We start from the raw sequence: 57269 nt of genomic DNA on the forward strand, positions 1-57269 counted from the left end.
ACGAAAGCGCCCTGGACGACCGACAGTCGCTTGCGCAGTTCGGCCGTGATGGCGCTCGCCGACAATCCCTTTTTCATCCGCTCCTCCGGCTCGTCGAACACCGGAAAAAGCGCGGCGGCATTGCCCGCCTGCGTGAACGTCGCGCCGGAGAAGCCGGCGAAGGCCCCGACACGGACGACACCTGGCGTATCCAGCGCAATCCGCTCGATTTCGCGGACTACCGCGGTAGTTCGCGCCAGCGACGCAGCGCCTGGCAATTGCGCCGAGATGATGAGGTAGCCGCGATCCTGTTCCGGAATGAAGCCCTGCTGGGTGCTCACGAGCAGCCAACCGGCGCTGCCGATCAGCGCGAGATAGATCACGAGCATCGCCACCGTATGTCGGATCACGAAATTGGCCGATGTCGCGTAACCGTGCGCGAGGCGATCGAAGGCGCGGTTGAACAGCGCGGTGAACCTGTCCCAGCCGCGCGCGATGATATTCCAGCGCGCCGGCGGACGTTGTTCCTCGTGCGGAGTAAGGATCAGCGAGGCCAATGCCGGCGACAGCGTCAGCGAGCAGAAGCACGAGATCGCGGTCGCGACCGCTATGGTGACGGCGAATTGCCGGAAAAACTCTCCGGAAATGCCACCCAGGAAGGCCGTCGGCACGAACACCGCGCAGAGCACCAGCGCGATCGAGACCAGCGCGCCGCCGACCTCCTCCATAGTCTTGAGCGCCGCCTCGCGCCGGCTCGTACCGAGCTGGAGATGTCGCTCGACATTCTCGACAACCACGATCGCGTCGTCGACCACGATGCCGACCGCGAGAACCAGGCCAAACAGCGTCAGATTGTTAATTGAGAATCCGAGCGCGGCCATCACCGCGAAGGTGCCGACCAGCGACACCGGGATCGCGATAATCGGGATGATCGCAGGGCGCCAGCCCTGCAAGAACACCAGCACCACAATCACGACGAGCGCCATCGCCTCGTAGACGCTCTTGATCAGCTCATGGATCGACCGAGCGATGAATTCGGTGGGATTGTAGCCGATATTGTAGTCCAATCCGTTCGGAAAGTTGGTCTTGAGCCGTTCCATCGTGTCGGAGATATGCTTCGCGGTGGCGAGCGCGTTCGATCCGGGCCGTTGCGTCACGACCATTGCGACGGCCGATTTGCGCAGAATGAAGCTGCTGGTGTTGTAGGATAGCGCACCGAGCTCGACGCGAGCGACGTCGCGCAGCCGCACGATACGACCATCGGAGCCGGCCTTCACCACGATGTCCTCGAACTCCCTTATATCTTTGAGGCGGCCGGTGAAGACGAGGTTCGGCTGGAATGCGCGATCGGCAATGGGCGGCTCCGCGATCTGTCCGCCCGCGATCTGCAGGTTCTGGGCGCGGATCGCTGCAAGCACTTCGCTTGATGTCAGACCAACATTTGCGATCCGGTCGGGATCGAGCCACAACCGCATCGAGTAGTCGCGCGCGCCAAACATCTCGATGTTGCCGACGCCATCGATTCGCAAAAGCTCATCGCGCACCTGCAGCAACGTATAGTTGGAGATGTAGAGCTGATCGAACGTGTCGTCGGGCGACAGCATAAACACCGCCATCAGGATGTCGGGCGAGTCTTTGCGGGTCACGACGCCGTTGCGCTGCACCTCCTCGGGCAGACGCGGTTGCGCAATCGCAACGCGGTTCTGCACCAGCACCTGGGCCTTGTCGAGATCGGTACCAAGCTTGAAGGTCACGGTGATGGTGAGCTGGCCGTTCGACGTCGCTTGGCTGTAGAGATACAGCATGTCCTCGACGCCGTTGATCTCCTGCTCGATCGGGGCGGCGACCGTGTCGGATACGGTCTGCGCCGAGGCGCCCGGATATCTCGTGGTGACTGTAACGGTCGGCGGCACCACCTGCGGGTATTCCGATATCGGTAGCGTCGTATAAGCGATCGCACCGACAATCACGAGCACGATCGACAGCACCATCGCGAGGATGGGCTGGTTGATGGAAAGCCTTCCGAGATTCATGGTGTGGCACCTGTTGCCTTATCGCCTGTCGGCGTTGCCATCGTCGGTGTCACTTTGGCACCGACGCGAGCACGCTGCAGACCATCGACGATGACATGATCCTCGGCCTTGAGACCTTCGCGAATAACCCGCAGCCCTTCATCGAGTGGCCCGAGCACAACCGACCTTGCCTCCACGCTGTTGTCTTCCTTGACCACGAACACGATCTTGCGCGATTGATCGGTTGCGATGGCGGTGTCCGGGATCAACAGCGCCTCATATGGCGCGGAGCCAATGATCCGGACCCGGCCGAATTGGCCTGGCAGGATCGAGAGATCCTTGTTTGGGATGATCGCTCGGCTGCGCAGCGTCGCGGTCGAGTCGTCCAGTCGATTGTCGAGGAAGTCCATCTTTCCATCATGCGAGGGCTTCGTCTCGCCGGACAGAGTTACCTGCACCGGGTTAGACGTGTCGCGAGAACTCGGCCGCTTGCCCTCGAACCACAGCTTGCTGTTGCGCTGATAGGTCGCCTCGTCGACGTCGAAATACATATAGATCGGATCGAGCGATACAATCGAAGTCAGTAGTGTCGCGCCGCCCTCGCTGCCCTGCACGAGGTTGCCCGGAGTCACGAGACGACGGCTGACGCGGCCGGCGATCGGTGCGGTCACGTGGGAGAACTCGATATTGAGCTGCGCAACCCTCAGCGCGCCTTTGGCCCGCGTCTCCGCGGCGCGTGCCGCCTGCAGCGCCTGACGGCGTTGATCGACCGATTGTTCGGAGACCGCGCTCGACTGCACGAGGCTCAGAGCGCGATCGAGGTCTCGCTTGGCAAGCTCGCCCTTGGCGCGCGCGTCAGCGAGCTGCCCCTCAGCTTCTAGTGCGACCGCTTCGAACGGGCGAGGATCTATGACGTAAAGCAGATCGCCGGCCTTGACGATCGCACCGTCCTTGAATGCGACACGGTCGATGAAGCCGCCGACACGAGCGCGGACCTGAACTTCCTCGATCGCCTCAAAGCGACCTGTGAACTCGTCCCAATCCGTGACGGTCCGCTTAACCGGTTGCGAAACCGTGACCGGCGGCGGAGGTGGGGTGACCTGCGATTGCCCCTTGTCATCGCAGCCAACGAGCGCGAGCGCCAACAGCATACCGATCGGTGCTCCGCCGCACCGCGCAAAGTAGCGAAGCGAACCGCGATCGCGCCAAATCGCCGGAGCGCGATACTCCGTTGTGTCTGCCACATCCACTTCAATCTCTCCAGGGACCTAGAATGTTATGTATGAATTGGCCAGGACCTCAGCGGGCGTGACGATGCCGCCAGCGTCGTCGTCGTTTTGTGCCCGCGGGCTTTTTGTTAGCTTCAGATCCTCGACCATCATCGCCGTGGCGTGGCGCGCAAGCGCCTGGGTCGGGGCGTTGGTGTTGCCGCTGGTGATGGTCGGCATGATCGAGGCATCGATCACCCTGAGGTTGTCGACGCCGCGAACCCTCAGCCTTGCGTCAACGACCGCTCGCTCATCCTTGCCCATCCGGCACGTGCCGACCGGGTGCCACATCGTGGACACAGTACGCTTCACATATTCGCTGATCTCGGCGTCGGAACAGATGCCAGGCCCAGGCTCCTTCTCTTCCTCGATCACCGCCGCCAACGACTCCTGCGCCATCACGTTACGGATCGCATGTACCGAGTCCACGGCGGCCGTCAGGTCTTCATCCTCGCCCATGAAGTTGGGGTTGATCAGCGGCATCGACGTCGGGTCGTTGTCGGCTAACCGCACCCAGCCGCGGCTCTTGGGTCGAAGCACGACGAGCTCGAAAGTGATGCCCGAGCGATCTCCCGTAGCTTTGAGGTCCTGGTTCGAGATGATGGGCGCGTGATAGCATTGGATCGTGGGATCTGCGGTGAAGTCGGACGGGTTCCAGTGCGAAACCGTCTCGATGCCGGTACCCGCGGCCGGGCCATCCTTGGTGACGAGATAGCGCAGGCCCGCCTTCACAGTACCGAGACCGTGCGCGGCGGCCTGATAGCCGAGATCTCCCTTCACATAGGCGCGCACCGGCACCATCGGGTGGTCATGGAGATTCTCGCCGACTTCAGGAGAGTCCACGATCACCGCGATGCCGTGGTCGCGCAGCTGCTGGGCCGGTCCGACACCCGAATGCATAAGAATCTTCGGACTATGGACGGCGCCGGCCGACAGCACGACCTCTCCGGCCGAGATCGTCTCGAGGCCATTGTCGCTCAGCTCGACGCCGACCGCCCGCTTGTTTTCGATAAGAACGCGAGTAACGGTCTTGCCTGTGAGAAGGGTCACGCGGCCCGAAGCAAGGTGCGGGCGTAGATAAGCATCGGCCGCACTGCATCGGCGAGCATTTCCAACCGTCGACTGCACGGGTGAGACGCCGATCTGGCTCTTGCCGTTATAGTCTGGATTGAACGGGAGCCCGTATTCTTGGAAGGCCTTAAGGCAGTACTGATTCAGTTTGTTGATGCCCTTGGGCAAAGAAACCGCCAGACCACCATTGATGCCATGATAGTCGTCGTGGAACGTGTCGTTGTCTTCCTGCGCCATGAAGACCGGAAGCAGGTCTTCATACGACCAGTTGCCGGTGTCGCCGACCGCGTCTTGCCACGCGGCAAAGTCGCGCGGCTGACCGCGGACGTAGGCCATCGCGTTGACCGAAGAGCCGCCGCCGAGCACCTTGCCGGAGCGAAAGGCCTTCTTAGCGCCGTGCTGGGGAACTGTCTCGTATGTCCACACATGCCGGTCATGGGCCAACATTAGCGCAAAGCCTGCTGGAATGTGGATGAAGGGATCACGATCCGTGTCGCCTGCCTCGACCAGGGCGATCGAGGCATCGGTATGTTCGGCGAGATAACTCGCGACGACGCAGCCGGCCGCGCCAGCGCCAACTATGACAATGTCGTAGGCTTCCTCGGACATCACTGTTTGTCTCTTTCGCGTTGTTTGCATCGCCAAATGAACGACCATAGCCGCGGCGCCTTCGCGGTGCCTGGATGCCGAGATCAATTGGACTAAGTTCGGAAAATGACTTTGCGTGGCTGGCGAGGGAAATGACCTCTGGCCATGGAGTCGATAGCCGATCGTTATTGGCTGACGCCACGCGGCGCGAGAAAGAGCTTCCTGGAGCAAGAACGCGCCCGACTTGCGAATGGATTGAGGACTGGCGCCTCTTCATTCTCTATCGCTATGAAAACGATACGCATCGGCGATTGGAAATGTAGGTCGGGCGCCGCGATCAATGGCTCTTGCAGCGTGCGTCATTGCCTCGCCGCAGTTCAACTAACGCGAACAGGAGACCCCTGATGCCCGAGAAATTTCCCCTCCCTACCAAACCCGAAGATGTTATCCCGTCGCTCGTAAAGCGTTTTAACTCCGGCGACGTCATGAACCAGATGGCGATGTACGCGCCGGAGGCCGTGTTCGTCGCGAACGATGGACGAGTTATCACCGATCACGCGGAGATCACTGCCATAATCGGGCGCGATATCAAGCTCGGCCTGTCGCTGGAGACCAATGTGCGCCATGTGTTTGTTGCCGGCGATACCGCTCAGATCGTTCTGGATTGGTCTATTCATGGCAAGGGTCCGGACGGTAAGGACGTGCACGTGCATGGCACGGCGTGCGACATCGTGCGTCGCGGCGCGGATGGATTCTGGCGTTACCTCATCGACAATAATCAAGGGACGGCGGTGCGGCGGGCCGTCTGACATATCTGCGCCACGGCGAGTGTCGGCGACGGAGCCATTCTTTCAGCCTCGCGCCGACGACGCCCGCGATAGGGCGCCGGCCTATCTGTCCGGCCAGTCCAACGCCTGAGCGAATTGGAATCGTCGGGACATGGACGGCTGTGACTGACAACACGACCTCGCCGCTATGATTGTCTCGACGCCAATGTTGCTCAGCTCGACGCCGACAGCCCGCTTGTTCTCGATAGGAACGCGACCGTGGTGAGGTTCGGGCTCAGATCAATACCAACGGTGCTGGATCATCGTTCGATCGCGACCATCTTTTGGCGCGCGTAAGAATAGGGTCTCGATGACGCCTGGTTCAATGAGCCGTCACTTCAACGTAGCAAGATAGGCGGCGAGGTCCGTACGGTCCGTCGGATTCTTCAGACCGGCGTACGGCATCCTGTTTCCGGGAACCGCTTTCTGTGGCGATTCCAGAAACGCATCGAGGGTCTTCGCATCCCAGACAATCCCGGAGTTCTTCATCGCGTTACTGTAGCGGAAACCGGCGACCGCGCCTGCCTTCCTGCCGATGACCCCTGCAAGTCCCGGTCCGACGCGATTTGCGTTGTCTAGCGCATGACATGTTGCGCACGCTTTGAAGATGGTCTTCCCGTGCTCGGCGTCCTGCGCGTAACCGGAAGTCGCAGTTGCTCCCGCAAGCACGAACACCGCGATAAACGCGGCGATTGTCCTCTCGCTTTTCATGGGGATGTCCTTCGTTTGGATCGGGATCAGAGGTGGCGCGGGCGTGCGACGTAATCGTTGAGGTCGTCACCAAGCCGAAGCGCGAGGGCCCCCAGCGGGCCTGTGGGGTTGTAGCCCGCATTGAACGGATAGACGGACGCACCGACGACAAACAGGTTCTCCGCATCCCAGTGTTGCAGGCGAGGGGAGACGACGCTGGTGCCAGGATCACTTCCCATGATCGTGCCGCCGGTAACATGGGTGCTCTGATAGATGCGGCTGTCGTACGGACCCTTGCGGGGCGGTGTCGGCGGCGCGATGTCGGCACCCGTCGCTTTGGCGATCTCGTCGATCGTTTTCGACAGATAGATGGACATCCTGCGCTCGTTCTCACGAATATCGAACGTCATGCGCAGAAGCGGTTGCCCATAAGCATCGACATAGGTGGGGTCGAGATCGACATAGTTCTCACGATGCGGATACCAGCTGCCATGGGCGGATATGGTGAAATTGTGGGCGTACCAATCAGCGTTGGCCTTCTTCCAGGCCGAGCCCCATTTCGGGGTTCCAGGCGGGACGCCTCGGCTCGTAATCGGTCGTCCGTTTGTAACGTTGGCGTAGATGTAGCCGCCTCCGAGGAAGCCGAGACCGCTGTGGTCGAAATTGTCACCGTTGAATTCGTCGATCACGGTTTGTGAGGCACCGGACGCGAGGAACGGGTTGATCCAGCGGTCCTTGAAGAAGACACGCGTTCCGGACATTGTCTGGTGGCAGAAGTTCTTGCCGACGACCCCTTGACCGGTCTTCGGGTTGTAGGGCGCTCCGATCCCTGCCATCAGCAGAAACTTGGTGTTCGACATCGTAAAAGAAGAAAGCACTACGACGTCCGCCGGCTGCTCGTACTCCTCGCCCGTTACCCGATCGATGTAGCGAACGCCGGTCACGCGCTTGGACTTGCGATCATAAAGAATATCGAGAACGTGAGTTTGGAGGCGCAATTCGAAGCTCTTGCGCTTTCTCAGCATCGGATAGAGCAGAACTTCAGGGCTGGCCTTGGCATTGGCTTCGCAAATGAAGCGCTCGCAATGACCACAGAATTGGCACTGACCAAGCTGCATGCCATCGGGATTGGTGTAGGCCTCCGGCGAATTTGCTGCGGGCAAGGGGAAAGGTTTGTAACCTAACTTCTTGGCTGCCTCGCTGAAGATCACACCCGCTTCAGTGATAGGTAGAGGTTTTTGCGGAAAGTCGTTCTGTCGTGGTGCCTCGAACGGATTTCCGCCCTCTTGCAGCTTGCCACGCAGATTTCCCGCCTTGCCGGCGATGCCGAACAGTTTTTCGAACTGATCGTGATAGGGTTCCATCTCGGCATAGGTGACGCCCCAATCCTGGATCGCCATTTCAGCTGGAATAGCCTTCTTTCCATACCGGTTCTCAAGATGGGTGCGCAAAACGGGGTCAGATTCGCTCCAGCGCCAGGTCTGTCCGTTCCAGTGATTGGCAGCACCGCCCATTCCCTCGCCGGGCTTGAAAGATTGGAGACGCCGTATCGGCAGAGCCGTTTCGTCGCCATTATGGCGAAGCGTGTAGGCCTGGACGGACCAATCTTGAAAGAGCTCACCATGGACGTCCCAACGCAGTTCGTCGCGTTGCGATGGCAGACTTGTTGCGGCGGTATGTGTATGGTCGATTCCACGTTCAAGGACGACGACATCGACGCCCTTGGCAGTCAGTTGGCGAGCAGCCAGCGCCGCCGTGAATCCGCCGCCAACGAAAACGACCGCGCGGTGTTTCAAGCGTGTAGCCATGATTTTCGTCCCTCAAGCGAAGTCGGCGATTGATTTCGGATCGGCCGCGCCTGGAAAGGGCTTGCCACGGAAATCGATCATGTCCTGTGAGTGAACCGCCGGCAGGCCCGGATAGCCGATAGCCTTCCAGAACACCTTGCCGGCATTGCCGCCGTAGATGGGATCGGCAAAGCAAGCTTGCTCAAACAATGGATAGACAAGTTCGTTGAACCACGAGGAGAGCGGCACGCGCTCGTCCGTCACCTTGCTTCCGGCTATTTCATAGAGAAAGCGGTCAGCGTCGCTCGCAGCCAATTCACTAAACGACTTGCCATTGCGCGTCCGGCAGGCCGCATCCGCAGCAGCAAGTCCAGCCTTGAAAAACTGCTCGGGCGTGAGCGGCGATTGATAACCGAGCTCCGGCTTACCCTCTCGCCAGGGGCCGCGCATATAAAGGCGCGCGCCCTTACCGAAACCGCTTGCCAGCTGTCGATCGATGTAGGTCGCGAGCCCGCAATCGACGCCGCCTGGCGTCAGCGCATCCGCAGGACACATCACGTTGACCATTGCCTCGACGAAGCCGGCTTCATCCGGCCCGAATGACAGGTAGCCGGGCGTCGGCCATGGCGGTTTGCAAGTCGCAGGACTCGCGGAAGCATCCACGGCCTGGGAGGGCGCAGGTTGGGATGCTTCCGCGAGAGCCGTGGTGGTCGCGGCGGTTCCTACCACGACACCCGGAGCGACAGAAGCTGCACCGGTGGCGGCGACAACGCCGAGAAAGCGCCGACGGCTGGCAACGTGGGTCTTGTCGTTTGGCTCATCGGTCATCGGAGTTGCAGTCCACTGTTTTTGGTCGCCGCATAATCGTGTGATTTCGCGGCTACTCCTTTGCGGCCCACGCGCGGCACGGCGGCTCAGCGCGTTAGAATGTTAAGGCGTCCACGTTTGCGCGGTGCCTTGGTCACAACCAGAATCGGACGCGGTGGGCGAAATTAGAAATTCCCTTTGGGTATGCTTTCGATAGGTGTGAGGCATCGTCGCCTAAACGCGTTGGGCGCGCCGTTGCCCACCGCGATTGCAAATCTGCTCATTTCCGGATTGTCTCGGATACAGCCCCGGAAAGCGGAGGCGCGCTGTCGTTTGGACGAACGGCGACGGATTATGGATTCGCGGTACGGTCCGTGGACTTATTTTTCCGGCCGCGGCGGCGTCCGGCCCGCGGTGTTCTCGTTCGGGCCATTCAAGGAAGCGACCGTCGATGCACGATCTTTCTGCGACACTGTCGCATTGCGACCATGACCTCTTTCGCGCCGACGTCGTCGAGGGATTGAGCCGCCTTCAAAAAACGATCCCTTGCCGCTGGTTATATGACGAACGAGGATCCGACCTGTTCGAAGAGATCACGCGCCTCGAAGACTACTACCCAACGCGCACGGAGACAGAGATCCTGCGGGCACGCCAATGCGTAATGCGGGAATTCGCGGGGCCGGGACCAATCCTGATCGAGTACGGCGCGGGCGCCGGCGTGAAAACTGAGGTGGTGCTGGAGGCGCTCATGGCGCCGCGGGGCTATGTGCCTATCGACGTCGCACGGGAGTACCTGCTTCAAACGGCGCATCGGATGGAAAGTCGCTTTCCTTCTTTGTGGGTGCGCCCCATCGAACGCGACTTCCTAAGCGTGTTCGAGATGCCCACGGGAATGCCTTCGGGTCGGCGCGTCGGATTCTTTCCTGGGTCGACGATCGGAAACCTCGACGCCGCCGAAGCCGAGGCGTTCCTCTCTCAGATGGTACGCCACGTTGAACCTGACGGTGCCGCGATCGTCGGCGTTGACCTCGCGAAGCCGGTCGAGACGCTGCTGCGAGCCTACGACGACAGTGAAGGCGTCACGGCACAGTTCAACCTCAACCTGCTCGCCCGCATCAACAAAGAACTCGGGGGCGATTTCTGCCTCGACCGCTTCCGGCACCTCGCGAAGTGGAACGGCGCCGAAAGAGCGGTCGAGATGCACCTGCTAAGCCTCACAGACCAATGGGCTTCGATCGGTCAACGCCGATTCCACTTCCGGGAGGCCGAAACAATCCACACGGAGAGCTCAAGGAAATACGATCGCGAGGGGTTTGCCGCGCTCGCGAAACGCGCAGGCTGGCGGGTGTCGCAGGCGTGGGAGGATGATAAGGGGTTGTTTTGTGTGTTCGCACTCTTGCCGCACGCCGCCAAACTCAACGCCGGCGTGACATCTCGCACGGTCATCGCAAAAAACACCAATCTGGAGAGGATCGATGCAGCGCACGGACCACGTTAACTGGATGCTCTCCGCCGCGCTCGGGACGCTCGCGCGCGCCGAGAGAATGCACCAGCAGTTTCTGAAACTGCTACCTCGCGAGGGATTGCGCGAGCCGTGTTGGGAGCCACCTGTCGATGTGCTCGAGACGGAGGCGGAGATCCTGATCCTCGTTGCGCTCCCGGGTGTCGCGCCGGATGATGTCGAGGCAGTGATCGAAGGTGACACCCTCGTCATTCGGGGCCGCCGCGAGCCTCCCGTGGAATTGCGAGATGCGCGGATCCACCGTTTGGAGCTCCCGCAGGGTTGTTTCGAACGTCGCCTCGCCCTGTCGCCTGGACGATACGCGATAACCCGATTCTCCAGCCATGGGTGCATCGGCCTTCGTCTCAACAAGTCGGCCTGAAGGGGAGAGTATGCCAGACGTCGAAACAACTTCTGCCGACCAAAGCGGTGTGCGGCCGATCTCGATCCCACAAGACGCTGTCCCAATTGTTCCGGTACGCAACACGGTCCTTTTTCCGGGGATGCTCGCCCCGATCACGCTAAGCGCGCCGTCGTCCGTCGCGGCCGCACAGCAGGCGGTCCGCGAGCAGCGCCAGATAGGAATCCTTCTGCAGCAAGACGCTGAGTTGGGTGAAGCGGGACCAGACGACCTGTACCGCATCGGCACACTGGCCAACGTCATCCGTTATCTGACCGGACCCGACAACACACATCACGTCGTCTGCCAGGGCGTGCAGCGGATGCGAGTGCTCGATTTCATTCCTGGCACGCCATTTCTTACCGCTCGCGCTCTTGAAATCCCTGAACCCGCCAGTAGCTCGCCAGATATCGAGGCGCGGTTGCTGAACCTGCGCCGGCTTTCAGTCGACGCCGCGCGACTGCTCCCGCAGGTGCCACAGGAGTTGATCGTCGCGCTTGAGAGCAGCCAAACACCGAGCGCGCTCGCAGACCTTGCCGCGTCGTTCATGGACATCAAGCCGAAGGAGAAGCAGGAGATCCTGGAAACGGTCGACCTCGTCGCGCGCATGGACAAGGTCGCACGACGTCTCTCCGAGCGCATAGAGGTCCTGCGCCTCAGCAACGAGATCGGCCTGCAGACTAAGGCGACGTTCGACGAGAGGCAACGCAAGGCCGTCCTTCGCGAGCAGATGGCGACGATACAGCGGGCGTTGGGCGAGGGCGACGGCAAGGCCCAAGAGATCGCGGAGTTGGAGGACGCCATCGCCAAAGCGAACATGCCGGAAGAGGCGGAGAGCCAGGCGCTGAAGGAACTTCGGCGCTACGAACGCATGCCCGAAGGCGCCGCCGAGGCCGGAATGGTCCGAAACTACCTCGACTGGCTGAGCGAGATGCCATGGGGCCTGCCGTTAGAGGCGCAGATCGATATTGCGGAGGCAAGGCGCATCCTGGACGAGGATCACTACGGACTCGAGAAGATCAAGAGCCGGATCGTCGAGTACCTCGCAGTCAGAAAGCTCGCACCAGACGGCAAGGCGCCTATCCTCTGCTTTGCTGGGCCGCCCGGCGTCGGCAAAACGTCGCTGGGCCAATCGATTGCGCGCGCGATGAAGCGCCCGTTCGTGCGTGTCAGCCTCGGCGGCGTCCACGACGAGGCGGAGATTCGCGGCCATCGACGAACCTACATCGGTGCGCTCCCGGGCAACATCGTTCAAGCAGTCAAGAAGGCAGGCGCCCGTAACTGTGTCATGATGCTCGATGAGATAGACAAGCTCGGCCGGGGGATTCGAGCCGATCCCTCCGCCGCGATGCTCGAAGTACTTGACCCGGAGCAGAACGCGTCTTTCCGCGACAACTATCTCGGCGTTCCGTTTGACCTGTCGCGTGTCGTATTCCTCGCGACCGCGAACCTCCTCGACACGGTGCCGGGCCCGCTGCTCGACCGCATGGAGGTCATCAGCCTGCCGGGTTACACCGAGGAGGAGAAGCTTCAGATCGCGCGACGCTACCTCGTGCGCCGACAGCTCCAGGCAAACGGCCTGACGTCCGAACAAGCTGACGTAGATGACGAGGCCCTGCGCTTCATCATCAGCGGATACACCCGCGAGGCGGGTGTCCGCAGCCTGGAACGAGACATCGGCAAGACCCTGCGCAACGTGGCGGTCCGGATCGCGGAGGGAAGCGCGACCGCCGTTAGGCTGAATGCGAACGACATCGCAGCAATACTCGGTCAGCCGCGGTTCGAGAGCGAAGTCGCGATGCGGACGAGTATCCCCGGGGTTGCAACGGGTTTGGCGTGGACGCCGGTCGGCGGCGACATCTTGTTCATCGAAGCCACGCGAACACCCGGCAAGGGTGGTCTCATCCTCACCGGACAGCTGGGCGACGTGATGCGCGAGAGCGCCCAGGCCGCGCTGACCCTCCTCAAGACACGTTCGTCGGAGCTCGGTGTTGACGCCGGCGTGCTCGACGGTAGCGACATCCACATCCACGTGCCCGCAGGCGCGACGCCAAAGGACGGACCCAGTGCCGGCGTCGCAATGTTCACAGCCCTTGCGTCCCTCGTTACAGGTCGCAATGTCCGCAGCGATACGGCGATGACCGGGGAGATTTCACTACGGGGTCTTGTGTTGCCCGTAGGTGGGATCAAGGAGAAGGTCGTCGCCGCCGCTGCAGCGGGCTTGTCGCGCGTCCTGCTGCCGGCGCGCAACCGCCGCGACTACGACGACATCCCCGCCGGCGCCCGGGACAAGCTTGAGATCGTGTGGCTTGAACGCGTCGATGATGCGGTTGCCGCCGGATTGGAGGAGCGCGCAAGCCCGCCCGCGCCAGCGGTAGGTGTGCGGACCGACCAGTCCGCGGTGGCCGGCCGGCAAGCGCGATGACACGCGACTGGACGTTTCCGCATCCGCGTAGTTCGGTCGGTTAGGAACGACTCGCGGCGGTCGATCTCGGTTTGAGATCTCTCGCCGACGCGAATGGGCATAAATTCATAAAGCTTCGCGCGTCGCTGAAATGCTCGACGGGCAAATTCATGTTGCGGCTGAATATATCAAATTCAGCGGCGACCACTACTCGGCAGCCCGAAATTGCGTGATGGTTCAGCGGCTTCAGTTGAAGGCAACGAAGACAGAACCGATCGAACCCCAGATCAGGTTGGAGCGCGAAAGGCCCTTCAGCCAGTCGCGCAGGCCGCTTACATGAGTTGGCCTCATCCCGCTGTCCCGAAGCCGAGCTGATGTGGGTCTGAGCACCATAAAGGCTTCTTGGACGTGGCAGGCGAGCTGTATTGGCGTATTTCGCGAAAAGACCTGGACGAGTTGATGACGACTTTGGACGTCAGCTCCGTCAGGCTGTCGGAGTGCGCACTTGCGGCGGATGCCCACCTGGCGGTCGCCCGCACGGCGACGTCCACCATTCACTATTGCTTTCGAGGGACCGGGTTCATCCTCCTTGAGGATGAAGCGCCGATACGTCTGACACCACACACACTGGTGATCGTTCCACCCGGGCGGGCGATGACAATAACGGCGGCAGCCCACCCAGCCACACTACGGACCGTCGGCAAACGGAACGGCAGGGACTTCACGCTGGGGTCGTTACAGCGGCACTCCGTTGGGCACGGAGCGCCAACGCTGGTGCTTGCCTGCGGGTCCTTCCGGGCCAACTACGGTCCGGCGCTCGACTTGTTCGCCTCCCTTGCGACGGCCGTCGTCGAGAGGTTCGACGTGCACGACCAGCTCGACCAGGTCATGTCCTATGCGATGGCAGAGCTCACTGCCCAGCACGTCGGAGGAGGAGCGATGTCGGCGGCGCTCCTGAAACTCGTCCTGCTCGCGTTGCTCCGGCGCTGTTTGGTGTCGACGAACCCTTGGGTCGAGCGCTTCGCGATATTGAGCGATCCGCCGATCGCGCGGGCGTTCGCCGCCATGACCTCACGCCTGTCGGTCCCACATACGGTACAGAGCCTGGCGCAGGCCGTCGGTCTCAGCCGGTCGGCTTTCATGGCGCGGTTTTCCGCTGCATTCGGAGAGTCGCCGATGTCATTGCTCCGCCGCGTGCGGATGCGTCACGCGGCGGACCTGCTTGCCGCCAACGCGTTGTCTATCGACCAAGTCGCCTTGAACGCTGGCTACCAGAGCCGGAGTAGCTTCACCCGCACGTTCCGCAGGTACTACGGCAGCGATCCGTCAGAATACCGTGCCAAGGCGCAGCGTGCCTTCTCCGAAAGGGTAACTCCCGCTGAAGACATGATTGAGGAATCCGATGCGGGCGGACATCGGCCGGCAGCGGCAACAGCGTAAGTGCCGGCGCGGGATCGGCCTGAAGCTCGCCAGACGCACGGAAAGCCGGACCGTCCGGATTTGACGGAGTCGGTACCGCGAAAGGTCTGTCAACTGGCACCAACTCGATGTCTGTTCAGACCGGTTTTCCCGACTGCTCCTCCTCGAATGTCACGGCCACGGCAGCATTCGCAGAAAGACGCACCTTCTGCCCTTCGACATCGGCGACTAATCCAAGGTCGATGAAATGCGCGTGACCCTTGTGTCGGCCCTCTCCGCTGTCGCGCTCCGCGAGCTTGATGCGACCGTTGGCGACACCGTCCACGGTGCCGACGTGGACGCCGTCCGCGCCGATGACTTCCATATTCCGCGCGATCTTGTCGTTTGTCATTTGGTCTCTCCTTGTGATTTCAATGATTGCGCCCGAGCTACGCGTCCTCCGCCAGGCGGAGTCCTGCGAATTGCCAACACATATGGGCGGGGAAGAAATTGCGGTAAGTCGCGCGGAGGTGTCCCGGCGGAGTTACGCAAGAGCCGCCGCGCAACACGAACTGTCCGGACATGAACTTGCCATTGTACTCGCCGACTGAGCCTTCAACTGCGTGGAATCTCGGGTAAGGTGAGGCCGTGTCCTTCGGATGGTATTGCTTTGGCGCCGTATCGATGCCGAGATAGAATCCGAGCGCGCCGCCCAGCATCATGATCAGCGCAAATCCCTGCGAAGTCGGCGCCGACACGCTCGAACCGACACGGATGGCGACGAACAAACCGCTTGCGGCTCCCGCCAAAGCAAGGCCGAAGCGCTCCAGGACATGTGCAAATTTTCTGACGCGGCTGCGCATTGCTCGCCTCATCAATGAGTTGCGCCGCTGCTCAGGCTGGGACTTGGATTTTGCGCGAACGGATGGAGGAGGATGGCCGTGAGCAGGAGCTTGTGGTGCTGTTGCTCGTGGCGGCATCCGAACTCGACTAGCCCGGCGACGTTGTGAGTCGGTAGAGAGTTGAGCGGCTTCGCGACGGCAAGATCGCTGAGCGTGAGTGCCGACTGGAAAGAATGTACAGGAGCCATTGCAATTCCTCAGCATAAATTCGGAATGGGCTGTCGCAACGGGGATGGCGCCGCGTACGCAAACGCTATGCAACACTCCGGGTTTGGAATCTAAAAACCGTGTCGGCCCCCGTCCAGCCCTCTCCAGCTTGTCGCGGCATGACCGATTTCACGTCGGCAGCCTGGACACCTGGCAAACAAACTGCGATGCGCACGCGGCAAGGCTGTGCGCGCCGCAGTCATGGATAGCTTGGTAGGCGCCGTCAAGCGGCATTCCTCCGAGGCAACTTCCAACCCGGGCGAATGAAGTGGCAGGTGTAGCCGCTCGCATAGCGTTCCAGGTAATCCTGGTGTTCCGCCTCGGCCTGCCAGAAATCGCCGGCGGGAGAAAGCTCGGTTACTACCTTGCCCGGCCACAGCCCTGACGCCTCGACGTCGGCGATCGTGTCTTGCGCGACGCGCAGCTGATCCTCGCTGGTGTAGAAGATCGCAGACCTGTAGCTCGTGCCGCGGTCGTTGCCCTGCCGGTTGAGCGTGGTCGGGTCGTGGATCTGGAAGAAGAACTCCAGCAGGTCGCGGAAGCTCGTCTTGCTTGGATCGAACATGATCTCGATCGCTTCGGCGTGCGTGCCGTGGTTGCGGTAGGTGGCGTTCTCCACGTCACCGCCGGAGTATCCCACTCGCGTCGACACGACACCGGGCAAACGCCGCACCAGCTGCTGCATTCCCCAGAAGCAACCGCCGGCCAGAATCGCGCGTTCTGTAGTCGCTGCCATGGTTACGCCTCCTGCTTGTCGAAAAGTTTCGCGTATTCGCCGTAACCCGCGCTTTCCAATTGATCGCGGTGGATGAAACGGAGGGAGGCCGAGTTCATACAGTATCGCAACCCGCCCTTGTCGCGCGGCCCGTCGGGGAAGAGGTGACCCAGGTGGCTATCGCCGTGCTTCGAACGAACCTCGGTCCGAGTCATGCCGTGCGAGTTGTCGACCTTCTCGACGACGTTCGCGGCCTCGAAAGGCCGGGTGAAACTTGGCCAGCCAGTGCCGCTATCGAACTTGTCGAAGGATGCGAAGAGCGGCTCGCCGGAAACCACGTCGACGTAGAGGCCAGGCTCCTTGTTGTCCCAGTATTCGTTGGAAAACGGGCGCTCGGTCCCATCGGTCTGCGTGACGCGGTACTGCTCGGGAGTCAGCGCCGAGACCGCCTCCGGGTTTTTCCTATAGGTCGCCATTTGCGGAGCTCCTTTTTGATCTGGCGTGAAGATAGGTATCGGGTGGGCGAGTGTCCAATCACCGCCAGCTATCGAAACGATGCCTGAGGATCGTGGCTGGAAGTGTTTCAAATCTGCCGGAACCAATTCGCTCCCCCGTCGAAGGGTCTGAAATTGTTGGAACAGAACTTTGAATCGGCGCTCGCCGCGATACCGGACGGCTACGGCGAGGGCGTTTACAACGGTCTGCGATATGGCGTGATGGTGCGGAACTCTCGTGATGGAAAGCGGACTAACCTGGTCGCGCGAGCGCTCGGCGGTGGCGATGTGGTCAGCTTCAACCTTTACCGGCTGAGGTCGGGAGTACCCTCTTTGCGGCCCTGCGAAATGCCGGCCGAGAAAGTCGTCGCGTTTGTTCTCGGGTATATTCCCGACCTCCCAAAGTCTTGAGCAAGCTTGCGCAGTCACCTGCGGCGACGTCTGTGTGCCACCAGCAAAGTGAGCTCCGGACTCAGTGCGCCTGACCTCCGGGAGCTTCAGCCTTCAACGCGGCGGCCGAGGCGAGTGCCGCGGCATTGATCGAAGGCCGGACCTGAGTATGGACATGGGCAGTCGCGAATGCGTCGAGCGGGGCGGACTGCTGACGATGTTTCGCTCGGAGCCTTCTGGAAGCCCGGCAGGCCGATCCTCTTCGCGCCGACGCACCCATCGCCTCACAGTCCGCGACTGCGATGGTCTCGGCACTGATGGCGGGCCGTTCCGGTTAGGACGTCGACGCGGCCCGGCGCAAAGAGGACAAGATTTGCGCCGGCTCCTCCCGCACCGTGAAGTCGGGTTCGACGAACGCGCTGCGGATCCGACCGTCCGTGTCAATCACGTAGGTCGCGGGAATGGGCAGCATCCAGACCGGCGAACCGTGCCGCGCACCGAAGTCGAAACCGAGTCCGGAATAGTGCGCTTTGGTCTCGTCGGGCACCCGGAACAGGACGCCATATGACATCGCAACGGCGTAGTCGACGTCGGAGAGCACCTTCAGCTCCAATCCCAGGCTTTGCTTGAGCTGCCGCGGAAAATGCCTCGTCTCGGGTGTCACGACCGCGAGAGTTGCGCCGAGGTTCTCGAACTCATCCTTCGCGGCTTGGAGGGCGCACAGCTCTGCGGTGCAGAATGGGCACCAGCCGCCTCGGAAGAAACTCAGGACGAGCGGGCCGTTTCGACGCAGCTGCTCAGAGGAGTGGAGGCGGCCATCGGCGTCCGGCAGGAGGAAGTCCGGGGCGGTATCTCCGACGTTCAACGCGTATGATGCCACGCCTGTATCGCGCAGCCAGCCTACGAGATGGTTGTATGACTCCCAGTCCGCGGGGCTAAATGTCGCCAACAGCTCAGAGCGAATCTGGGCGAATGTCTTGTCGATCTGGTTTGGCCTCGGCGAGGCGTCAGACTGCGGATCGATTGGTTGGAAATGGTTGGCGGGTGGCGTGCGTGTCGCGGTCATGCTGACGCGCTCGCCACTTCCGAAAACGTTTCTTGCGGCGTGCCTCGATGGCGAACTTCGATCGACCAGTCGCGAAGCCGGGCGACCTTGACGAAAGCGTCTAGCGCAGGCGAGTAGCGGCGCCCCTGCACAGCCAGCAACCGGACTTCCCGAGAAACCTGATCACCTTCGAGCGGAATGGTTTTGAGCATCGGAAGGCGCGGCATGTGCTCGGGCGCGAGTATCACGCCGAAGCCAGCCGCCGCCATGTGCTGCAGGTGCAAGTCATGACCACTGCAGTGGCCGAAGCGGGGCGGTTGCTCAGGAAAATACGACCGCTTTATCTTTGGGGCGACGTCGCATCCGGATCGATCCAGCAAGACAGTCTCTTGGAGGTCGTCGATGCCGATCGAGGGACGGTTGGCCAGCTTGTGTGTCGGCGCGAGAACCGCGACGTAGCGTTCCTCAAACAGCGACCAATCGTCGATTCGGGGGGGTATGTCCCGCACGTCCCCGACCACTGCGGCGTTGATCTCCCCCTCAAGCAAGAGGTCGACGAGTTTTTCCGCTGCGCCCTCGCGCAGTTCGACTTGAAGTCCAGGTACGAACCTCGCAATCTCTGCGATCGGATCGAGGACGAGCGATGCCGAGATCGTTGGGGCGAGGCCGATCTTGAGCGGCGCGACCTCCTTGCGTTGGAACTCCTTCGCTCTGCGACGCACCGCCTCTGCCGACGCCAGCGTGCGTTCCAGCATCGGAAGGACTTCCTTTCCGAGATCGGTGAGCTGCGTCAATTGGCGCTCGCGGTAGAGCAACTGCCCGCCGAGCTCCTGCTCAAGCTTCTGCACCCCCTTGGTTAGGGCCGGCTGCGTAACATTGCACTGCTCGGCCGCGCGAGTGAAGTTGAGCGTGGACGCGACCGCGAGGAAGTAGCGGACTTGATGAAGCTCCATCGGTTGTTCTCCGTCAAGTTGCTGCCGACGATACTGAAGAGGCTTTGCACTCGACGACGTGACGAGGCACGCCATAATCGTTGGGCATGGATGCCACTTGCGGCTGCGCCTTGGAATGGTCCGGTCTATTGGTTTGGACGCGCGGACACGCTTTCTGGAGCCTCTGAGAGCCCGGGCTAATGAAGTCTCACAGGAAATCTGCAAGTTTTAGCCGTTCAGGCTCGATGACCGAGCCTCTCGAGGTTATCATGCCGCAAAACACAACCCTCAATATCAACGGCAAGGATCAGGCCGTCTCGGTCGAGCCGGACAGCATGTTGATATATGCGCTGCGTAACAATCTCGGGCTTCACGGTCCCAGATTCGGCTGTGGCCTCGGGGAATGCGGTGCATGTACCGTCGTGATTGACGGCGAGGCTATTCGTTCATGCATCACTCCTGTTTCCACCATCGGCACCAGCAAGATCACGACTTTGGAGGGACTTGGCACCGTCGACAACCCGCACCCGCTGCAAAAGGCCTTCATCCAAGAGCAAGCCGCCCAATGCGGATATTGCATTAATGGGATGATCATGGCGGCGAAGGCGCTGCTGGACCATACGCCGCATCCGAGCCGGGATGACATCAAGGAGGCGCTGGACGGCAATCTATGCCGCTGCGGCACCCATATGCGGATCGTGCGCGCGATCGAACGTGCCGCCTCGCAGGCGGAGTGATACGATGAAGCAGAACGAGTCTGGCATCGGCGGTGCGCAGTTAAACCGGCGCGGATTCCTGCAGGCTTCGGGTGGGCTTGTCGTCGCTTTCAGCTTGTTTAACGCGACGGAGATCGCGGTCGCAGAGCCCGCGGCGGGGAGATCGGTTGCATCGCCGCCGGCGGGCAAACTCTATGCCTGGCTTGCCGTTCATCCTGACAACACCGCAACGCTGTTCACCGGAAAGGTCGAAACAGGCAACGGTGTGCTGACCGCACTGGCCCAGATCGCGGCCGAGGAACTGGACCTTCCTATTGACCGGCTGGACGTCGTGATGGGCACCACTTCGCAGACGGTGGATCAGGGTCCGAGCTATGGCAGCATGACTGTTCGGTACGCCGGCCCGCAGATTCGTCAGGCGGCCGCTGCAGGGCGGCAGGTGCTGATCGACTTGGCGGCCAAGCATTTCGGCGTATCGTCCAATCAGCTCGTCGCCAGAGAAGGCACGATTACGATACTTGGCTCCTCTGACCGTTCCATCACCTATGGCAAGCTGGTGGATGGCAAGCGGCTGGACGTGGACATTGGGGCCAGTGGCGAGCGCTTCGCCATGAAAGTAGCTCCCGAAGCGCGCACCAAGGATCCATCCACCTACACGGTGGTCGGTAAATCCGTAAAGCGCAAGGACATTCCCGGCAAGGTGACCGGCGAGTTTACCTACGTCCAGGATGTCAAAGTGGACGGCATGCTGCATGGCCGCGTGGTGCGGCCGTACGGCGTGGAGTCCAGGCTGCTGAGCGTGGACGAAAACGGGTTGAAGGACATTCCCGGCTTCGTGCAAGTGGTGCGGCGTGAAAATTTCCTGGGTGTAGTCGCCGAAACCGAGTGGGGCGCGATCCAGGCGGCGGAGAAGCTCGGTTCTACTTTGAACCCATCTGGCCCGGATGACGGCCAAGCGAAATGGTCGAATTGGAATGGCCTGTCGCCTATGGACCAGATTTGGGACACGTTGCGTCAGACCGCGGGGATCAACCGTTCCGTCGCGAGCACCGGATCAGTGGACATAGCTCTGGCTTCTCAGTCCGGAGGCCAGGTTCTGAAAGCGACCTACAAGACCCCGTTTCAGATGCACGGTTCGATCGGCCCATCCTGCGCCATCGCCGACGTAAAGAGTGATCGTGCTACTTTGTGGTCGGGCACGCAGATGCCTCATGAAACGCGGGGTGACATTGCCAAGATACTGGGCATCCCACTCGACGATGTTGAGCTGCGCTGGTTCGAGGCATCGGGCGGTTATGGTCGTAACGGCCTCGACCACTCCGTCGCTGACGCCGCGATCATGTCGCAGGAGGTAGGACGGCCGGTACGCGTCCAATGGATGCGCTGGGATGAGCATGGGTGGGAGCCGAAAGGCCCGCCTATCGTTCAGGACCTACTCGGCATTGTCGACAAGGATGGCAACGCCATCGCCTGGCGTCACCACATGTGGGTCCCAACGATTACTGATACGCACCTGATCGCGCCCGCGCTGATCGGCAAACCAGATGTCACTGGAATCACGGGCACGGGCGCAACTCCGGTCATTAGGTACGTCTATACTTTTGACAACACCGATGTTGCAGTCCACGACGAAGGACGGGTGGGTCTGCTGACCGCCTGGCTGCGTTCTCCGGCGCAGTTCGAGACCACTTTCGCCATGGAATCGTTCATCGACGAAATGGCGGTGGCGGCCGGGCAGGACCCGTTGGCCTTCCGTCTGGCACATATCGACGACCCGCGAGCCATTGCCGTTCTGAAGGCGGCTGCGGAAAAGTATGGCTGGGTCAGTCGACCCGCTGGCGGGAAGAAGCTGCAAGGCGCGGGCAAACCCGTACAGGGCCGCGGTATCGCCTGGGTGAATCGCGACGATGTGCGCGTGGCGACGATCGCCGACGTTACAGTCGATCCGGCCAGCGGGCAGATTAAGGTGGGTCGCGTCGTGGTGGCGCACGATTGCGGGCTGGTGGTCAACCCTGATGGGCTGCGCAACCAGGTTGAAGGCAACGTCATCCAGTCCCTCAGTCGTACGCTGCATGAGGAAGTGACGTTCGACCGCGCCCATGTCACCAGCCGTGACTGGGAGGGCTACCCGATTCTGCGCTTCTCCGACATTCCGGACAGCATCGATGTTGTTCTAGTGAACAACACGCCGCAATACCCATCTTATGGCGCCGGGGAGCCGGCGACCAACCCGACGGCCGCTGTTATTAGCAACGCAGTGTTCGATGCGGTCGGCGTGCGTCTGCGACAGACGCCGTTCCGTCCCGAGCGGGTGAAGGCAGCGATGGGGTGAACATGTTGTTACGCTTATTCCGGCTTTCAAAAGCACTGATTGCACGGTCTACCCTACGGGCACCGTAAAGTTGTCGACAAATTGATGCGCGATAGCGGCTCACGCCGTAGCGCCTTTCCTCATGAAATCCCTCGTTTCGGCTCCCTGCCAATGCTGGCATCGGCAGGGAGCGCGATACACTAGATAAAGCATGCGCGCTGCTGCATTTGTCATGAGGCGCTCCGACCTACGCCGTCGCACAAAGCGGTCTTCAGGTCGACTTTGGGTGCAACTGAGCGAGAGAGAACTTCGATGTGCGATCGATCGCTACGGAGAGGTAGGGCTTAACGCCTCCCCGAAATGCGAGATGAACTCGGCGCCAACACCCACGGACCGGACACTTAGTGCGCGGCGAGGTGGGCGAGAACTGGGAACAGTTCGGATGGATCGCCGCGCTGCGTGTAATCGGGGCTGATGTCGGCGTATTCAATTGTCCCGTCGCGCGCCACGACGTATCGAGCGGGCATGGTCAAGGTCCAGCTCGGATCGCCATTGAAGACCGAGAGATCCAATCCGCTGTCCAGCTCGACAGCGCGCAGGTCGTCTGGCACTTTCCAGCGCAGGCCAAATGCGTGCGCAACCTTGCCTCCCGGGTCGACAAGGCTTCCAAACGAAAGTCCGTTAAGTTTTTGCGTTTCCAGACTATTCTCAGGCGTCTGCTGAGAAATGACGACCAGCGAGGCGCCGAGCCTGCGTATGTCGTGAGAGGCCGACTCGATCGCCCGAAGGTCGACGGTGCAATAGGGGCACCATCTACCACGGTAGAATGCGAGCACGACCGGGCCGCGAAGCACCGCATCGCGAGACGAGAACACCCTGCCATTGCCATCGCGTAGCCGAAAGGTGGGAGCTTCTTCCCCGGCCTGCACCGCCCGCTCGGCCAATCCGGATGTGACGAGAGCGTCGACCGCCCGGCGCCGAACCAGCGTTGCCACCGGCGGGGTGTTTGCCAGATCCTCGGCTCTCACAGCGTCCAGTTCGTCTTGGAGTAACATTTTTCGGCCCGTCGCGGGCTGTCCACGATCTCTAAGATAATCGCTCTTACAACGGCGCTCGGGAAGTCCTCCTGCGCAAGTTTGAGTTATTTTTGTCATGCATGAGTGAGCGTCCGCGAGTGAGCTTATGCCGTCTTTCCCGCGCCCGTCTTTGGCATGGAGAGTTTGCGTAGATCGGCCGCTAGCGACTTGCGCAGTCGAGACGCAGCGAACTCCATGAAACGCCGCAGCTTGAGGGGCAGGAGCGCCTGTCCCGCATGCACCAGGTGCACCGGGATCGGGTCTGGCTCGTAGTCCTGCAGGATGAGCCTAAGCTTGCCCTCGGCCACTGCGCGCGCGACCTGGTAGGAGAACACGTTCGTCACGCCGACGCCCGCGATCGCCGCGTCGATCGCGGACTCCGCCGTGTTGATCTTCAGTCGGCAGTAAGGACGAACGCTCTTGGTCGACTTGCCGCGCGGGTTGAAGATCCATGTCATCCCGGACGCCAGGGCGGTGTACGTCACGCACATGTGTTCGGCCAGGTCCTCGGGCGTTTTGGGGACGCCGTGAGAAGCGAAATAGTCAGGGCTGCCGCACACCACGCGCCTGATCTCGCCTACCTTCGTCGCGATGAACGTGCTGTCGGACAGCGTACCGATGCGGACGGCCAGGTCGACGTGCTCGTCGATAATGTTGATCGTGTGGTCGGTGAGCGTCAGCTGAACACTGATCTGCGCGAACCGCGCGAGGAATTCGTTTACGACCGGTACGACGTGGAGGCGACCGAAAACGATCGGCGCCGCCATCGAGAGTGTACCGCGCGGAACCGTGTACTCCCCGGAAGCCTGAGATTCAGCCTCCTCGACCTGTTCCAGGATGCGTTTGCAGGCGGTGACGTAGGCGAGCCCCGCTTCGGTCAGAGACAGCTTCCGCGTCGATCGGACCAGAAGCTGGGTGTTGAGGTGCGCCTCCAGCTCGGCGACCTTCCGACTGACGGTCGGTAGGGGAACGCCGAGCTGCCGCCCCGCCGCGGAGAAACTCCCGGCCTCGGCCGACGCCACCAAAATCGACATTGCTTCAAGTCGGTCCATCATCTCTCACTTTTCGAGAGGTTATTTCTCATGATTAGCGGATTATGCTGCTGAGCGGTAGGGGTTAGGAAAAAAGGTAACAATTGCGTTGGTCGGCGTTCAACGGAGAGAAAATGCCCCGTATCGCTATCCCCGGGGCGCGATGAGGCGGAGAAACTTCTCCTGGTCTCATCAGGCGATGAAGAAGATGCTCAAGAAGGGCAAAACGATGAAAGCTGACATCGTCCCGGCTGACGGTGCAAAAACCAAGGCCGTCCAGATCGTCAGAGCTACCGAGGTGGACATCCCCTTCATCATGGCGATGGAGCGGCTACCTGCGAACGAAGGGCTGGTAGGGTGTTGGGAGCGGGAGCAGCACAAGCAGGCGATCACCGATCAAGGCAACGCCTATTTCGTCGGCGCGAGTGAGGGAACGCCCGTCGGATTCGTCATCGTTCAGCACTGGGCGTCGGCTCACCGCGCAACGCTGATCGGGCGGATCATCGTTGCCGATACAGGAAAAAAGATCGGCCGTGAACTTCTGTCAAAAGTGATCGACACGGTTTTCACCGAAACCGAGGCGTTACAGATTTGGCTCAACGTCCACCCGAGCAACGAGCGTGCGCAAAGATGCTACACCGCGATCGGATTTCGCTTCGAAGACCGGGCGAAATTCCCAGTGGCCGGCGAGAGTAAGATGATGCTGATGATCCTGCAGCGGACGGCCTGGCGGCACTGACCGTTCGAGGACAGTCTCGAAGCTTAATGTTCGCCTGTCCTAGGTCGTTTCCGGAGAGCACCGTGAAGGCCGATGAGGGCTCGTAAATGCACTGATGCCGATGCAGGTGTAGAAAGTCCAGCTTGTCCTCGCAAGTGGACGTCAGAGGCGCTCATTTGGCAATGTCTATCGCCAGAAACTGCCGTTGCAAGAGCGTGGTGCGGCTCGCGTTAGACCCGGAGCCGGCGCCACTCGTGACCCAACCGGGTGACGATAATGTTCCTGGTCCAATCGCACCAACTCGAATCAAGGCAGGGCGATGTCGTAACGAACGTAGTTGGTGGGGCGTGCGATGCGATCGTACAGCGCGCGACCCGCCACGTTATCAGCCTCCGTATGCCAGTAGACTCGGCGCCAGCCTTTATCGCGGCCGCGAGCGACGAGGGCATCGATGAGAGCGTGTCCTATACCCGCGCGGCGCGCGGGAGGCTCGACCCACAGGTCTTCAAGGTAACAGACCATGCTCGCGCTGAACGTGTGCGGATGGAGCACGTAATGCGCCAGTCCAACCGGCATGCCTTCGAAATCGGCGGCGCTGCATACAAGCGCACCCACCGCATGATTTGGGTCCATGATCCGGCGCCACAGTTCACGATCATCGGCCTCTGGGATCGATACACCCTGGTACGCGCAATTGGCGGACCACATTCGCTGCCACGCTGACCAGTCGGCAACTGTCGGATTGCGGACCTCAATAGTCGGCATCTCAAACCCCAATGGACCTCGCCTCGGGATCAGGTAGAATCTCGTTAGCCTCAATCGAGTAGATCAAACGATCCCTGCTGTTCACAGTCATCCTTCGTTCGAAGCTCTCTCCAAGGCGTTCGGCGACACGAATGGACGCGACATTCTCCGGATGAATCATGCTGATCACGCGCTTGATGCGCAGATGGCCGAAGGCATATTCGAGCGCGGCCCGTCCACCCTCCGTCGCATAGCCTTTGCCCCAATGCTCACGAGTCAGCATCCAGCCGACCTCCGTGGCTGGCCAACCTTCGGGTCGCTGGAGGCCGATGCGCCCGACGAAGGCGCCTGTTGCTTTGTCCTCTGCCAGCCATTCACCGAAGCCCAGCAGATGCCAATGGCCGACAAATGCAGCCATTTCAAACCAAGCGTTGATCCGGGCTATGGGAAGCCCATTACCCAAATATCGTATGACCTCGGGGTCGGCACTCATTCGTGCAAACGCCTCGAAGTCGGAAGTGGTGAACGGGCGGAGTCTGAGCCGAGGGGTTTCGATCGTCACGAATGGATGCTCTGACAAAACTGAACCTCGGCGCGAGTTGATTCCCGTTTAATGCATGGCCGCACAGCGTAGGCCGGAGCGGCCGCCTTCAGCAACCCCTTACGTCTCGCAAGGGTCAAAGGCGACTTTCCCGCGTCTTCAGGCATGTCCGCCTTACGAGAGCGGACATTTAGATCATGGTCAACAAGCTGGCGAAGCCTGACGTAAGGCGCGTACTCATAAATTTCGGGAAGTCGACTTCGCGCCAAGAGCGACCGAGATAATCTTGCGGTGACGCACTGGCCATAGCTATGTTGTCGATCTCGACAGTCCGAAAGTGCACACCTAAATTCCCAATTCTGTCTTCGATTCTTCTCTTGATTGCGGGCGACTTTCCCCCAGGCGCGGCTCCGTCCCGGCCAATAGCCGCTGAATGTTGGCACGATGGCGCACAATCACGTAAATGCCACCTGCGATCACCAATAACCGATAGGGCGACGGTTGCTCCAAGCCGCAGATGAGGGCGATCGCGGTCAACGCTGCTAGCGCCGAGCCAAGGGAAACAATTCGAAAAATTGCCAGTGCAACGCCAAACACCGTCAAAGCGCCTAAACCGACTGGCCAAGACAACGCCAGCAACACGCCCAGCCCTGCCGCAACGGATTTGCCGCCTGTAAACTTCAACCAAATCGAACGGCTATGCCCCAACAACACGGCAAGTCCGGCCAAGCAAACAGCCCACGGCATCCAGGTTTGCAGATCAAGCGCTGTGGGTGGTGTGACGGACGGCAATGTATAGAGCCAAGGATAAAACCAGCGGGCAAAGACGATCGCCGCCGTACCTTTCAGCACATCTACCTGGAGCACCACCAACGCAGGCCATTTCCCCAAGGTTCGCAATACGTTCGTCGCCCCAACGGATCTGGAGCCATGCTCGCGGATATCAATGCCCTTGAGCAGTGTTCCCGCCAGATACCCCGTGGGCGTAGAGCCGAAGAGATAAGCGATCGCCAATCCAACCACACTCGCTATCCAGAAAGTCATGGGGATACCCTCGACGCTCCAATTTCATGCATTCTAGGCCGATTCAATGAGGGTAGGCTGATCGATGTCCGCTTTGGGTCGAAAGCGTCGCGGCCGGGACTGGAAGCGTTGCGTTGTGTTGGCTCATGCGGTTCATTTTTGATTGACCATTGGCACACCTGAGAAGGTATTGCGGAGCGTCACATGGCGAACTGGGCGACTGAAAGACTTAACGAACTTGTGCGCGGTACTGACGTTGTCTTGCCGCCCGTGACGAAAACCTTGAGGTTAGGAACGATCGACTCCTGGGCGCCGGGATTGATCAAGAAGACATGGCTGCCTCATCCAGAACTGCTTAACGTCGATGGCTCTATGTTCGGAGGCTACATCGCCGCCTTGGCGGACCAAGCCCTTACACTTGCGGCGATGACGCGCGTACCGGATGATCTCGTATTTCGTACGCTCAATCTCTCCGTCAACTTCCTGCGCGTTGGCAAGGCAGAGCCGCTGGCCATTGAGGCCCGGGTGACCGCTCAAACGCGGCAAGTCATATCTACACGCGCAGAGTTCCGGCGGCCTGATAACGAGTTGATCGCGGAGGCATCCGCGCAACAGTTTTTGCTCGCGATGCGATGACTTCAGAATGAGCGGATGTGCCAAGGATACGCTAAGCCCCCGCCGATCAGCGCAAGCAAGGCGCTGAACTGAAACCACAGTAAGCCGTGCCTTCTAGAATCTACGGATGACTGCTAAGTTTACGGCATCGCACAGGGGAACGGGCGATTCCCACCCGATAACGAGCCGATGGTCGAATCCCAAGAACTCGAAGCATATAGAATGTTCGGCAGGAGCGAGTGGTCGGCACTACGATCCAACACGCCGCTCACGCTCACGGATGGCGACCTAAAAACACTCCGCGGCTTGAATGAATCGATCACGCTTGACGAGGATCGGGAGTTATGACTTGCGCCGTATTGTTAGGTTCTTGGCAGCTATCAAAGCCGGGCAGTAAGATGTCTCAGCACCGGTGTATTCGCACCACACTTAGCCGAGTCATTCGGCGACGATATAAACGGTCATGGTACGCGCGCTCGCGGCCTGGTCTTCACCAGCGGGCTCGTGAGTTTCGCGCGCTTTGTTCATTGCAGAGTTCGGTTCGAACTCCATGAACTGATTTCGGCGATGATCCCGTCGAAGAGGTCCAGGTACTGTTCTGGAGTTCGTAAACTTCGAGCTCTCGCACCGAACTAGTCGGCATCGATGTAGGGAATCGGAAGCTCGTTCAAGTCGTCGTCATAATTCGCCGGTCGCCCGACGGTGATGTTGTCGTTCGTGCGGATGTCGGCGCTAAGGCCCAGCGACCGCCCGACGGGACACATATCCGCGGCCTGCATGAGTTGGGCGCGCTCCTCCTCACGCAGCGGTCCTTGCAGCTTGATGGAGCGCTCGAACGAGTCGCGGCCGCCATCCACGCCGTGGTGAAACGACACGGCGACCTCGACATGAGAAAGCGGCAATTTCCGTCTTCGCGCCTCGAAGCGGATCGTCATCGCCGTGCATGCCGCAAGCGAAGCGCTTAGCAGCTCGTAAGGGTTCGCTCCCGTCGCCATTCCGCCCCTGCCGTCGGGGCCGCCAATCGAGAACTCGGATGCGCCAGCACGGCCGTTGAGTGTGGCGGCACCGTTAAGGTCACCGGCCACCACAGCCTGCGGGCGGCGAGTACCGTCATCGATCGAATTCGTCATTATGCCTTCCTTTCAGATTTTGACAGTGGACTTGGCTCGCCCGTCGGGCGCAAGCTTCCTTGACCATCTGTCCGTGCTACCTCGCCCAATCGATCCTTGCGCTCGCACGACACGCCTTGGAGTGTGCAACTTCCTCGCGGGGTCTGACCCTGGCTGCTCTCAGCTGCGGAGCGTCTTGCTGCCGCTGGCGTCCACGTAGTATTGAGGCGCCTCGCGACGGTCGCATTTCCCGTAGTCACGAACGATTCGCACTGTCCGAAGCCTTGCCTTGTCATTCGGCGCCGACGAGTTCTCGTACGCTTGCGCCGCAGCCGCATCTTTCCAGGTTATGAGGAGAACCAGATCGCCAGGCGTAAGTATCGCCTCGAAAACGTCCCAGGATGTACTGTCAGCGGCCCACGGATTCAGGCCGAGCCATTCGGCGCAATCATACGGATTGTTGGTCTGCTTCCATTGCGTGGGACGCGTTGCGTTGATCAGCGTGACGGTGGTTCCTTCCCCGACCTCCGTCTCGTCGAGCCGCTGTTCCGTAAGCGCACAACCCGGCGGCAGTTGATTGTCGCCAGTGATCTGGCCGACACGCAGGTGATAGTCCGCGAAGATTACGTCACGTCCCTTCTTCTGGGCTTCGTGATGGCGGCCGTGCGTGCGCCAGCGGACGAGCGACTTCTCGTTCCGCCAGCTCGACAGCGAAAGGATCCACCCGTCGCGGATAAGGCTCTTGTATCGGATGTTGTCGACGAAACCATCGATCTTCTCGAGCTCGGGGCGCAGCATCTCAGCGCTTTTGAGGTAGTCATCCTCATTTTCTTTGTTCGGGAGAACTTCGAAAATCACCGAGAACATGACGATATCCTTGCTCTAACGTGCCACGGCATAACCGATAGCGATGTCAACGTGCCGCGATCGGACGCGTCACCCTCATACGAGATGATATTCAAGCCCTCGGCATCGATCTCAACGGGCGGCATCTGTGCAGCTGCCGTTTTCCTTACCGACACGCCTTCCTGCTTCCGTAGCGCCGCAATCGACCCGCACCGCGCCGATAATCTGACGTTCGCGAAAGCGATCCTCTTGCCGAGCGAGTTCGATCGTCTCTTAGGTTCCATAACGTTCGGTCTTTATTGCGCCCGCCTTCAGTCCCAAGCCGAGCGCAGCGTCCGCAGCAATCTCGACGAACGCGTTCGACCCGCAAACGAAGACGCGGCCGGGGGACGCAGACAACCGCGCTGCGACGTCAGCGACCATCGGCGCGTCGATCCGCTTGCCGAAGTCGGTAGGTCGCGTCGGCCTCTCGCGAGTGAGCGCCAAGGCGAGCCTGAAGTCGGACAACGAACTCTCGAGCTCGAGGAGCTCGTCCCTGAACAGCACGTCATTCCAGGTCCTGGAGGAGAGCAGCAGCGCGACGGGTACGGGTTCTGCGCTGGCCTTCCTGTACCGAATCATGGCCATCAGTGGCGCGACGCCGGAACCCGCTCCGATCAAGAGCACTGGGGTCTCGCTGCGGCCCGGCCAGAGAAAGTGACCACCGAGGGGGCCGCGAAGCTCGATCGTGTCGCCTACCTGGGCGACGTCGTGGAAAAACGGCGAGACCTCACCATCCGCGAGGCGCTCGATCGCGAGTTCGATCATGTCCGAGCCGCTCGGCGCGGATGCGATCGAGTAGCTGCGCATGGCCGTGTAGCCATCGGGCGCAGTCAGGCGGATGTCGACGTGCTGACCCGCCTTGTAGTCGAACCGTTGTGTCAGGCGCAGGAAAAAGCTCTTGATGGTCGGCGTTCTTGCCACGATCTCGTCAATCGTGCACCTCTGCCAGCGCGCTGCCGCGACGGCTGCATCAGTCATGCGTGTAGCGCTGTTCACGCCAGGGATCGCCATAGATGTGGTAGCCGCGCAGTTCCCAGAAGCCGGCCTCGTCGCGCTCCGTGAATTGAAGTCCGTTCACCCACTTTGCCGACTTCCAGAAATAGAGATGCGGCACGAGCAGGCGTGCCGGCCCTCCGTGATCGCGCGGCAGCGGCTGGCTTTCGTAATTGAGAGCGACCATTGCCTTCCCCGCCGCGAGATCCGCGAGTGGCACATTGGTGGAGTATCCGTCGTAGCAATGCGCGAGCGCGAACGGAGTTGGCGCGCTAAGGCCGGCGTCGGCGAGAATGTCGTCGATGGTAACGCCCTCCCAGGCGGTGTTGAGCTTCGACCACGCAGTCACGCAATGGATGTCTCGCGTCATCCTGGTTCGCGGAAGTGCATTGAACTCCGACCAACTCCAGACCTTGATCGGCCGAGGTCCAACCTTCAGCGTGAAAGTCCAGTCAGCGGGCTCGATCCGTGGCGTGGGGCCGGCCGTAAGCACCGGGAAATTCTCCACGAGGTGCTGTCCAGGCGGGATCCGATCCGATAGATCTGATCCCGAGTTGCGACCGGTGAAACCGCGAGTAGCCATGGCGGATATCCTCTGTCGGCGGTTGAAAGGGGCGTCGTCCGGCTCCGCGGATGAGCATGAAACCGGCGAAACATGAAATGTTGCGCGGCGAATGGGAAATGACGTGAGGCCATGAAGTTGATAGCCGCACGTTATGGTGGCCGTCCGCCTTCCGATTGGGGCTCGTGGGCCGTTGACGAGAACCGCTCAAGCAGCTCGGTCAGCATCCTGACGGCCTGCGTTAGCTCCAGGACCTCACGCTTCCGTAATTGGTCGATCTTCTCGTACCCATCCGTTTAGGCGAGCGAGCAGGTCGATAGCCGCGCGAAAGACAGTCTCGACCGCACGATAATTATTAGTGGCCGCATGCGCGTCGGCCTGTGCATCAGGCAAATAAATTCCGCCGCATCAGGTCAATAAGTTCCGCGTCCATTGAGGTAAAACTATCATATCGATAACCGCGCGGAGTGCGACGCTCTCGCGTCGATTCCTTGGCCGTTACCGTCCTAGTGCGCGCGGAGCTCCCTGAGAAGGAAGTCGGTAAATGCGCGGGCGGCAGGCTTTATTGTCTTTCCGCTCACGAAGACCGCGTTCAGCTCCTGCGAGCCGAAATCCCAGTCAGGCAACACCCGCACGAGCTTGCCGGCGTCAAGCTCTGCTCGCGCGCTGTTCTCGCTCGACGCTGCGATCCCCAACCCGGCGACCGCGCTTGCCGTGGCGACTTCGTTCGTGGTGATCGAGAGCGGGCTGTCAACCCGCACGGAGGTGACGCGACCGCCCTTGCGGAAGGAGAACGTCGGTGAGGGATGCGCCGGACTGATGATCACAGTGTGGTGCGTGAGGTCCGACGGCATCGTCGGCATGCCGCGCTCCCGCAAGTAGTCGGGAGAGGCCGTGAGTATCCTTGGCTGGTGGATGATCTTGCGGGCAGTCGCGCTCGAGTCGGGGAGGGGGCCGAACTGGAACGACACGTCGAGGCCCTCAGTCACGAGGTCTGGGTAGCGGTCAGTCGGCCGGAGCTCGATCTTGAGAGCAGGGTGCTGCTTCATGAACGCGGGAAGCCGCGGGACGATTTCCCTGAGCCCGAAACTGATTGGCGTGCCGACCCGCAGCGAGCCGCGCAGCTCTCCCGTTCCGCGCGCCTCGTGGTCGGCCTCGTCGAGCGCCGCCAGGATCGCCTCAACGCGCATGAGGTACGTCGTGCCGGCGTCGGTCAGCGTCACCGCCCGGGTGGTGCGGCTGAAGAGCGTCGTGCCGACCTCCTCCTCGAGGGCAGCGATCAGCCTGGATGCGGTCGGCTGCGACAGGCCGAGCTCTCGGCCGGCACTGGAGAAGTTGCCGACGCGCGCGGCGCGGGCAAACAGCCTGAGTGCTGAGAGTCGATCGTTCATCGCTTGCCGCGGTCGCCGTGCGCTACAGGAAGGCCCAGACGAGTGCGAAGGCCAGGGGGACCGAAGCGAACGCGGCGGCGCTCGTCACGACAGCGCCGACCGCTGCGATCCCAAGCTCGCCGTGCTCGTCTGAACCGAAACGGGTTGACTTCGGTTTCGAGAGCGGCTTCCCAGGCATTTATCGGTCTCCTCAGCGGGCGCCATGCTCCCCGCTGCCGGGGCAGATAGTGCCTATCGACTTCTAATATAATCGCAGTTTGTGAGACATTGTCTCTCAAAATATGAGAGATGATAAGTTGCCTGCCAACGGTACTGATTGTCGAGACCTGTGTGTGAGAGGACGGCGCCGGGACCGGCGGATCGCGGCTTCGATAACAAGACGAGGTCGTCGCCTTGCCGCCGCTCGGCTTATGACAAGCGCAAAAAGGACGACGTGTGGACGCAAGTTCGGCGGATAAACCGGCGACGCCGGCGCGGCGGGCGGTCGCCACCTGTGCAGTCGCGGGCCTCTGACGGCGATGCGGTTGCCCGGACGAAGCAGCGCGAAATGTGCGGGTGGCACGGGCCTGGTCTGATTTAAGTCGGCTCTGGCCTCCGGACGGCTGCAAGACCGAGGATCGAGGACACCCGCGATACGCTGGATGTCATTGTAAGTGATGTTGCGATTTGTTGACCCAATGCGGATACGTGACGCCTTCATCCGCATCTTCGGCTTCTCCCCACGCCGCGCATACCGCGGCATTCGGCCCCGCTGATCCGGAGCGTGTGGCGGATCTGTAAGCGCCTCACGCGACACGAGCGGCACCCGGCAGAAGGGCGCGGCTCACTCAAACGTTCTCGCGGCCGCCCAAATGACACGAGGTAATGCGGCACCGGCACTTGTCCCCTCAGTGCCGGACGTCGTGATTTGAAAATGATTGAGGGACACTTAGCGAAGTGGTGTGAGCTCGCGTCGGCTTTTCGGCAAAACCGAGAACCTTCGCCCTTTGCGCCATCCCCCCATACCAATATCCAAGCAGGAGGATGAGCGATCCGGCGATCAGCATCGGAATCCCGGCAACGTAGAGAATGTGCTGTGCGTTGAGGTGATACGCAAGCAAGGCCCCAATCAACAGCGGGCCGCCAATGCCACCCAACCTTCCGATCCCGAGAGCCCAGCCCACGCCTGTGGACCTGATCGAGGTCGGATAATAAATCGTCGCCAGCGCGATCACGCTCTTCTGTCCGCCGCTGATGCAAAAGCCGGCGCAGAATGCGGTCGCCACCATCATCCAGCTCGGTTTGTCGATCGAATAGCCGAACAAGACAACAAACGCGGCGCCAACAAGATAAACTGTGGCAAGAGAGCCGTAGGGGCCGATTCGATCCATCGCCGGTCCGATCACGAATGCGGCGACGATGCCGCCGACGGTGGTCATGGTGGTAGCGAGCGCGACTGTGTTGAGAGAATGTCCGACATTCGTCAGCATGGACGGCAGCCAGCTTTGCAGCGCGTAAAATTCGGCCAGATTGAGCATGAACACGACCCAGACCACCAGCGTTCCGGCAGCGCGGCCGGACGAAAACAGACTTCCAACCGCGCTGCGCCGCTCAGCCGCTTCGGTGACGAACTGCGTCGGCCCCTGCACCGGCAACGCACCATCGATTCGACGCACCACACGCCAGACGGCATCCGGTTTCGCCTTCGTGCGGATCAGAAAGTCCATCGACTCGGGTAAGAACATCAACGCTAGGATTGCGGCCACCATGGGCGCGGCTGCGCCGATCCACAGCATCGATCGCCAGCCATACTCGGGGATAACCCAGGCTGCGACCGCGCCGGCTGCGACGAAGCCGAGCGAGAATCCGCTATAGATCGCCAGCACAAAAGTCGCGCGCAGACGCGCGGGACTGAACTCTGTCGTCAACGCAATGGTGCTAGGAATTACGGACCCAAGCGCGATGCCGGTGATGAAACGCAGCACCATCAATTCAGTGACGTTAGTTGCGAAGATCGTCGCAAACGTCAGCAACGCGAAGGCAAAGGTCGAGATGACCACAAGCCTGCGATGGCCGAAGCGATCCGACAACGGCGAGACAAGCAGATAGCCGACCATCAAACCGGACAGCGCCGATGAGAAGATCGGCCCGAGAAGCTGTCTCGGGAGCCCCCATTCTTTCGCGATCGACGGCGCCATATAGCTGATGGCCTGCGTATCGAAGCCATCGAGGAACATGATAAGACCGCACAAGGCGACGATCGCATACTGCGTGATGCCGGTGCGACGCGAATTGATGAAGGATGGGACGTCGAAAGTAACCTCGGTACTACTCATTTCCTCACCTCTGCCGGCCAAATGATTTGGTCCAATTTTGTTTCTATTTTTTTGCCAGCACGACGATCACGTCGCGCCGCAAGCACGAAAGACGTGCGGATATCGTCAGTCGACTGTTTGCAGGATTTGCGCCGGCGTTGTGTCGGACGACCCGCTCGGGATGAACGCATCGGCGTAGAAGTGATTCCTGGGCAATCCGCCGCGCGTCTCGAATTGACTGCGAGCGGCTTCGATCATCATGGGATTGCCGCAGGCATAGACATGTCGGTCCGACAGATCCGCAAGATCCTCAAGCACCGCAGCGTGCACCAGGCCGCGGCGCCCCCTCCAGTTCGAGTCGGGTTCAGACAGCACTGGAACGAACGTGAGCCATGAATAGCGCTTTGCCCATTTTTTGCAGGTCTCCGCGAGATAAAGATCGGCCTCGCGGCGTCCGCCCCAATAGAAGCGTACCTCGCGGTTGAGCCGCCGCCGAATTATGTCATCGAGGATCGATTTCAAAGGCGCGAAACCGGTGCCGGTCGCGACGAAGACGTAACGTGCCTTATCGTCCTCGCGGAGATAGAAATCGCCGAACGGCACCTCGACCTCGAGCTTGTCGTCGATCTGCAAGGAGGCCAGCACTTTTTCCGAGAACGCGCCGCCGGGCACGTGCCGGATGTGCAGCTGCACGCCGTCACTCTCCTGCGGAGGGTTGGCCATTGAAAAGCTGCGCACGTCGCCATCCGGCGTGCGGATGCGCAGATACTGCCCCGCCTTGAACTTGCTGCGAATGCTGGCCGGAAAGCGCAATTGCAGAATGGCTACATCATCTGCCGGGCGCGACATGCGAAAGACCCGCGCCTGAATTGTCTTCCGCGCCGACGGGTCGTGGCGCTGGATCCGTCGCGGTCGAATGGTGAGATCGCTCTTGGCGGTCGCCGTGCAGAACAAGACCTTGCCGGAGGGACCTGCGATTTGTTTTGAACGCTGTTTGACGTTGCCCTTGCTCAGAAAGCCTTCACAGGATGCGCAGACGCCCTTCCTGCATGAATAAGGCATCGTGTAGCCCGCGCGCTCCGCCGCAACGAGAATCGTTTCGCCGTCATCGCACGTGAAGCTGATGTCGGCGTCTTCGACCGCGATCGTGTGCGTCATGCCGTTTCCTTGAATTGATTGGCACCTGCGACGAACTGAATGCAGCGCAGGACCGGCGTGGGATCGGCAATGCCCTTCCCAGCAATGTCGAAGGCACCGCCATGGCCGACGCTTGAGAACATCAGACCGGCACCGATCGACATCGCAGCCGAATTCCGGCCCGCGAGCAGCTTGATCGGGATGTGCCCCTGATCGTGATACATCGCCGCGAACGCATCGAAACCTTGCTGACCAAGCATCAGATCGGCGCCCACCGGCCCCTCGATATCGATGCCTTCCGTCTTCAGCCGTTCGACCAGCGGCTTGACGATACGGTCGTCATCATCGCCAAAAAGGCCGCCTTCGCCCGCGTGGGGGTTGATGCCGAAAACGCCAAGCCTCGGGTGCGGAATGCCGAGGTTGCGTAAGGCATCGATCGTTGTGCGAATGGCGCGCTCGATCAACGTTGGCGTGATCCGATTGAGGGCGTCGAAAAGCCGCTCGTGCAAGGTCACATGAACGATCCGCAAGCCGGCGCCGACCAGCATGAGAAACACTTCGTCTTCCGGCACCTTCTTCAACCGCGCTAGCAGGCTCGGATAACCGGAAAATGTGATGCCGGCGGAGTTCACGTTGGTCTCAGAATGCGGACATGCCACGATGCAGTGGGCGCGCCCTCGAGTGATGAGGTCGAGCGCCGCCTCGACATAGGCGACGGTCGCACGGCCGCTCTCCGGGGATCCTTGCCCCGGCTGGAAGGCTTTGGCGTCCAAAGCGGCAACAGGATGATAAAGCAACGCCCGCTTGTCAGCGGATGTCCCGGCCTGCGTCAGAGTGCGGCCGGGCGCGAATTTGTCCGCGTAGAAGCGAATGACATGCTCATCGCCAACCAAAATCGGAGATGAGTCTGGCTTTGCTTCCGCGCACAGCACCGCGGCCTTCACCGCGATTTCAGGGCCGATGCCATTGGGATCGCCAATGGTCAGCGCGACAGCTTTCGGTGTCATAACGGCAGCGCCAGCAGGGTGTCGATCCGCGAACTGTCACACACCACCGTGCGCTCATGCAGTTGCGCCACCCCATCCACGATCTCGTAGACATCGAAATAGCGCCCGGTGGCGTAGATCGACGTGTCGCCATCCTGCAGGATGCGCGCCACCATGAAGGGCGTCTCGCTCTTCACCTTTGCGCCGTCTTCCGAGAGGATCGATGGCAGGCCAAGGATGTGGCGATAGCTCTGCCGCTCATAAATATTGGCTTCACGGAGAGCCGAGACGCGGTCGGTGAGCATGCCGCGCGAGTTGGCGAACACGATGCCGGCCTCTAACCCGTCGCGATAGTTCGACGCCGTGGTGATCTTGTAGAGGCACGGACCATGAAACAGGCTCGGCCATTCCTCCAGGCGATCGTCGTCAATGCAGCGTGCGTAATCGGCCTGCGCCTTGGTGATGTATTGCAGAGAGTTCGCGTGCACGGCGCTGGTCCTTAGATGCCCATATTGGCGCGATACGCCTTCCAGAAACCGCGCACCGACGCCTCGGTCACTCTGCTCTCGCTGCTGTTAGCCTCAGCGCCGCCCATCTCAAGCACCGCTTGATCCTCGCTTGCGCCGGCAATGCCACGCTGCACGAAGCCGCCGACACAGCCGTCTTCCATGGAGATGTAACCGGCGGGACCGACGAGGTTGCCCTGCTTGAGGCGCGTCAAGCGCTGCTCGCGCGTATCGTCGGCAAAACCGAGATAAGTCCAGTTGAGGTCGGTCCGGTCGACCGCGCGCGGCACGATCTGGCGCACGGCGATGGCATTCTGGATCTGCTGCAGCACGAACGTCGGAAAAACCGACAGGATCTGCAGCGTGCAACCGTCCTGATATTCGTCGAAGCTTTCCAGCAAAGTTGGATCGGCAAGCTTGTATTCGCTCTCGGAGCGCAGTTGCTGCTTGGCGTAATCGACGTCCTTTTCCGCCTCACGATCGATCGCCGAATAGCTGACGTGGTGTCCCCCGCTTTCATCGACGATGATGCCGCCCTTCATTGACAGCCGGTTTAATTCAAACGTTGTGAAGAACAGATGCAGGATGCTGGCGTGATAGGAATCCTTCACGTTCTCCATGTAGAGCTTCCAGTTGTTCGGAAGCACCTGGGTGAAGCGTCCGAGCACAACGGCCTTACGCCCGCCAAGCACGCGCTCGATATGGTTCAGGATCTCTTCACCGAGATACTCCTCAATCGAGGGCACGTCTTCGGAGAATGAGCCGAAGATCAGGCCGTGAACGATGGCGATGCGCAGCTTGCGCGGACCGTGCTGCTCCATTTTGAAGCTATCCGGCATACCGCCCTTGCCCTTGATGCCGTCCTTGAAAGCAATGCCCGTCAGGTTGCCCTGCGGATCGTAATTCCAGGCGTGATAGACGCAGCTGAAATCCTTGCGATGCTTGCCGCGGTTTTCCAGGCAGATCAGCGCGCCGCGATGGGCGCAACGGTTTTCGAACGCGTAGATTTCATTGTCGGTGTCGTGCGTGACGATCACCGGCGTGTCGCCGATGTGGGTCGTGAGGAAATCGCCGGGCTCCGCCAACTCAACTTCCAGCGCGAGATAATGCCAATTCGGTCCCTGGAAGATCTTGCGTTGCTCCTCCGCGTAAACCGATTGATCCTGAAATACCCAATACGGAACGCGGGTGAGCCCTTCCGGCCAGTTGGCCGGAGTCGACGCTTCCGGCGGCAAAACGATCTTGTTCATCGGCGCTCCTCACGCTTGACTTCAAGTTCGATGTGTTCGAATATCGAACAAATATCCAAAGTTCGAACAACCTGAGCCGTTCTAAATCGGCTGTCAAGGCGGAGCCGGGCTATGGCGAGCGCGGAGGCCAAAGAGAAACGTGAAGGAATGGCGGGGCTCGCGAAAGGCCTCGCGATCATTGAGGCATTCTCGATTCGCCCGGTGATGAGTGTTGCCGATGCCGCGCGCGCATCAGGCGCCACACGCGCAGCAGCGCGCCGATGCCTTCTCACCCTGGTCGAATTGAATTACCTGGAGCTGTCGGGACGAGACTTCCGTCCCCTGGATCGCTTGCGCCGACTGGGCGGCATGATGTCCGAGCGCGATAAACTCGTGCATATCGCGCAGCCGCTGCTGGAGCGCGCTCGCGACGAAGTCGCGGAATCGGTTTCGCTGGCGGTGCTGGACGACGATCAATCGCTCTTCATTGCCCGCGCGCAAGCCGAGCACTACGTCCAGACCGGCGTTCGCGTCGGCGCTTATCTACCGCTCTATTGCTCCGCGACCGGCCGCATCCTGCTCGGCCGCCGTACCGATGACGACATCACGCGTCGGCTGAGCCGGCATCCGATGAGCGCGCGCGCGCCGCGGACGCTGACGACGATCCCGGACATTCTGTCTGCGATCCGGACCGCCGCGGAGAACGGCTATGCCATCAGCAACGAGGAGCTGGCGCCGGGCATCAGATCGATGGCCGTCCCGGTGTTTGTCGCCAACGGCGACATCGTCGCCGCCGTCAGCGTGAGTGCGGCCTCGGCCCGTATCAAAGTCAGCGATCTGCGCAAACGCCTATTGCCTGTGCTGCTCGACTGCGCGAACCAGATCGCGCGGCCGTTGAAAGAGCTGCGTTGAAGCGTTCCACCACCGTTCGTACAGCGAACGGCGGTCATGCGCCCATCGCGATCCGTACCTTGACGGAACGGCTCTTGCGATACCTCCGTGTGGAGCAGGACGATCCGACCGCTTCGTCCATGTAGTAGGCGACTGCGAGCGCACCTCGCCCAGGGAAATTTCAAACCGCCTCATGGACGGATTGTCCGGGGGGTCGCTTTCCACGTTCTGCCTCGCTCCCTCATCCGCACCCCAACTTGGCGAAGCTCTGCCGGGGGCCGCTGCGACAAGCGGCGCGAGCCATATGTCCGGACGAACCGCGACGACGGCCGTTGGCCCTCCGCATCGGCCTCGCGTGCACCCGAGGTCGACTTCTGCAGCAGGTCGGTCAGGACCCTGAGACCACCGCATGTCACTCCGGCGTCTCTGCCACGCAAACGGCGCACGACCCGACGCGGCTCTCCTGCAGCATCGCGAGCGTCATCATCTCCGCAATCGTGTCGCTTGTGACGGAGGTTGACCGCAACGGCCGACGGCAAGAACCGATGATGCAGTCATGATGCCAGCCACACGCGCATCCGGCTCCGCCCCCGTCTTACCGACTGAGGGATGGTGGCACGATCGAGGATGCTGACGAAACTCCCGTCGTCAGTCCAAGTAAGTGGTCAATGTCGCGCCGTCGTCAGCCACGAAGATCGCTATCAACTCCGCAGGCTCGGTCGTGCTGGCGTTTGCCGAAACAACATGCGTTGCGCCCGGAGGTTCAAAAAATGATTGCCCAACCGTGAACGTCTGCAAAGGACCACCGCCAAGCTGCGAACGTATTTCGCCCTTTGTGATATAGGCTGTTACTGTACCGGCGTGCCGATGTGGCGGAGTAAAGCCTCCAGGGCCGTAGACCACGCGGACCACGGTGACACGCTTCCCGGGAATGTCAGCTAACGGATAGGATGCGACGACTTCAACAGACGAACCCGGAGAATTTGCGGTGCTGCAAAACGGCGTCAGGATCGTTGACGCCGCATCCATGGTGGCCGGAAGGGCCTTGGCAACAGCGAGCGCACAAGCAAGCCCTGCAACGAGCGCCAACGAGAGCATTCGAAAATCGTGGGACGGCAAGAATGTTGTTTCAGCTTTCATATTGGATCGCCTCCAGTTCTGACTTGTTGGTGTAAGTCGATCGTCCCGGTGAGATCATCGCATGCTGCTCCCGTGGCCTCGCCACGCGAGCGCCGCATCGTCGGTACGGTCCTTCCGCGCCATCGCTAGCGTCATCATCTCCGCAATTGTGTCGCTTGTGACGAGACCGACCAATTTGCCTGCCGCCTCCGTGACGCCGACTGTTGCGGCAGAATTCTGCTGCATCAGCTTCAATGCTTGCTCTAAGGTGGCGCGACAGCTGACGGTGAGAACCGGTGATTCAGTCATGATGTCAGCCACACGCGCAACCGGCGCGGTTTGTCTTACAGACTGAAGGATATTGGCACGATCGAGAGTGCCAACGAAACTTCCATTGCTGTCGACGATGGGAAACGTCCGCTGTGAGGTTTGCAAAAGGACGTTTATCGCTTCGTCAATGTGAATGTCAGGCCGTAGCGTGACGAAGTGACTCATCATCGCTTGGCGCACCGGTACGCCCCGCGAGACAGCGCGCAAAGCGACTGAATGGGCTTCTGAAGCCGCTGCCAGATAAACGAAGACGGCAACGAAGACGAGGATCGGGTTATGAAAGAGACCGATAAAGCCGAGCACGAAGGCCGTGAACTGGCCGATCGATGCTGCGCGTTCGGTTGCGCGCACGAATCCTAATCGGCTCGCAAGCGCTGCGCGCAGCACACGGCCGCCATCCATCGGGAAGGCAGGAATGAGATTGAAGAGCGCAAGAAAGAGGTTCAGCGCGGCCAGCCGGTCCACCATCGGGATCTGCATGTTGTCGATGCCCATCGCGGCGCTGGCGCGCAGGTTCGCATTAGCGAAGACGATCAGTGCGACGGCGATGACCACGTTGACCGCGGGACCTGAGATCGCAACGAGGAATTCCTCCCACGGCTCCTCCGGAATGCGCTCGAGCTCGGCGACGCCGCCAATCGGGAGTAGCGTCACATACGGTGTGGGCACGCCGAATGCCCGCGCGGTGACGATGTGTCCGAACTCGTGCAGCAGCACGCATAAGAACAGGAGCACCACGAAGAGAAGACTGTTCCAGGCTATGGTCGCGCCGCTCGAGGCATAGTTAGAAACAAAGATCCATGCGAGAAATAGCACGAACGTGATGTGCAGGCGGACCACGGTGCCGGCCACTTTTCCGATGTTCAATGACCAGGACATGTGGGTCTCATCTCGATCGTTCCGGCTGTGGTTACAGACAGCATGTAGCCGGGGCGGGTAGGCTCGCGCTGCGCGGTGCCGCGGATGGCATATCTCGTACGGCTGGCTCATCTACGAGCTGGGGCAACACGCCGGTGGGAAGCCGCGGTCCTTCTCTCGACGATATTGGTGAAGGGCACACGCTTCGACTCATCCCCGCGCGTTTGGCCCGGTTTCAGCGACCGATCCGATAAACCGATAGATGTCGATTTCGAATCCATCCTGAAGGACCATGCCGTCGGGGTCGATGGCAACGAACCACGGTGTGCCACCGGTGCGGTAGTTTTCCATCGTGGTGGGATAGAGGCCGAGTGAGGAACGGTCCTCATGGCCGAAAGGAATCTTGAGGCCGTAACGCCGCTGGTCCAAAGGTAGCGTGTCAGGCGTATTGACCGACGAACCCTCGAATACAGTCTGGACTGCGGCGTAGGCGACACTCTGGCTACGTGGATCTTCAACCAGCGCCTGGAGCATTGGAAATCCGCGCGAATGGCAGCCGGGGCACCAATGCTGGTAGAAAAAGAGAAGCCGGTGCCGCTCGCCGAGTTCCTTCAGAGTAACAGGCGGGCATTGCGTTCCCTTCGCGTCGATCCAGTAGGGGACCTCGAGTTCGGGAGCAAGTTGTCCCGCGATAGTCTGAGTCATGGATACTCTCGCGCAATTCCGAAGCCAAGCGAGGCAGGTACAGTCTGTTCAGTCTCGGACCGGGCCCCGGCACCATACCCGTATCGGCGTGGAATGGGCTGGTAAAGCTATGATCTTGATAGCCAGCGGTAATGCCTCAAGCGCCCGGATAGCCATGTGAGATAGCGATGCGAGGACGTCTCCCGGGCCGCCGAGTGCGACCCTTGGCGAATTGTTGTCGATCGCTGGGGCGCCTAGAGCCCGCATGCTCCAAACGCCCCAGTCACTCCAATAACGACCGGCTATCGACTCCATGGCGAGAGTTCATTTTCCTTTTCGACAATCATGGAGACACTCGTAAATCGATCGCTGCCCGCCCTGTGTGCGGGCCGAAGTCGACGTTTCGTTGAGCGGTCGCGGGCCAGGAGGTCGGACGTGCAAATCAGAGGGAAAACTGGCATTTTACAGCCCGATTCTGTTGAAAGCATTCCGCTAGAAGATGTTGTCGTGCTCGTGGACAGGGCCGGCGTCGCGATCGGGGTGCAGCCCACATTCAGCGCGAGGGTGGGCGGCGTCGGCGACCGCGGCAGCACCATCAACGCGTCCAGGTGGGTTGAAATTCCGATCGTCGGGTCAAACGGCGAGGTTTCCGGGGTCCTGTGCCACAGCAGGCGGGGGACCAGTGCGGGTTGCGCGATTGCCGCCAGCGACCGGGGGAACGTGAGCGCAACAACGGACGTCTTGCCGTCGATCGCGCATGACATAAACAGCCTCTTCGCGGTGATCGGCGGCGGTCTGTGGCTGCTCGCGTGCGAGAGCGATGCAGGATACCGAAACGTCATCGTCGGTGAAAGGGAGGAGGCCATCACCCGCGGCTTGTTGCTCAGCCAGCAACTTCTCGACCCCGTGCGGCCCAAATCGATCGATGAGTTGATCACAGGAAGTCGCCTCAGGGTGATCGCGGGAACCCTCGAGCTCGCTTTGGGTCCGGACATCTCGGTCCGCGTCGAGATCGCCCCTGACTTGTGGGCCTTCAATGCCGACTCGGAAGAGCTTTACTTTGCTCTGTTGAATCTCTGCCGAAACTCGGCCGATGCGATGCCGCACGGTGGCGTGATCACCGTCGCGGCGCGGAACGTCGAACAGGTCTCCGCCGCAACGCGGCGGTTCGTCGAAATCGTCGTCGTCGACGATGGGGAGGGCATGTCGGAGGAGATTCTCTCGCAAGCCCTCATCCCATACTTCACGACAAAACCCCCATGCAGCGCCAGCGGACTCGGGCTCACCGAGGTCCAGCGCTTCGCCGATGCGCGAGACGGCGCGATCCGTATAGAAAGCAAACCTGGCGTCGGCACACTGGTGCGAATCTTCCTACCGCGTGCGGACGCAACCGAGCCCCCGCGCTTAGTTGTCGACACGGAGATCGCGTATTCACCGACACCCGAGGGCGGCGTATTCCGCGTCATCAACCGGGCGTTGGCTGCGCCGACGTCGTAGCAGACGCGAACGCCTCGAAACTTGTCCAGCGATGAAGCCTATGATCCGGCCAGGCCGCCTCGACCGTTCGGTCGACCCGACAACAGACCACGTGCTCGGCCGCGCCGATGCCGAGATCAGGCTTGTCGAATACGGCAGCTACGCGTGCTCGCACTGCAGGGCTGCCAACGAACGCATCGCACAAGCTCGCGATCAACTTGGCGACCGCGTTTGCTATGCCTTCCGCCACAGGCCGCTTTCTGACAACAGCCTTGCGTATCGGGCCGCCGAACTCGTCGAACTTGCGCAGACGCCAGAGGCGTTCTGGTCGGCGCACATCAAGCTGATGACGCGGTCGACGGAGCTCACGGAGGGTGATCTCATCGCGGTGGCGAACGACCTCGGCGTGGACGCCGACTTCGCGCGCGCCGACAGCGATGCTTTGAGGCGCGCAAGAGCGAAGGTCGAGGCGGATATCGCGAGCTCTCGCGCAAGCGGGGTGAGGTTTACGCCGACCTTCTACATTAACCGCCGGCGCTACGACGGGCCTTGGGACGAGAGCTCTTTCGTCGACGCGATGCTCGGCACGCTTGGCCACCGCGTCCGTACAGCGGCGCTGGACTTCGCGCGTTGGGGTCCGTCCGCTGGCATCTTGTTGGTCCTCGCGACTTTGCTGGCGATCGTCTTGACGAACTCTCCGATCGGTCCGGCGTTCGAAGCGTTTTGGCACCGAGAGCTTGGCGTGACCGTCGGTGACGCTCACTTCCGGATGTCTATCCTTCATTGGGTGAACGACGCCCTTCTCACGAGCTTCTTCCTCGTCGTGGGATTGGAAGTGAAGCGCGAGATGACAGTCGGCCACCTGGCAAGTCGGCGGGCCGCTGCGCTTCCGATCGCGGCCGCGATAGGCGGCATGGTCGTGCCGGCGCTTCTGTATGTACTGGTCATCCCTAGCGGGCCCTGGTCATACGGATGGGGTGTTCCGATGGCGACGGACACCGCGTTCGCGATTGCGTTGATTGTCCTGATGGGCGCACGCGTCCCCGTCGAGCTGCGCATCTTCCTTACCGCGGCAGCTATCGTCGACGACATCGGTGCGATTATCGTCGTCGCCGTGTTCTACTCAGGAGACATCCATCTGGGCTACCTGGCAGCGGCAGCCGCAGTGGTCGTCGCGCTGGTGCTGCTGAGCCGATCCAAAATCTACATGCTCTCGCCTTACATCGTGTTGGGCCTCACGTTGTGGGTACTTGTTCACGCGAGCGGCCTCCATGCGACGCTGGCCGCCGTGGTACTGGCGATGTTCATCCCGACGCGCCCGCCGGCCGACCTGGCGACTCTGATGATGCAGGCCAGCACTATCATTGCCTCCGAGGCCCGGCACGAGGGCGAGGTTCTCAGACACGGCCCATCCACCCCGGCGCTGCAAGCGCTCGATGCGATACACGACAGACTTGAATCGCCAGCCGACCGGCTGCTGCGCCACGCCGGCGCTCGCTCGAGCTACGCGGTCCTTCCAATCTTCGCATTGGCGAATGCCGGCGTCGTGATCAATCTGGACGTCTTCGCCGGGCATAGCTGGCTCATGGCCGCGATCATCGCCGGTCTTGCGATAGGCAAGCCGTTCGGCTTCTTTCTCGCGACAGCCGCGGTCGTACGTGCAGGCATCGCCGTCAAGCCGGAGGAGTATACCTGGCGCCAATTGGTTGGGGCGGGAGCCCTCGCAGGTATCGGCTTCACGATGTCGCTGTTCATCGCCGGGCAGACATTTCCAGATGCTACCGACTTCTCGGCCGCCAAGATCGCCGTGTTCGCCGCGTCGATTCTTTCCGCCGTCGTTGGGACTGTCCTGCTCTGGGGAGCTTCGCCTCAGGAGCTCGTCGAAGAGGCGCCCGACAATGCGAGCATGCAAGCATCATAGCCAGCCGACGTCGAAGCGGAATCGTGAACAGGAGAACTTTTGATGATTCTACCTACCGGTACGACAGTAGCAGTCGCTGACGGGGAGATCGTACGGCTGTTCCATAACACGGGCGTCAAACCTGGTGTGCATCTAGTCGAGATCACTGAGGCCAATCCTGCGCCCGCACATTCAGGGTCGGGTGTGCGCCATCACACAGGCTCGGCCAACCCAGACAGCAAGCGGCTGGCCGAGGACGATTTCGCCGCGGCGACGGCCGCGTTCTTGAACAAGCTCAGCCTCGACGGGACAATAGAACACCTGGTCGTTGTCTCTGACCCCAGGACTTTGGGGGAGATGCGCAAGCATTTCCACCGGGACTTGAAATCCAAGATCATAGGCGAGCTCGCGAAGGACTTCAGCCGGCGCTCGCTTCAGGACATCGCCTCATTGATCGCGGACGCCTGACACGCCTCTGCAAACGGCTGCCGGCGGAGACCGCAAAGGACATAACTTGCATGAACTCGGAGTTACCGATGAAAACGACTGTACTTGATCAACCTGAACCAGAATGTCCCGCGGTTCCTGATGAGCGCGGGCCCAGGAAAGACCGGACATGAAGAAGCGCGAGAACACGCCTTCGGCGGGTTCGACGAAGCTAAATAGCCGCGATGCTAGGGACGCGATACGAAGCGCGACCGAATATCTGATAGCGACGAGACAGGCCGAGCGCACGCTTATGGCGGGCAACCATGCGCCGTCTTTTCGATTGCGGGACCAGAACTGCGTCGAGGTCGTATCGGACACATTGCTTAGACGTGGTGCGCTGCTCGTTACGTTCTACACCGGCATGTGGTGCCAGGCTTGCAGCCGCGATTTGCAGGCATTCGAGTCCCACCGCGACAAGGTCGAGGCGCTTGGTGCGTCGCTCGTGAGCATCTCGCAGCAGACGGTCGAGGAGAACGCAAAAGCGCACACACAATTGAAGCTGGGTTTTCCGATACTCTGCGACCGAGGCGGCCGAATCGCGCAGCAGTACGGAGTGCGCTGGAGTATTCCGGAGCTCCTCCGCGAGATCCACCGGAAAAGCGGCATCAACCTTCCGGCGCTCAACGGCGATGAGAGTTGGACGCTACCGATCCCTTCTCGCTTTATCGTCGATAAGGCGGGGCTCATCGCTTATTCGGAGATCAACCCTGGGCAATCCGGCAGCTCGCCGCCGCGAGACGTCTTGCCTGTGCTGGAACACCTGCGCCAGTTGCGCGCCGCTTGAAACCGCAAACAACAAATAGCTGGGGGCAATGATCTGCCTTGAGCTTCCGACGTGCAAAAGGACCACCCATAATGAGCGCTCCCGTCGACCGGTTTCCATACGCTGTCTTCGTCGCCGCCGGGCTCCGTACACCCTTCGGACGAGGAGGGGGAGCACTCGCCAGCTATGATGCGATCAGACTGTCGGTTCCTGTCGCCCAAGCGATGGCTGCTCGCGCCGAACCGGACCTTGTCGTGTGGGGGAGCGTGATTCCCAGCCTTGGCTGGAGCAATATCGCGCGGGAAATGTGGCTCGATGCCAAGCTCAATCCTAACGTCCCGGCATTCTCCGTCGTGCTTGCCTGTTCGACTAGCATGACCGCCGCGTTTGCGGCCGCCGGCATGCTTGGCGGCGGAATTGATCTGACCATGGTCGGAGGCGCGGAGGTGATGAGCCGTCCGCCGATCGGCTTGACCGCCGAGGCATCAAAGCGGCTGAGCGACCTGTTCGTACGCGATCCGGCTGCTGCCCGTGCTGCCCTCAAGGCACTCGAGCCGAAAGACTATCTCCTTCCGATCAAGGGATGGGCAAACCGGATTACCGGCCGCACGATGGGGGACCATATGCAAGAAACTGCGAAGGAATGGGGTATCACCCGCGAGGCGCAGGACGCGTGGGCGCTGAAGAGTCACCATCGCGCCATTGCCGGATGGAATGACGGATTCTTCGACGATCTGGTCATTAAGCTGCCCGAACTCGAACGTGACTCAAATCCGCGCGCCGATACGTCGGCGGAGAAGCTCGCCGCGCTCAAGCCCGCGTTCGACAAAACGAGCGGGCAGGGGACGCTTACGGCGGGGAATTCGTCACCTATCACCGACGGTGCGGCCGGCTGCTGGATTGCCAATGAGGTCGGCCTCGCCCGGCTGCCGGCGAACACGCCCTATCTGCGCCTGGTCGATTACGAGATTGCCGCGGTCGACCACCATGTCGAGGGGCTGCTGATGGCGCCATCCTATGCGATTCCTCGCCTGCTCGCCCGGCACGGCCTACGCTTCGATGACATAGATCTCTGGGAACTCCACGAAGCCTTTGCCGCTCAGGTGCTGGCGAACGTTGCCGCCATCGAACGAGACGATTGGATCCGCTCCAAGACTGGAGTTGATGCAGATTTCGGGACCTTCCCGTGGGACCGGGTCAATCCCAACGGTGGCTCGGTCGCGATTGGCCACCCATTCGCCGCAACGGGCGCGAGAGACCTGAGTCAGACAGTAAAGGAGCTCTGGTCGCAGCCCGAAGGATCACTTGCGATCGTTAGTGTCTGCGCCGATGGCGGGCAGGGGACCGTTGTCCTGCTGGAGAGGGTTTGACGGCCGGGGATCGGAAACCGACGAGGCGTCGCGATCAACGGCATTCTTTGATCGCGCGAGGGCCACTAACGGCTGCCGCGACGTCGACATGTCGAGGCAGCCGCGAGCGACGGCGTCCGTTCGATTACCAAGCAAAACATATTGCCGCGACTCGTCGGCTCCGTGAACCACGGCGATCGACAAATGGTCCAGATATTCACCCGAGCCTACACAACGGAGAAGATGGATATGACCAATATCAGCACAACGAATGGCAAGGAGGCAGCCTATCATGGTGTGCCGGCTGAAGACCTTTACGGGTACGCACAGGCGATCAAGATCGGAAACACGATCCATGTGGCCGGTCAGCTCAGCCACGACGACAAGGGAACCATGGTGGCCCCCGCGACGCTCGATGTATTCGGCAAGCCGGTTGAATTTTCGATGATGGAAGAGCAGATGCGGGTGACTTATGCCAACGCGGCGAAAATCTTGGGGAAGTTTGGGGCCACCCTCGACCACGTTGTGGAAGAGACCCTCTATGTCCTTGATGTTGATGAGGCGTTTGCGGTCGCGGGCAAGGTGCGCAAAGAAGCCTACGCCACCGCGAGGCCTCAGTGCGCCAGCAATCTGATCGGCGTATCGAGGCTAGCGTTTCCAGAGCAGCTTATCGAAATCGTCTTCAAGGCAATACTACCTCCAGACTAGACTTGCGGGTGCCGTATAAATGGGCGCTACTGGCAGCCTCAGTCACCTTCAGTTGCTTGGCTTGCACCTCCAAGCACATTGAGCCGCGAAAACTCCGTCTCGCTCATCGACACCACCACGATCGCCGTTTCCCGCAACTGCATTCCAACCGCGGAGCGCCATCTCAAATTTGCGGAGGGGTGTCATCTCTATATTGCGGCTGCACAAGCTGTTCGCATAACTAACATTATGGAACATAAACCATTGATTCAATTATAGTTTTATCGATTGCAGTTTGCAAGCTGACTCTGCTTCTATCCTCGAATCATGGATGCCGGCGCCTTGATTTTCGCAGCGCCGGTTGCTCGTGGCGAGTGTGCTTGAAGTAGTGCGTTAGCGGCGCCGTGCGACCGCCCAGTGACGAACGGCGCGCCGCCCTTTTGCGCTCTAAGGAAATGTTATGCCGAATGCGGCCGGATCGGGCTTCTCGCCCTTTCGGGGAACCAACAAGCGCTCCAGCCCACCCGGCACGTAGGTGGCCAGCAGGGTCGCCTGGTCGCCGACCACCTTGATCGTATGCGGCACACCACGTGGAAGAGCCGCGTGCGCACCGGGCCCCACCTCGACGCTTGTATCGCCGACCGTCGCGATTAGCTTCCCCTGTACAACGTAGACTAACTCGTCCTCGCGGGAGTGGGTGTGCATCGGTGGCTCCTCCCCGGCTCGCACTGTCCACAGGACGGCGCCATAGTCGCCTCCAGACTGGCTGCTTTCCACTTTGATCTCGATGCTCGACCCGCCGCTCGCGGTCATTGTCTCGCCGCCCTGCGGCGGTGTCAGAACTGGTTTTTTGACTGCCATTTGTGGGCTCCTGATTATGCACCCTTGCTTGGGTGTCGCAGCAGCGACGAACGGTTGTCGCTCACACCCATCAGCATGGAATTGCGCGCGGCAATTGAGAAATGACCTCACGCCATGAAATTAATAGCCATGCGTTATAATGGTCCTACGCGATCGATATTAAACACTTGGACCGTCGAGACGGACTGATGGTGCGCGTCGGCCACGACCCTAGGATCATTCGCACGCCACTCGATCTCTTCCGCCACGTCAACGGCGCATGACTGCGGCGATCTTTCTGAAGCATCGCTAGTGTCATTACCTCCGCGATTGTGTCACTTCGACGATTGCAGGGCCCGTCACACCCTCCCCGACCGGCTCGGCGACATTCCGGATGCGATCGCCGCGACGGCGGTCCAGCGGGAGGAGCGCGGCCCGCAGTGGCGCGGATCTACGTCACCGAGGCGGCGATCGACACCGTGAGTTGAAGGCGCTCCTCGCACGGCTCGAAAAGTGAGCCATTGGCCAAAGCGGATTGACGGCGCCGGTCCACGACAACAACCTCGTTTACGTTCAAGTACTTCCGGATTCACAAATACTGGGTCCTAGTACTTTCAGACGTACAAAACTGCTCCACCTTCTGGTGCTTGGGCATCTCGATAATCGCGGCGTGAAAGTTATCGTAGGCCGTGATCATCTTCTCGTCCGTCTCGGTTTTTAGAAAGAAAGCAGGCGAAAATCGATCGACTATAGAAAAGTCTCGCGTTGACACGTGACGAATCGCAAACACTTACCGGTGTTCAATCCCCGAATGCAGGCCGCAACTACGACGTGGCGATCGCGCCTTCTATCAGAACGCCGCTCGGCTACCCGACGACAACGCCGCGCCAGAAAGCCACATGATCCTTGATGTTCGCCGCCGCCGTCGACGGCTCCGGATAGTACCATGCGGCGTCCTCATTCGTCATTCCGTCCACCACCAACGAGTAATACCGCGCCGTGCCTTTCCACGGGCAGCGGCTCGTCGTCGAACTTGCCTGCAGGTATTCCTTGCGGACGCTTTCGCGCGGGAAGTAGTGATTTCCCTCAACGACGACCGTCTTATCGGACTCTGCGATCGTCACGCCGTTCCACGTCGCTGTCGTCATTCAATGCTTCTCGCGGTACTTTTGCTGGATGACGCCAACGTTATCGTCGACCTTAGCCTCCGTGAAATAACAAACGGGAATGGATTGCATAGCGGTAGCAATCGCGCGGTCACACCACGCTGTGCAAACGCCAGGACCTTTGGGATCGCCGCCTATGTTGAGTACAGCGTCTTATTCACGGCGAACCGCCCTCAGCTCCCCGGATTCCCGAAACCGTTCTCCTCGTCCGGATTCAGGAGGCGGTGGGCATCTTCTGAACGTCTCTTGTGCAATTCCCGAAACCGCGACAGCGGATTTAGGAGTTCCGCGACCTTCAACCTCGTGACGGTGGAGGGCGCTTCATCATCAAAAGCTCCGTCACATCATGCCGATCATCTGCCGATGAGATCGCAACTGTTAGAAATTTTCCGTCGGGGTATGTTTTGGCTTCGTCGTAGAAGCTGACCAACTGTGAGCGCCAGACATAACGCCGCTCCTCAAACTTCTCTCGTTCTGCTCTCCCCAAGACCACCACGGCCGAAAACCGCCTGTATTCCGGCAGAAAAGTGCAGAACGCCTTTGTTTTCTTGTAGCGCAGGGACCAGCCGCGTTTCTGGCCGCCATAGAGCCATTCCGGCATGAAAACGCCGGGGTAGAATTTCTCGATCCAGTTCTGCAGCCCGACCCAATGCTTGAATGCAGCCGATCCGATCCACTCACGGACGGCGCCGTCATCGGGCGGCGCCGACTTATCGGTGATCCTTGCGCCAATCTGGGGAGACTGTTCCATGCCGCTTTCCTTTACGCCGCAGACCATCGACTTTCGCTTCGGCCTCAGCGCGGCATTGAGGCGTAGGCAAATTGGCCGTCAAAGCAGAAAGCCAAGTCGCGGATTCTCGGACACGGAATCTGGACTCCCGGCCGCCTCTTGGGAGAGGCGCATCTCTCGTCGTCGCCGAACGACCGGTCGCCATGTGCTCGTCGCGGCGTACGAAGTCGAGTGGGTGGGTGTCGTTTGAGCCGGCCGAGAACATGAACACATTGTTGCCGATGGGCTGCGCGGTGGTTCGCGAGCGCGTCGAAGTTCGCCCGCTTCGGATCGAAGAAGACCGCGGGATGTTACTCGACGGGCTCCGGCTTCATCTTGAAGCACCGGCCGGGGTTCCGACGCCCGGTGGCGAATCGAGCTGCGGCGGTAGAGCCCATGTCACGTGGCTAGGGGATCACGCAAGGTTAACGAAGATCTACTTAGCTATCAGCTATCGACTATCTTATGATCGAGTTAGCAACGTGAGATGACGGCGTCGACACCATGCCGCTGCCAGCACATGACGGCAACGTTCTGCTGGCAGGCCGGACGCCGACGCGGCCGTACAAGCTATCGGCCATGTCGTAGTCGATGGTGCTGATGCGATCGGAGCCGATAGCTGTAGATCAACTGAAACGTCGGTTCGAGCGTGACGCCATAGCTCAATGGGATCGGGTCACCGCCTTCGAGGGACGCGGTGACGCCCTCACCCTCGTCTTGACTGCGATGTAATTACCCTCCGACACGCCGCTGCCGGTATAGCGCGTGCCCATCACCGGCCGCCCGCCGCAGAGAACGCGCAGGAATGGAAACGATAACAGTCAAATATTTCACAGCGAAATGCTGCTTGCGTAGCGTCGGGGACAAGGCGCCTGGAGTTTCGGATGAGATTAAAAGTAGCTGATGTTGTGGAGGCAGTTTCGCAACTCGTTAAGAGGGGCTACGACCGAGAGTATCGTATCAAGGATGGTCATCTTTTCGACCTGGCGCGTAATTCCCCTCTGGACCCGAGGGACATCCATGTCGACACTGCCCTCCGTCTGGAGAGCGGGCCTGATGCGGGCGATGCGTCCAATGTCTATGCGATCTCGGACCAAAAGACGCACAGCAAGGGCCTGTTGATCGACGCGTTCGACATTTTCGACGAGATCTGTGACCCCGGGCTAGCTGAGCGGCTGGTGGACAGCCGTTTTACCGAGTTCATCGAAGATGGCGATGTCCCGAGCCGCTACGGCCTCCGCAAGGTCTACAAGAACGAGTACGACCGCGATCCCGAGCGTTATGTGTTGCGCATCGGATATCCCGACTTTCCCGAATGCCCCTTTGGTGAGTCGTTCTCGATGCTCGGTTTCGACACTGCTGAGCAGGCATATGTTTGGCTCGTCACAAGTATACTCCGGGACTCGCGACTGAACCGAATCCCATATCAGGGCTCGGACGTTCCCGATAACGAATGAGATGCGTCGGTAGCCGTAATCGATGCTCCGACGCTTTCGGAACCAGACCTAATGCGGAGGAGCGAGGGGTTTTCAAGGAGGTACAATGGACAAGAACACCATCAAAGAGACAATGCTTTCGCTTGAGGCCGCTTCCCTTCAAAGCGCCCGTGAATTGTACTTCGATTACGTTGCTGGTGCTCGCCTCGACCGAAGCGAACCGATCGAGAGCGATGAGCAGGCTCAGGCGGAAATCGCCAGTGATTTTTCCGAAGCCCTGGACGATACTCTCCACGATCATACCAATAAGCTCGACAAGTTGAGAGAGGTCGACTTCGGGCCAAAGTCGACCGTTACCGAAGGAGCCCTCGTGCGGCTTTCAGGTCGATACTTCGTGATAGCGGTCTCCACCGGCAAATTTACATGCAATGGCCGAGAAGTCATGGGGATCTCCACGAAGGCCCCGGTCTTTGAGGCAATCGAGGGAGCACGGGCCGGCGAGACCGTGGAGTTCAATGGAAGGAAGCTTGTGATCGAAGAAGTCGCATAGCGGAGCTCACCATCTCTCGGCAAATGAGCTTCCGCAATCAACCTGCGAGCGGTTCGCAAGGCAAGAGCGCGACCTCTTCGGCTGCGCTTTGAGGCGACCGTTGGTGCTTCCGAAGCCGTCCCCGCCTTGCGCGAGAATTGTCCCCACCGCAAGGCAGAAGCTCTCGCTATCTTCAACAATCTCGCACTCGCTCGGAACACGCACACGATCTCGCCCGCGCCCTGATGATGCCGGTCATTTTTGTCGAGGTCGGTTGATCGCTCGGCATCAAGCCGTCACCCGAACTCGAGAAAGGCAACGTCACGATCATCCATCAATACGACCCTTGGCCCCCGGCTCAGTGAGCCGGGCGGCCTGGTGCCGCTGGCGCCATGCCCGATGCAAGGGAGGCTCCGCCGCGGCCAAGCTGTCATTAGCCATGAAATCTCACCGCGCCCTTGCATCCGTCACGCTTCGCGGCCGGAGGGCGCCGTGCCGTCGCCAAGCGATAGCAAAACCTCAAATGGAGAAAGGATCGGGCGAAGCCGAAAAGGAGGCCTGGTGAGGATCATGGAAAAGAAAGAAATCGAAGAATTGCGGGATCGTGTCGGTTGCGCGGCCCTGCTCCAACACGACGGTTGGAAGCTTGATCTGAAAGAGAGCACGCGACGCGCAATCAAATATCGCCGCAATGCCAGCATCGTGATCGTGATCCACGGCGATCGTGGCTGGTTCGACCCGTTGTCGCCCGCGAAAGGCGATGTGTTCGACCTCGCGCAGCATCTCGGAGCCCAAGGTTTCGCACAAGCGTGCGACCACGTCGCGTCGCTGATCGGCTTCGTCCCGAGCCCACAACCATGGCAACGCGATAACCGTGTCAGCCCGCTCCGCTCGATCGCCGAACGTTGGATGTACCGCCGCCTTCCGGGCGACGACTCACCGGCATGGAGCTATCTCACGATCACGCGCAGGCTGCCCGCCGCGATCGTTGCAGCCTGTGTCGGCCAGGCCGTTCTGCGCGAGGGCCCGCGTGGCAGCATTTGGGCTGCGCATCGTCGCGACGACGGTGAGCTGCTCGGTTGGGAAGAGCGCGGTCCGCAATGGCGCGGATTCGCGACCGGCGGATCCAAGGAGTTGTTTCGGCTGGGACCGTCAGCGGCATCGCGGATCTGCATCACCGAAGCTGCGATCGACGCGATGAGTGTCGCCGCGATCGAGGCTCTGCGCGCGGACACACTTTATGTGAGCACTGGCGGTGGTTGGGCGCCTGCGAGCGAGAATGCGATCCGCCGCTTGGCAACACACACAAACGCGCAACTTGTTGCGGCGACGGACAACAATCGGCAGGGCGACGTCTATGCGGACCGGATCCAGAGGATCGCGGCGGAGACCGGCGCGGCTTATGCGCGCTCGCGACCGCGCGCCGGCGATTGGAACGACGATTTGATCACGCTGTTCAAGCGGATGCCGCAGGCGCCGATCACAGCCGTCGGCCGACTGGCCGCCGCTCGGTTTGCGCGCCGGTCTATCTATTGCAACCGGCTCGGCAGGCAGTGAAACCCATCGTGCTGGCGCGGCGGTTGGATCCGTCCGACCGACATCACGGCTAAAGGCTGATAGGCAATATATTGAGATTCAGATCGGCCTCCGGCCTCCGCCGGATTCGAGGACGAGCGTCATGTAGAGACGATGCACCCTGGCAACACGACAAAGGATTGTCCGAGAAAGTCGCGACTCATTTGAGTAGAGTCGAGCCCGATTGAGGCAGGAACCAAGAACCTGCGGGCGCATTGAGTCAGATCAGTTCCGGAGTTGCGTGTGTCCGCCCCCTCGATCATCCCCTCATCTAACCGCACCGTTTATATGGTTGAGGATGAGCTCGGTAATCTCGGGCGCGTCTTCGCGGAGACGGATACCGACCATTCAGATCGGGAAACGACGCTTAGCGATCTCTATGGCGGACAGTACAATGATCCCGTTCGCGTCGTGGCGTTCAACACAGACGAAGGCTGGTCGCGCGATGTCTCGCGAGAGTTCGCAGCCGAGATCCAACGCAGAGCCGATCGTGAGCACCGGGAGCTGGCCGTTCCGCTCGCGGATTTTGTGGAGTTTTACACCCGCGCTGCGCCGCCGGTAGAATGAGCCCCTGATGCCCGACAGTGCCAAGACGCGCGGAAAGCGCGTGACCGCTCCCGTGGTTCGTTCTCATCCCCGGGTTCGACAGACGCAACATTAGCACCGGTAGCCCTTGAGCGATCGCAATCCGCGCCTTGTCGGTGCCGCTCCAGCGCCGCTGTCGGCCAACCTCGGTAAACACGTCGATCCGCCGAACCGGCTCCGGTGATAGCGCGCTATTGCTCAGTGCTCATTCATCGCGCTGGGCGGCATTCTCCTGCTTATGGATTGGTGACGGGTTCCTTCGCGTCGACCTGAGGTCCCGCCGATATCATTCGAATGGTGGATGCATCGCGATGGCCTGCGACAGATGCTGACCGGGCGGCGCCACCCGTGCCGTTCCGGACGGGAAGCGAATGTTGACCCAGCGCCGACTAGCCCAGGAGAATGCATGATGAAGAAGATAGGAAAATTCGTAAAATACGTGGAGGATCCGACAAAATTGGTCACAAAAGTGGCCCAACGATTAGACCCTTCGGATTATGCGAAGGTGCCCGTTGAATTATTTGGCGACTTCCCAG

The 57269-nt window shown here is 60.6% G+C and carries 53 protein-coding genes and 2 pseudogenes (1 of these 55 only partly in view); 20 read left to right on the top strand and 35 right to left on the bottom strand.

Annotated elements, in window-relative coordinates:
• From RCO31_RS07690 to RCO31_RS07700, 3 genes are all read right to left on the bottom strand, one after another.
• A protein-coding gene (locus RCO31_RS07690) for a multidrug efflux RND transporter permease subunit (RefSeq protein ID WP_308967667.1) crosses the window boundary here: on the bottom strand, window positions 1–2012 show its 5' portion. The gene continues 1159 nt to the left of window position 1, outside the view; the window shows 2012 of its 3171 coding nt (coding positions 1–2012); it begins with the start codon at window positions 2010–2012; the stop codon falls past the left edge of the window.
• Window positions 2009–3142 (bottom strand): efflux RND transporter periplasmic adaptor subunit, encoded by a 1134-nt coding sequence (locus RCO31_RS07695; protein WP_308967736.1) that lies wholly within the window; start codon window positions 3140–3142, stop codon window positions 2009–2011. The genes RCO31_RS07690 and RCO31_RS07695 overlap by 4 nt, the downstream gene beginning before the upstream one ends.
• 117 nt (window positions 3143–3259) lie before the next feature.
• The gene (locus RCO31_RS07700) at window positions 3260–4987 is read right to left on the bottom strand and encodes a GMC family oxidoreductase N-terminal domain-containing protein (protein WP_308967668.1); all 1728 of its coding nucleotides are present in this window, start codon (window positions 4985–4987) and stop codon (window positions 3260–3262) included.
• 335 nt (window positions 4988–5322) lie between these two features.
• On the opposite strand from RCO31_RS07700, the gene RCO31_RS07705 reads away from it, so the two are divergent.
• Window positions 5323–5727, top strand: coding sequence for a DUF4440 domain-containing protein (locus tag RCO31_RS07705; RefSeq protein WP_308967669.1), 405 nt, complete (start codon window positions 5323–5325; stop codon window positions 5725–5727).
• 351 nt (window positions 5728–6078) lie between these two features.
• Here RCO31_RS07705 and RCO31_RS07710 read toward each other — a convergent pair whose 3' ends face one another.
• Genes RCO31_RS07710 through RCO31_RS07720 form a run of 3 tightly spaced genes read right to left on the bottom strand, consistent with a single transcriptional unit; the run spans window position 6079 to window position 9050 of the window.
• A complete protein-coding gene (locus RCO31_RS07710) occupies window positions 6079–6456 on the bottom strand; it encodes a cytochrome c family protein (protein WP_308967670.1) in 378 nt (125 codons plus the stop codon).
• Between the two features lie 26 nt (window positions 6457–6482).
• A complete protein-coding gene (locus RCO31_RS07715; protein ID WP_308967671.1) occupies window positions 6483–8243 on the bottom strand; it encodes a GMC family oxidoreductase in 1761 nt (586 codons plus the stop codon).
• A 12-nt stretch (window positions 8244–8255) separates the two neighbouring features.
• Entirely contained in the window at window positions 8256–9050 is a 795-nt protein-coding gene (locus tag RCO31_RS07720; protein ID WP_308967672.1) for a gluconate 2-dehydrogenase subunit 3 family protein, read from the bottom strand.
• 430 nt (window positions 9051–9480) lie between these two features.
• Here RCO31_RS07720 and egtD point away from each other — a divergent pair, with 430 nt between their 5' ends.
• From egtD to RCO31_RS07740, 4 genes are all read left to right on the top strand, one after another.
• Window positions 9481–10527, top strand: a complete 1047-nt coding sequence (gene egtD, locus RCO31_RS07725; protein WP_308967673.1) for an L-histidine N(alpha)-methyltransferase — start codon at window positions 9481–9483, stop codon at window positions 10525–10527.
• Complete coding sequence (locus RCO31_RS07730; RefSeq protein ID WP_308967674.1) at window positions 10505–10912, top strand: Hsp20/alpha crystallin family protein; 408 nt, start codon at window positions 10505–10507, stop codon at window positions 10910–10912. The genes egtD and RCO31_RS07730 overlap by 23 nt, the downstream gene beginning before the upstream one ends.
• 10 nt (window positions 10913–10922) lie before the next feature.
• Window positions 10923–13355, top strand: coding sequence for an endopeptidase La (lon, locus tag RCO31_RS07735; RefSeq protein ID WP_308967675.1), 2433 nt, complete (start codon window positions 10923–10925; stop codon window positions 13353–13355).
• A 438-nt stretch (window positions 13356–13793) separates the two neighbouring features.
• On the top strand, window positions 13794–14774 hold the full coding sequence (locus RCO31_RS07740) for an AraC family transcriptional regulator (RefSeq protein ID WP_308967676.1): 981 nt from the start codon (window positions 13794–13796) through the stop codon (window positions 14772–14774).
• A gap of 115 nt (window positions 14775–14889) precedes the next feature.
• Here RCO31_RS07740 and RCO31_RS07745 read toward each other — a convergent pair whose 3' ends face one another.
• From RCO31_RS07745 to RCO31_RS07775, 7 genes and pseudogenes are all read right to left on the bottom strand, one after another.
• Window positions 14890–15144, bottom strand: coding sequence for a DUF2171 domain-containing protein (locus RCO31_RS07745; RefSeq protein WP_308967677.1), 255 nt, complete (start codon window positions 15142–15144; stop codon window positions 14890–14892).
• 37 nt (window positions 15145–15181) lie between these two features.
• Window positions 15182–15376, bottom strand: a pseudogene (locus RCO31_RS34700) (ergothioneine biosynthesis protein EgtB); the annotation flags it as partial.
• A 688-nt stretch (window positions 15377–16064) separates the two neighbouring features.
• Window positions 16065–16577, bottom strand: a complete 513-nt coding sequence (msrA, locus tag RCO31_RS07755; RefSeq protein ID WP_308967679.1) for a peptide-methionine (S)-S-oxide reductase MsrA — start codon at window positions 16575–16577, stop codon at window positions 16065–16067.
• 2 nt (window positions 16578–16579) lie between these two features.
• Window positions 16580–17032 (bottom strand): peptide-methionine (R)-S-oxide reductase MsrB, encoded by a 453-nt coding sequence (gene msrB, locus RCO31_RS07760; RefSeq protein ID WP_308967737.1) that lies wholly within the window; start codon window positions 17030–17032, stop codon window positions 16580–16582.
• Between the two features lie 742 nt (window positions 17033–17774).
• The gene (locus RCO31_RS07765) at window positions 17775–18506 is read right to left on the bottom strand and encodes a peroxiredoxin-like family protein (RefSeq protein WP_308967680.1); all 732 of its coding nucleotides are present in this window, start codon (window positions 18504–18506) and stop codon (window positions 17775–17777) included.
• Window positions 18503–19240 carry a LysR family transcriptional regulator substrate-binding protein gene (locus RCO31_RS07770; protein WP_308967738.1) on the bottom strand — a complete coding sequence of 246 codons (738 nt, stop codon included), beginning with the start codon at window positions 19238–19240 and terminating at the stop codon, window positions 18503–18505. The genes RCO31_RS07765 and RCO31_RS07770 overlap by 4 nt, the downstream gene beginning before the upstream one ends.
• Before the next feature lie 75 nt (window positions 19241–19315).
• A pseudogene (locus RCO31_RS07775) lies at window positions 19316–19513 on the bottom strand (LysR family transcriptional regulator); the annotation flags it as partial.
• 173 nt (window positions 19514–19686) lie between these two features.
• On the opposite strand from RCO31_RS07775, the gene RCO31_RS07780 reads away from it, so the two are divergent.
• Together RCO31_RS07780 and RCO31_RS07785 are read left to right on the top strand one after the other, a co-directional pair.
• Entirely contained in the window at window positions 19687–20154 is a 468-nt protein-coding gene (locus RCO31_RS07780; RefSeq protein ID WP_308967681.1) for a 2Fe-2S iron-sulfur cluster-binding protein, read from the top strand.
• A gap of 4 nt (window positions 20155–20158) precedes the next feature.
• Window positions 20159–22465 (top strand): molybdopterin cofactor-binding domain-containing protein, encoded by a 2307-nt coding sequence (locus tag RCO31_RS07785; protein ID WP_308967682.1) that lies wholly within the window; start codon window positions 20159–20161, stop codon window positions 22463–22465.
• Between the two features lie 380 nt (window positions 22466–22845).
• Here RCO31_RS07785 and RCO31_RS07790 read toward each other — a convergent pair whose 3' ends face one another.
• Together RCO31_RS07790 and RCO31_RS07795 are read right to left on the bottom strand one after the other, a co-directional pair.
• Window positions 22846–23472 carry a peroxiredoxin-like family protein gene (locus tag RCO31_RS07790; protein WP_308967683.1) on the bottom strand — a complete coding sequence of 209 codons (627 nt, stop codon included), beginning with the start codon at window positions 23470–23472 and terminating at the stop codon, window positions 22846–22848.
• A gap of 152 nt (window positions 23473–23624) precedes the next feature.
• Window positions 23625–24572, bottom strand: coding sequence for a LysR family transcriptional regulator (locus RCO31_RS07795; RefSeq protein ID WP_308967739.1), 948 nt, complete (start codon window positions 24570–24572; stop codon window positions 23625–23627).
• Window positions 24573–24780: 208 nt separating this feature from the next.
• Between RCO31_RS07795 and RCO31_RS07800 the strand changes: the two genes are divergently transcribed.
• Entirely contained in the window at window positions 24781–25290 is a 510-nt protein-coding gene (locus tag RCO31_RS07800) for an N-acetyltransferase (protein ID WP_308967684.1), read from the top strand.
• 285 nt (window positions 25291–25575) lie between these two features.
• On the opposite strand, the gene RCO31_RS07805 is transcribed toward RCO31_RS07800, so the two are convergent.
• The 3 genes from RCO31_RS07805 to plsY form a co-directional block, all read right to left on the bottom strand.
• Window positions 25576–26034 carry a GNAT family N-acetyltransferase gene (locus RCO31_RS07805; protein ID WP_308967685.1) on the bottom strand — a complete coding sequence of 153 codons (459 nt, stop codon included), beginning with the start codon at window positions 26032–26034 and terminating at the stop codon, window positions 25576–25578.
• A 1-nt stretch (window position 26035) separates the two neighbouring features.
• Entirely contained in the window at window positions 26036–26575 is a 540-nt protein-coding gene (locus tag RCO31_RS07810) for a GNAT family N-acetyltransferase (RefSeq protein ID WP_308967686.1), read from the bottom strand.
• Between the two features lie 324 nt (window positions 26576–26899).
• Window positions 26900–27598: a glycerol-3-phosphate 1-O-acyltransferase PlsY gene (plsY, locus tag RCO31_RS07815; protein ID WP_308967687.1), complete on the bottom strand. Its 699-nt coding sequence runs from the start codon at window positions 27596–27598 to the stop codon at window positions 26900–26902.
• A 183-nt stretch (window positions 27599–27781) separates the two neighbouring features.
• On the opposite strand from plsY, the gene RCO31_RS07820 reads away from it, so the two are divergent.
• The gene (locus tag RCO31_RS07820; RefSeq protein WP_308967688.1) at window positions 27782–28213 is read left to right on the top strand and encodes a PaaI family thioesterase; all 432 of its coding nucleotides are present in this window, start codon (window positions 27782–27784) and stop codon (window positions 28211–28213) included.
• Between the two features lie 611 nt (window positions 28214–28824).
• On the opposite strand, the gene RCO31_RS07825 is transcribed toward RCO31_RS07820, so the two are convergent.
• From RCO31_RS07825 to RCO31_RS07875, 11 genes are all read right to left on the bottom strand, one after another.
• Window positions 28825–29322, bottom strand: coding sequence for an OsmC family protein (locus RCO31_RS07825; RefSeq protein WP_308967689.1), 498 nt, complete (start codon window positions 29320–29322; stop codon window positions 28825–28827).
• Window positions 29323–29481: 159 nt separating this feature from the next.
• The gene (locus tag RCO31_RS07830; RefSeq protein ID WP_308967690.1) at window positions 29482–30168 is read right to left on the bottom strand and encodes an antibiotic biosynthesis monooxygenase; all 687 of its coding nucleotides are present in this window, start codon (window positions 30166–30168) and stop codon (window positions 29482–29484) included.
• A gap of 252 nt (window positions 30169–30420) precedes the next feature.
• Window positions 30421–31167, bottom strand: a complete 747-nt coding sequence (locus RCO31_RS07835) for a ferredoxin reductase (RefSeq protein WP_308967691.1) — start codon at window positions 31165–31167, stop codon at window positions 30421–30423.
• Window positions 31160–31765: a sulfite oxidase-like oxidoreductase gene (locus tag RCO31_RS07840; protein WP_308967692.1), complete on the bottom strand. Its 606-nt coding sequence runs from the start codon at window positions 31763–31765 to the stop codon at window positions 31160–31162. Before RCO31_RS07840 ends, RCO31_RS07835 begins: the two co-directional genes overlap by 8 nt.
• 485 nt (window positions 31766–32250) lie before the next feature.
• Window positions 32251–33135 (bottom strand): LysR family transcriptional regulator, encoded by an 885-nt coding sequence (locus RCO31_RS07845; protein WP_308967693.1) that lies wholly within the window; start codon window positions 33133–33135, stop codon window positions 32251–32253.
• A gap of 22 nt (window positions 33136–33157) precedes the next feature.
• Window positions 33158–33313, bottom strand: coding sequence for a hypothetical protein (locus RCO31_RS07850; RefSeq protein ID WP_308967694.1), 156 nt, complete (start codon window positions 33311–33313; stop codon window positions 33158–33160).
• A gap of 709 nt (window positions 33314–34022) precedes the next feature.
• Window positions 34023–35450, bottom strand: a complete 1428-nt coding sequence (locus RCO31_RS07855) for an MFS transporter (protein WP_308967695.1) — start codon at window positions 35448–35450, stop codon at window positions 34023–34025.
• A gap of 105 nt (window positions 35451–35555) precedes the next feature.
• Window positions 35556–36587 (bottom strand): FAD-binding oxidoreductase, encoded by a 1032-nt coding sequence (locus tag RCO31_RS07860; RefSeq protein WP_308967696.1) that lies wholly within the window; start codon window positions 36585–36587, stop codon window positions 35556–35558.
• Complete coding sequence (locus tag RCO31_RS07865) at window positions 36584–37573, bottom strand: 4-hydroxythreonine-4-phosphate dehydrogenase PdxA (RefSeq protein WP_308967697.1); 990 nt, start codon at window positions 37571–37573, stop codon at window positions 36584–36586. The genes RCO31_RS07860 and RCO31_RS07865 overlap by 4 nt, the downstream gene beginning before the upstream one ends.
• A complete protein-coding gene (locus RCO31_RS07870; RefSeq protein ID WP_308967698.1) occupies window positions 37570–38040 on the bottom strand; it encodes an aromatic-ring-hydroxylating dioxygenase subunit beta in 471 nt (156 codons plus the stop codon). The genes RCO31_RS07865 and RCO31_RS07870 overlap by 4 nt, the downstream gene beginning before the upstream one ends.
• A gap of 11 nt (window positions 38041–38051) precedes the next feature.
• Complete coding sequence (locus RCO31_RS07875; protein ID WP_308967699.1) at window positions 38052–39308, bottom strand: aromatic ring-hydroxylating dioxygenase subunit alpha; 1257 nt, start codon at window positions 39306–39308, stop codon at window positions 38052–38054.
• 111 nt (window positions 39309–39419) lie between these two features.
• Here RCO31_RS07875 and RCO31_RS07880 point away from each other — a divergent pair, with 111 nt between their 5' ends.
• Complete coding sequence (locus RCO31_RS07880) at window positions 39420–40199, top strand: IclR family transcriptional regulator C-terminal domain-containing protein (RefSeq protein WP_308967701.1); 780 nt, start codon at window positions 39420–39422, stop codon at window positions 40197–40199.
• Between the two features lie 627 nt (window positions 40200–40826).
• Here the strand turns inward: RCO31_RS07880 and RCO31_RS07885 are convergent.
• From RCO31_RS07885 to RCO31_RS07895, 3 genes are all read right to left on the bottom strand, one after another.
• A complete protein-coding gene (locus RCO31_RS07885) occupies window positions 40827–41318 on the bottom strand; it encodes a cupin domain-containing protein (protein WP_308967702.1) in 492 nt (163 codons plus the stop codon).
• 54 nt (window positions 41319–41372) lie between these two features.
• Complete coding sequence (locus RCO31_RS07890) at window positions 41373–42506, bottom strand: site-2 protease family protein (protein ID WP_308967703.1); 1134 nt, start codon at window positions 42504–42506, stop codon at window positions 41373–41375.
• A gap of 189 nt (window positions 42507–42695) precedes the next feature.
• The gene (locus tag RCO31_RS07895) at window positions 42696–43190 is read right to left on the bottom strand and encodes a TlpA family protein disulfide reductase (RefSeq protein WP_308967704.1); all 495 of its coding nucleotides are present in this window, start codon (window positions 43188–43190) and stop codon (window positions 42696–42698) included.
• 414 nt (window positions 43191–43604) lie between these two features.
• Here RCO31_RS07895 and RCO31_RS07900 point away from each other — a divergent pair, with 414 nt between their 5' ends.
• The 6 genes from RCO31_RS07900 to RCO31_RS07925 all read left to right on the top strand — a co-directional run bounded on the left by RCO31_RS07900 (window position 43605) and on the right by RCO31_RS07925 (window position 49854).
• Window positions 43605–44666 carry an ATP-binding protein gene (locus tag RCO31_RS07900; protein WP_308967705.1) on the top strand — a complete coding sequence of 354 codons (1062 nt, stop codon included), beginning with the start codon at window positions 43605–43607 and terminating at the stop codon, window positions 44664–44666.
• 40 nt (window positions 44667–44706) lie between these two features.
• Window positions 44707–46566, top strand: coding sequence for a Na+/H+ antiporter NhaA (gene nhaA, locus RCO31_RS07905; RefSeq protein ID WP_308967706.1), 1860 nt, complete (start codon window positions 44707–44709; stop codon window positions 46564–46566).
• 42 nt (window positions 46567–46608) lie between these two features.
• Window positions 46609–47013 (top strand): host attachment protein, encoded by a 405-nt coding sequence (locus tag RCO31_RS07910; protein WP_308967707.1) that lies wholly within the window; start codon window positions 46609–46611, stop codon window positions 47011–47013.
• A gap of 148 nt (window positions 47014–47161) precedes the next feature.
• Window positions 47162–47818, top strand: a complete 657-nt coding sequence (locus RCO31_RS07915; protein ID WP_308967708.1) for a peroxiredoxin-like family protein — start codon at window positions 47162–47164, stop codon at window positions 47816–47818.
• 71 nt (window positions 47819–47889) lie between these two features.
• Complete coding sequence (locus RCO31_RS07920) at window positions 47890–49167, top strand: thiolase family protein (protein WP_308967709.1); 1278 nt, start codon at window positions 47890–47892, stop codon at window positions 49165–49167.
• A gap of 228 nt (window positions 49168–49395) precedes the next feature.
• Window positions 49396–49854 (top strand): Rid family hydrolase, encoded by a 459-nt coding sequence (locus RCO31_RS07925; protein WP_308967710.1) that lies wholly within the window; start codon window positions 49396–49398, stop codon window positions 49852–49854.
• 426 nt (window positions 49855–50280) lie between these two features.
• Here the strand turns inward: RCO31_RS07925 and RCO31_RS07930 are convergent, their stop codons facing one another.
• The 3 genes from RCO31_RS07930 to RCO31_RS07940 all read right to left on the bottom strand — a co-directional run bounded on the left by RCO31_RS07930 (window position 50281) and on the right by RCO31_RS07940 (window position 52590).
• The gene (locus RCO31_RS07930) at window positions 50281–50694 is read right to left on the bottom strand and encodes a cupin domain-containing protein (RefSeq protein WP_308967712.1); all 414 of its coding nucleotides are present in this window, start codon (window positions 50692–50694) and stop codon (window positions 50281–50283) included.
• An 845-nt stretch (window positions 50695–51539) separates the two neighbouring features.
• Window positions 51540–51821, bottom strand: coding sequence for a DUF427 domain-containing protein (locus RCO31_RS07935; RefSeq protein ID WP_308967713.1), 282 nt, complete (start codon window positions 51819–51821; stop codon window positions 51540–51542).
• A gap of 313 nt (window positions 51822–52134) precedes the next feature.
• Window positions 52135–52590 (bottom strand): DUF3788 domain-containing protein, encoded by a 456-nt coding sequence (locus RCO31_RS07940; protein ID WP_308967714.1) that lies wholly within the window; start codon window positions 52588–52590, stop codon window positions 52135–52137.
• 902 nt (window positions 52591–53492) lie between these two features.
• On the opposite strand from RCO31_RS07940, the gene RCO31_RS07945 reads away from it, so the two are divergent.
• The 4 genes from RCO31_RS07945 to RCO31_RS07960 all read left to right on the top strand — a co-directional run bounded on the left by RCO31_RS07945 (window position 53493) and on the right by RCO31_RS07960 (window position 56715).
• Window positions 53493–54065 carry a hypothetical protein gene (locus RCO31_RS07945; RefSeq protein WP_308967715.1) on the top strand — a complete coding sequence of 191 codons (573 nt, stop codon included), beginning with the start codon at window positions 53493–53495 and terminating at the stop codon, window positions 54063–54065.
• Between the two features lie 85 nt (window positions 54066–54150).
• Window positions 54151–54594, top strand: a complete 444-nt coding sequence (locus tag RCO31_RS07950; protein ID WP_308967716.1) for a hypothetical protein — start codon at window positions 54151–54153, stop codon at window positions 54592–54594.
• Window positions 54595–55143: 549 nt separating this feature from the next.
• Entirely contained in the window at window positions 55144–56130 is a 987-nt protein-coding gene (locus tag RCO31_RS07955; protein ID WP_308967717.1) for a DUF3991 and toprim domain-containing protein, read from the top strand.
• Between the two features lie 261 nt (window positions 56131–56391).
• Window positions 56392–56715: a hypothetical protein gene (locus RCO31_RS07960; protein ID WP_308967719.1), complete on the top strand. Its 324-nt coding sequence runs from the start codon at window positions 56392–56394 to the stop codon at window positions 56713–56715.
• Window positions 56716–57269 lie beyond the last annotated feature (554 nt).

Source organism: Bradyrhizobium sp. LHD-71 (assembly GCF_031157255.1).
Taxonomy (GTDB): domain Bacteria; phylum Pseudomonadota; class Alphaproteobacteria; order Rhizobiales; family Xanthobacteraceae; genus P52-10.

Coding starts and splice junctions, on each gene's coding strand:
- RCO31_RS07910 (WP_308967707.1), top strand. CDS start 46,609: ATGATTCTACCTACCGGTACGACAGTAGCAGTCGCTGACGGGGAGATC.
- RCO31_RS07925 (WP_308967710.1), top strand. CDS start 49,396: ATGACCAATATCAGCACAACGAATGGCAAGGAGGCAGCCTATCATGGT.
- RCO31_RS07835 (WP_308967691.1), bottom strand. CDS start 31,167: ATGACTGATGCAGCCGTCGCGGCAGCGCGCTGGCAGAGGTGCACGATT.
- lon (WP_308967675.1), top strand. CDS start 10,923: ATGCCAGACGTCGAAACAACTTCTGCCGACCAAAGCGGTGTGCGGCCG.
- RCO31_RS07695 (WP_308967736.1), bottom strand. CDS start 3,142: ATGCTGTTGGCGCTCGCGCTCGTTGGCTGCGATGACAAGGGGCAATCG.
- RCO31_RS07765 (WP_308967680.1), bottom strand. CDS start 18,506: ATGACCGCGACACGCACGCCACCCGCCAACCATTTCCAACCAATCGAT.
- RCO31_RS07700 (WP_308967668.1), bottom strand. CDS start 4,987: ATGGTCGTTCATTTGGCGATGCAAACAACGCGAAAGAGACAAACAGTG.
- plsY (WP_308967687.1), bottom strand. CDS start 27,598: ATGACTTTCTGGATAGCGAGTGTGGTTGGATTGGCGATCGCTTATCTC.
- RCO31_RS07895 (WP_308967704.1), bottom strand. CDS start 43,190: ATGACTCAGACTATCGCGGGACAACTTGCTCCCGAACTCGAGGTCCCC.
- RCO31_RS07875 (WP_308967699.1), bottom strand. CDS start 39,308: ATGAACAAGATCGTTTTGCCGCCGGAAGCGTCGACTCCGGCCAACTGG.
- RCO31_RS07825 (WP_308967689.1), bottom strand. CDS start 29,322: ATGACGAATTCGATCGATGACGGTACTCGCCGCCCGCAGGCTGTGGTG.
- RCO31_RS07885 (WP_308967702.1), bottom strand. CDS start 41,318: ATGAAAGCTGAAACAACATTCTTGCCGTCCCACGATTTTCGAATGCTC.
- RCO31_RS07860 (WP_308967696.1), bottom strand. CDS start 36,587: ATGACGCACACGATCGCGGTCGAAGACGCCGACATCAGCTTCACGTGC.
- RCO31_RS07850 (WP_308967694.1), bottom strand. CDS start 33,313: ATGCCTGGGAAGCCGCTCTCGAAACCGAAGTCAACCCGTTTCGGTTCA.
- RCO31_RS07800 (WP_308967684.1), top strand. CDS start 24,781: ATGAAAGCTGACATCGTCCCGGCTGACGGTGCAAAAACCAAGGCCGTC.
- RCO31_RS07920 (WP_308967709.1), top strand. CDS start 47,890: ATGAGCGCTCCCGTCGACCGGTTTCCATACGCTGTCTTCGTCGCCGCC.
- RCO31_RS07950 (WP_308967716.1), top strand. CDS start 54,151: ATGGACAAGAACACCATCAAAGAGACAATGCTTTCGCTTGAGGCCGCT.
- RCO31_RS07730 (WP_308967674.1), top strand. CDS start 10,505: ATGCAGCGCACGGACCACGTTAACTGGATGCTCTCCGCCGCGCTCGGG.
- RCO31_RS07855 (WP_308967695.1), bottom strand. CDS start 35,450: ATGAGTAGTACCGAGGTTACTTTCGACGTCCCATCCTTCATCAATTCG.
- RCO31_RS07770 (WP_308967738.1), bottom strand. CDS start 19,240: ATGCTGGAACGCACGCTGGCGTCGGCAGAGGCGGTGCGTCGCAGAGCG.
- RCO31_RS07880 (WP_308967701.1), top strand. CDS start 39,420: ATGGCGAGCGCGGAGGCCAAAGAGAAACGTGAAGGAATGGCGGGGCTC.
- RCO31_RS07710 (WP_308967670.1), bottom strand. CDS start 6,456: ATGAAAAGCGAGAGGACAATCGCCGCGTTTATCGCGGTGTTCGTGCTT.
- RCO31_RS07930 (WP_308967712.1), bottom strand. CDS start 50,694: ATGGCAGTCAAAAAACCAGTTCTGACACCGCCGCAGGGCGGCGAGACA.
- RCO31_RS07940 (WP_308967714.1), bottom strand. CDS start 52,590: ATGGAACAGTCTCCCCAGATTGGCGCAAGGATCACCGATAAGTCGGCG.
- nhaA (WP_308967706.1), top strand. CDS start 44,707: ATGATCCGGCCAGGCCGCCTCGACCGTTCGGTCGACCCGACAACAGAC.
- RCO31_RS07785 (WP_308967682.1), top strand. CDS start 20,159: ATGAAGCAGAACGAGTCTGGCATCGGCGGTGCGCAGTTAAACCGGCGC.
- RCO31_RS07865 (WP_308967697.1), bottom strand. CDS start 37,573: ATGACACCGAAAGCTGTCGCGCTGACCATTGGCGATCCCAATGGCATC.
- RCO31_RS07890 (WP_308967703.1), bottom strand. CDS start 42,506: ATGTCCTGGTCATTGAACATCGGAAAAGTGGCCGGCACCGTGGTCCGC.
- egtD (WP_308967673.1), top strand. CDS start 9,481: ATGCACGATCTTTCTGCGACACTGTCGCATTGCGACCATGACCTCTTT.
- msrB (WP_308967737.1), bottom strand. CDS start 17,032: ATGGCGACCTATAGGAAAAACCCGGAGGCGGTCTCGGCGCTGACTCCC.
- RCO31_RS07830 (WP_308967690.1), bottom strand. CDS start 30,168: ATGTTCTCGGTGATTTTCGAAGTTCTCCCGAACAAAGAAAATGAGGAT.
- RCO31_RS07745 (WP_308967677.1), bottom strand. CDS start 15,144: ATGACAAACGACAAGATCGCGCGGAATATGGAAGTCATCGGCGCGGAC.
- RCO31_RS07915 (WP_308967708.1), top strand. CDS start 47,162: ATGAAGAAGCGCGAGAACACGCCTTCGGCGGGTTCGACGAAGCTAAAT.
- RCO31_RS07820 (WP_308967688.1), top strand. CDS start 27,782: ATGGCGAACTGGGCGACTGAAAGACTTAACGAACTTGTGCGCGGTACT.
- RCO31_RS07720 (WP_308967672.1), bottom strand. CDS start 9,050: ATGACCGATGAGCCAAACGACAAGACCCACGTTGCCAGCCGTCGGCGC.
- RCO31_RS07955 (WP_308967717.1), top strand. CDS start 55,144: ATGGAAAAGAAAGAAATCGAAGAATTGCGGGATCGTGTCGGTTGCGCG.
- msrA (WP_308967679.1), bottom strand. CDS start 16,577: ATGGCAGCGACTACAGAACGCGCGATTCTGGCCGGCGGTTGCTTCTGG.
- RCO31_RS07795 (WP_308967739.1), bottom strand. CDS start 24,572: ATGGACCGACTTGAAGCAATGTCGATTTTGGTGGCGTCGGCCGAGGCC.
- RCO31_RS07705 (WP_308967669.1), top strand. CDS start 5,323: ATGCCCGAGAAATTTCCCCTCCCTACCAAACCCGAAGATGTTATCCCG.
- RCO31_RS07715 (WP_308967671.1), bottom strand. CDS start 8,243: ATGGCTACACGCTTGAAACACCGCGCGGTCGTTTTCGTTGGCGGCGGA.
- RCO31_RS07780 (WP_308967681.1), top strand. CDS start 19,687: ATGCCGCAAAACACAACCCTCAATATCAACGGCAAGGATCAGGCCGTC.
- RCO31_RS07945 (WP_308967715.1), top strand. CDS start 53,493: ATGAGATTAAAAGTAGCTGATGTTGTGGAGGCAGTTTCGCAACTCGTT.
- RCO31_RS07935 (WP_308967713.1), bottom strand. CDS start 51,821: ATGACGACAGCGACGTGGAACGGCGTGACGATCGCAGAGTCCGATAAG.
- RCO31_RS07840 (WP_308967692.1), bottom strand. CDS start 31,765: ATGGCTACTCGCGGTTTCACCGGTCGCAACTCGGGATCAGATCTATCG.
- RCO31_RS07845 (WP_308967693.1), bottom strand. CDS start 33,135: ATGAACGATCGACTCTCAGCACTCAGGCTGTTTGCCCGCGCCGCGCGC.
- RCO31_RS07805 (WP_308967685.1), bottom strand. CDS start 26,034: ATGCCGACTATTGAGGTCCGCAATCCGACAGTTGCCGACTGGTCAGCG.
- RCO31_RS07740 (WP_308967676.1), top strand. CDS start 13,794: ATGACGACTTTGGACGTCAGCTCCGTCAGGCTGTCGGAGTGCGCACTT.